75 protein-coding genes, 2 tRNA genes and 1 pseudogene (2 of these 78 cut by a window edge) are annotated in these 55,279 nt (G+C 31.6%); 9 read left to right on the forward strand and 69 right to left on the reverse strand.

All coding sequences use genetic code 11. The annotated features are described in order from the left end of the window. From J2S15_RS03520 to J2S15_RS03565, 10 genes are all read right to left on the reverse strand, one after another. On the reverse strand, positions 1 to 264 hold the 5' portion of the coding sequence (locus J2S15_RS03520; protein ID WP_307405533.1) for a recombinase family protein. 42 nt of this gene lie to the left of the window's left edge; 264 of the gene's 306 nt are visible here — the first part of the coding sequence; its start codon is at positions 262 to 264; the stop codon falls past the left edge of the window. Next, positions 261 to 1,658 carry a recombinase family protein gene (locus tag J2S15_RS03525; protein WP_307405535.1) on the reverse strand — a complete coding sequence of 466 codons (1,398 nt, stop codon included), beginning with the start codon at positions 1,656 to 1,658 and terminating at the stop codon, positions 261 to 263. The genes J2S15_RS03520 and J2S15_RS03525 overlap by 4 nt, the downstream gene beginning before the upstream one ends. Positions 1,659 to 1,696: 38 nt before the next feature. Next, positions 1,697 to 1,948, reverse strand: coding sequence for a hypothetical protein (locus tag J2S15_RS03530; RefSeq protein ID WP_307405536.1), 252 nt, complete (start codon positions 1,946 to 1,948; stop codon positions 1,697 to 1,699). Between the two features lie 120 nt (positions 1,949 to 2,068). Beyond that, positions 2,069 to 2,878 (reverse strand): rolling circle replication-associated protein, encoded by an 810-nt coding sequence (locus tag J2S15_RS03535; RefSeq protein ID WP_307405537.1) that lies wholly within the window; start codon positions 2,876 to 2,878, stop codon positions 2,069 to 2,071. A gap of 110 nt (positions 2,879 to 2,988) precedes the next feature. Then, entirely contained in the window at positions 2,989 to 4,155 is a 1,167-nt protein-coding gene (locus tag J2S15_RS03540) for a P-loop NTPase family protein (RefSeq protein ID WP_307405538.1), read from the reverse strand. Beyond that, positions 4,139 to 4,945, reverse strand: a complete 807-nt coding sequence (locus J2S15_RS03545; protein WP_307405539.1) for a coiled-coil domain-containing protein — start codon at positions 4,943 to 4,945, stop codon at positions 4,139 to 4,141. The genes J2S15_RS03540 and J2S15_RS03545 overlap by 17 nt, the downstream gene beginning before the upstream one ends. After that, positions 4,938 to 5,417 (reverse strand): hypothetical protein, encoded by a 480-nt coding sequence (locus J2S15_RS03550; RefSeq protein ID WP_307405540.1) that lies wholly within the window; start codon positions 5,415 to 5,417, stop codon positions 4,938 to 4,940. Before J2S15_RS03550 ends, J2S15_RS03545 begins: the two co-directional genes overlap by 8 nt. A gap of 126 nt (positions 5,418 to 5,543) precedes the next feature. Then, entirely contained in the window at positions 5,544 to 5,876 is a 333-nt protein-coding gene (locus tag J2S15_RS03555; RefSeq protein ID WP_307405541.1) for a hypothetical protein, read from the reverse strand. 25 nt (positions 5,877 to 5,901) lie between these two features. Further along, the gene (locus J2S15_RS03560; RefSeq protein ID WP_307406401.1) at positions 5,902 to 6,183 is read right to left on the reverse strand and encodes a DUF3850 domain-containing protein; all 282 of its coding nucleotides are present in this window, start codon (positions 6,181 to 6,183) and stop codon (positions 5,902 to 5,904) included. Then, complete coding sequence (locus J2S15_RS03565; RefSeq protein ID WP_307405543.1) at positions 6,176 to 6,574, reverse strand: hypothetical protein; 399 nt, start codon at positions 6,572 to 6,574, stop codon at positions 6,176 to 6,178. The genes J2S15_RS03560 and J2S15_RS03565 overlap by 8 nt, the downstream gene beginning before the upstream one ends. Positions 6,575 to 6,652: 78 nt before the next feature. Here J2S15_RS03565 and J2S15_RS03570 point away from each other — a divergent pair, with 78 nt between their 5' ends. Beyond that, on the forward strand, positions 6,653 to 6,901 hold the full coding sequence (locus J2S15_RS03570) for a hypothetical protein (protein WP_307405545.1): 249 nt from the start codon (positions 6,653 to 6,655) through the stop codon (positions 6,899 to 6,901). 25 nt (positions 6,902 to 6,926) lie between these two features. Here the strand turns inward: J2S15_RS03570 and J2S15_RS03575 are convergent, their stop codons facing one another. From J2S15_RS03575 to J2S15_RS03620, 10 genes are all read right to left on the reverse strand, one after another. Further along, positions 6,927 to 7,745, reverse strand: a complete 819-nt coding sequence (locus tag J2S15_RS03575; RefSeq protein ID WP_307405546.1) for a hypothetical protein — start codon at positions 7,743 to 7,745, stop codon at positions 6,927 to 6,929. A 17-nt stretch (positions 7,746 to 7,762) separates the two neighbouring features. Further along, entirely contained in the window at positions 7,763 to 8,731 is a 969-nt protein-coding gene (locus J2S15_RS03580; protein ID WP_307405548.1) for a CHAP domain-containing protein, read from the reverse strand. Continuing rightward, on the reverse strand, positions 8,731 to 10,605 hold the full coding sequence (locus J2S15_RS03585) for a helicase HerA domain-containing protein (RefSeq protein ID WP_307405550.1): 1,875 nt from the start codon (positions 10,603 to 10,605) through the stop codon (positions 8,731 to 8,733). Before J2S15_RS03585 ends, J2S15_RS03580 begins: the two co-directional genes overlap by 1 nt. A gap of 5 nt (positions 10,606 to 10,610) precedes the next feature. Continuing rightward, complete coding sequence (locus J2S15_RS03590; RefSeq protein ID WP_307405552.1) at positions 10,611 to 11,159, reverse strand: hypothetical protein; 549 nt, start codon at positions 11,157 to 11,159, stop codon at positions 10,611 to 10,613. Further along, positions 11,156 to 11,443 carry a DUF5592 family protein gene (locus J2S15_RS03595; RefSeq protein WP_307405554.1) on the reverse strand — a complete coding sequence of 96 codons (288 nt, stop codon included), beginning with the start codon at positions 11,441 to 11,443 and terminating at the stop codon, positions 11,156 to 11,158. The genes J2S15_RS03590 and J2S15_RS03595 overlap by 4 nt, the downstream gene beginning before the upstream one ends. Before the next feature lie 14 nt (positions 11,444 to 11,457). Next, entirely contained in the window at positions 11,458 to 13,428 is a 1,971-nt protein-coding gene (locus tag J2S15_RS03600) for a hypothetical protein (RefSeq protein WP_307405556.1), read from the reverse strand. Between the two features lie 98 nt (positions 13,429 to 13,526). Then, positions 13,527 to 13,877, reverse strand: coding sequence for a TrbC/VirB2 family protein (locus tag J2S15_RS03605; RefSeq protein ID WP_307405558.1), 351 nt, complete (start codon positions 13,875 to 13,877; stop codon positions 13,527 to 13,529). A 1-nt stretch (position 13,878) separates the two neighbouring features. Then, positions 13,879 to 14,190 carry a hypothetical protein gene (locus J2S15_RS03610; RefSeq protein ID WP_307405560.1) on the reverse strand — a complete coding sequence of 104 codons (312 nt, stop codon included), beginning with the start codon at positions 14,188 to 14,190 and terminating at the stop codon, positions 13,879 to 13,881. Positions 14,191 to 14,254: 64 nt separating this feature from the next. Continuing rightward, positions 14,255 to 17,920, reverse strand: a complete 3,666-nt coding sequence (locus J2S15_RS03615; RefSeq protein WP_307405562.1) for a VaFE repeat-containing surface-anchored protein — start codon at positions 17,918 to 17,920, stop codon at positions 14,255 to 14,257. Between the two features lie 118 nt (positions 17,921 to 18,038). Further along, positions 18,039 to 18,185 (reverse strand): hypothetical protein, encoded by a 147-nt coding sequence (locus tag J2S15_RS03620; protein WP_307405563.1) that lies wholly within the window; start codon positions 18,183 to 18,185, stop codon positions 18,039 to 18,041. A gap of 82 nt (positions 18,186 to 18,267) precedes the next feature. On the opposite strand from J2S15_RS03620, the gene J2S15_RS03625 reads away from it, so the two are divergent. Further along, positions 18,268 to 18,606, forward strand: a complete 339-nt coding sequence (locus tag J2S15_RS03625; protein ID WP_307405565.1) for a hypothetical protein — start codon at positions 18,268 to 18,270, stop codon at positions 18,604 to 18,606. A gap of 372 nt (positions 18,607 to 18,978) precedes the next feature. Here the strand turns inward: J2S15_RS03625 and J2S15_RS03630 are convergent, their stop codons facing one another. The 4 genes from J2S15_RS03630 to J2S15_RS03645 form a co-directional block, all read right to left on the reverse strand. After that, a complete protein-coding gene (locus tag J2S15_RS03630) occupies positions 18,979 to 19,308 on the reverse strand; it encodes a tudor domain-containing protein (RefSeq protein WP_307405566.1) in 330 nt (109 codons plus the stop codon). A gap of 32 nt (positions 19,309 to 19,340) precedes the next feature. Further along, complete coding sequence (locus tag J2S15_RS03635; RefSeq protein ID WP_307405567.1) at positions 19,341 to 19,640, reverse strand: hypothetical protein; 300 nt, start codon at positions 19,638 to 19,640, stop codon at positions 19,341 to 19,343. 463 nt (positions 19,641 to 20,103) lie between these two features. Further along, entirely contained in the window at positions 20,104 to 20,523 is a 420-nt protein-coding gene (locus J2S15_RS03640) for a hypothetical protein (protein WP_307405568.1), read from the reverse strand. Positions 20,524 to 20,639: 116 nt separating this feature from the next. Further along, positions 20,640 to 21,008: a hypothetical protein gene (locus J2S15_RS03645; RefSeq protein ID WP_307405569.1), complete on the reverse strand. Its 369-nt coding sequence runs from the start codon at positions 21,006 to 21,008 to the stop codon at positions 20,640 to 20,642. Between the two features lie 81 nt (positions 21,009 to 21,089). Between J2S15_RS03645 and J2S15_RS03650 the strand changes: the two genes are divergently transcribed. Then, positions 21,090 to 21,380 (forward strand): hypothetical protein, encoded by a 291-nt coding sequence (locus tag J2S15_RS03650; protein ID WP_307405571.1) that lies wholly within the window; start codon positions 21,090 to 21,092, stop codon positions 21,378 to 21,380. On the opposite strand, the gene J2S15_RS03655 is transcribed toward J2S15_RS03650, so the two are convergent. The 9 genes from J2S15_RS03655 to J2S15_RS03695 form a co-directional block, all read right to left on the reverse strand. Next, complete coding sequence (locus J2S15_RS03655; protein WP_307405573.1) at positions 21,363 to 21,860, reverse strand: hypothetical protein; 498 nt, start codon at positions 21,858 to 21,860, stop codon at positions 21,363 to 21,365. The genes J2S15_RS03650 and J2S15_RS03655 overlap by 18 nt on opposite strands. Positions 21,861 to 21,907: 47 nt before the next feature. Beyond that, positions 21,908 to 22,120 carry a hypothetical protein gene (locus J2S15_RS03660; RefSeq protein WP_307405574.1) on the reverse strand — a complete coding sequence of 71 codons (213 nt, stop codon included), beginning with the start codon at positions 22,118 to 22,120 and terminating at the stop codon, positions 21,908 to 21,910. A gap of 220 nt (positions 22,121 to 22,340) precedes the next feature. Continuing rightward, on the reverse strand, positions 22,341 to 22,934 hold the full coding sequence (locus J2S15_RS03665) for a hypothetical protein (protein ID WP_307405576.1): 594 nt from the start codon (positions 22,932 to 22,934) through the stop codon (positions 22,341 to 22,343). A 331-nt stretch (positions 22,935 to 23,265) separates the two neighbouring features. Next, the gene (locus J2S15_RS03670) at positions 23,266 to 23,613 is read right to left on the reverse strand and encodes a hypothetical protein (RefSeq protein ID WP_307405579.1); all 348 of its coding nucleotides are present in this window, start codon (positions 23,611 to 23,613) and stop codon (positions 23,266 to 23,268) included. A gap of 5 nt (positions 23,614 to 23,618) precedes the next feature. Then, positions 23,619 to 23,921 carry a hypothetical protein gene (locus J2S15_RS03675; protein ID WP_307405580.1) on the reverse strand — a complete coding sequence of 101 codons (303 nt, stop codon included), beginning with the start codon at positions 23,919 to 23,921 and terminating at the stop codon, positions 23,619 to 23,621. An 11-nt stretch (positions 23,922 to 23,932) separates the two neighbouring features. Next, entirely contained in the window at positions 23,933 to 24,391 is a 459-nt protein-coding gene (locus J2S15_RS03680) for a hypothetical protein (RefSeq protein ID WP_307405581.1), read from the reverse strand. Between the two features lie 64 nt (positions 24,392 to 24,455). Continuing rightward, positions 24,456 to 24,785 (reverse strand): hypothetical protein, encoded by a 330-nt coding sequence (locus tag J2S15_RS03685; RefSeq protein ID WP_307405582.1) that lies wholly within the window; start codon positions 24,783 to 24,785, stop codon positions 24,456 to 24,458. 124 nt (positions 24,786 to 24,909) lie between these two features. Then, positions 24,910 to 24,985 (reverse strand) — tRNA-Ala (locus J2S15_RS03690). A gap of 23 nt (positions 24,986 to 25,008) precedes the next feature. Continuing rightward, positions 25,009 to 25,085: transfer RNA gene (locus J2S15_RS03695), tRNA-Ile, on the reverse strand. Positions 25,086 to 25,308: 223 nt separating this feature from the next. On the opposite strand from J2S15_RS03695, the gene J2S15_RS03700 reads away from it, so the two are divergent. The 4 genes from J2S15_RS03700 (at position 25,309) to J2S15_RS03715 (ending at position 28,712) form a co-directional block, all read left to right on the forward strand. After that, positions 25,309 to 25,572: a hypothetical protein gene (locus J2S15_RS03700; RefSeq protein ID WP_307405583.1), complete on the forward strand. Its 264-nt coding sequence runs from the start codon at positions 25,309 to 25,311 to the stop codon at positions 25,570 to 25,572. 137 nt (positions 25,573 to 25,709) lie between these two features. Beyond that, on the forward strand, positions 25,710 to 26,273 hold the full coding sequence (gene ahpC, locus J2S15_RS03705; protein WP_307405584.1) for an alkyl hydroperoxide reductase subunit C: 564 nt from the start codon (positions 25,710 to 25,712) through the stop codon (positions 26,271 to 26,273). A gap of 1 nt (position 26,274) precedes the next feature. Next, entirely contained in the window at positions 26,275 to 27,897 is a 1,623-nt protein-coding gene (locus J2S15_RS03710) for an FAD-dependent oxidoreductase (protein WP_307405586.1), read from the forward strand. Positions 27,898 to 28,130: 233 nt separating this feature from the next. Continuing rightward, positions 28,131 to 28,712: a DJ-1/PfpI family protein gene (locus tag J2S15_RS03715; RefSeq protein ID WP_307405588.1), complete on the forward strand. Its 582-nt coding sequence runs from the start codon at positions 28,131 to 28,133 to the stop codon at positions 28,710 to 28,712. Positions 28,713 to 28,837: 125 nt separating this feature from the next. Here the strand turns inward: J2S15_RS03715 and J2S15_RS03720 are convergent, their stop codons facing one another. From J2S15_RS03720 to J2S15_RS03735, 4 genes are all read right to left on the reverse strand, one after another. After that, positions 28,838 to 29,173 carry a hypothetical protein gene (locus J2S15_RS03720; protein WP_307405590.1) on the reverse strand — a complete coding sequence of 112 codons (336 nt, stop codon included), beginning with the start codon at positions 29,171 to 29,173 and terminating at the stop codon, positions 28,838 to 28,840. A 90-nt stretch (positions 29,174 to 29,263) separates the two neighbouring features. Then, entirely contained in the window at positions 29,264 to 30,343 is a 1,080-nt protein-coding gene (locus J2S15_RS03725; protein ID WP_307405592.1) for an anti sigma factor C-terminal domain-containing protein, read from the reverse strand. Then, positions 30,340 to 30,837: an RNA polymerase sigma factor gene (locus tag J2S15_RS03730; protein ID WP_307405594.1), complete on the reverse strand. Its 498-nt coding sequence runs from the start codon at positions 30,835 to 30,837 to the stop codon at positions 30,340 to 30,342. Before J2S15_RS03730 ends, J2S15_RS03725 begins: the two co-directional genes overlap by 4 nt. Positions 30,838 to 30,901: 64 nt before the next feature. Then, complete coding sequence (locus J2S15_RS03735) at positions 30,902 to 31,348, reverse strand: putative periplasmic lipoprotein (protein WP_307405596.1); 447 nt, start codon at positions 31,346 to 31,348, stop codon at positions 30,902 to 30,904. Positions 31,349 to 31,588: 240 nt separating this feature from the next. On the opposite strand from J2S15_RS03735, the gene J2S15_RS03740 reads away from it, so the two are divergent. Together J2S15_RS03740 and J2S15_RS03745 are read left to right on the forward strand one after the other, a co-directional pair. Then, positions 31,589 to 33,100: a Y-family DNA polymerase gene (locus J2S15_RS03740; protein ID WP_307405598.1), complete on the forward strand. Its 1,512-nt coding sequence runs from the start codon at positions 31,589 to 31,591 to the stop codon at positions 33,098 to 33,100. Then, positions 33,097 to 33,552: a YolD-like family protein gene (locus tag J2S15_RS03745; protein ID WP_307405600.1), complete on the forward strand. Its 456-nt coding sequence runs from the start codon at positions 33,097 to 33,099 to the stop codon at positions 33,550 to 33,552. Before J2S15_RS03740 ends, J2S15_RS03745 begins: the two co-directional genes overlap by 4 nt. Positions 33,553 to 33,624: 72 nt before the next feature. Here J2S15_RS03745 and rpsI read toward each other — a convergent pair whose 3' ends face one another. The 32 genes and pseudogenes from rpsI to rplX form a co-directional block, all read right to left on the reverse strand. Beyond that, entirely contained in the window at positions 33,625 to 34,026 is a 402-nt protein-coding gene (rpsI, locus tag J2S15_RS03750) for a 30S ribosomal protein S9 (RefSeq protein WP_307405602.1), read from the reverse strand. A gap of 14 nt (positions 34,027 to 34,040) precedes the next feature. Next, complete coding sequence (gene rplM, locus J2S15_RS03755) at positions 34,041 to 34,478, reverse strand: 50S ribosomal protein L13 (protein WP_307405604.1); 438 nt, start codon at positions 34,476 to 34,478, stop codon at positions 34,041 to 34,043. Positions 34,479 to 34,631: 153 nt separating this feature from the next. Further along, a complete protein-coding gene (locus tag J2S15_RS03760; protein ID WP_307405606.1) occupies positions 34,632 to 36,053 on the reverse strand; it encodes an MATE family efflux transporter in 1,422 nt (473 codons plus the stop codon). A 153-nt stretch (positions 36,054 to 36,206) separates the two neighbouring features. Continuing rightward, the gene (locus tag J2S15_RS03765; protein WP_307405607.1) at positions 36,207 to 37,007 is read right to left on the reverse strand and encodes a histidinol-phosphatase; all 801 of its coding nucleotides are present in this window, start codon (positions 37,005 to 37,007) and stop codon (positions 36,207 to 36,209) included. A 10-nt stretch (positions 37,008 to 37,017) separates the two neighbouring features. After that, positions 37,018 to 37,749, reverse strand: coding sequence for a tRNA pseudouridine(38-40) synthase TruA (gene truA, locus J2S15_RS03770; RefSeq protein WP_307405608.1), 732 nt, complete (start codon positions 37,747 to 37,749; stop codon positions 37,018 to 37,020). Beyond that, positions 37,746 to 38,543 (reverse strand): energy-coupling factor transporter transmembrane component T family protein, encoded by a 798-nt coding sequence (locus J2S15_RS03775; protein ID WP_307405609.1) that lies wholly within the window; start codon positions 38,541 to 38,543, stop codon positions 37,746 to 37,748. The genes truA and J2S15_RS03775 overlap by 4 nt, the downstream gene beginning before the upstream one ends. Beyond that, positions 38,536 to 39,393, reverse strand: coding sequence for an energy-coupling factor transporter ATPase (locus tag J2S15_RS03780; protein ID WP_307405610.1), 858 nt, complete (start codon positions 39,391 to 39,393; stop codon positions 38,536 to 38,538). The genes J2S15_RS03775 and J2S15_RS03780 overlap by 8 nt, the downstream gene beginning before the upstream one ends. Next, positions 39,369 to 40,190, reverse strand: coding sequence for an energy-coupling factor transporter ATPase (locus tag J2S15_RS03785; protein ID WP_307405611.1), 822 nt, complete (start codon positions 40,188 to 40,190; stop codon positions 39,369 to 39,371). The genes J2S15_RS03780 and J2S15_RS03785 overlap by 25 nt, the downstream gene beginning before the upstream one ends. Before the next feature lie 325 nt (positions 40,191 to 40,515). Beyond that, complete coding sequence (locus tag J2S15_RS03790) at positions 40,516 to 41,964, reverse strand: IS200/IS605 family accessory protein TnpB-related protein (protein WP_307405614.1); 1,449 nt, start codon at positions 41,962 to 41,964, stop codon at positions 40,516 to 40,518. Between the two features lie 225 nt (positions 41,965 to 42,189). Next, the gene (locus tag J2S15_RS03795; RefSeq protein WP_307405615.1) at positions 42,190 to 42,573 is read right to left on the reverse strand and encodes a hypothetical protein; all 384 of its coding nucleotides are present in this window, start codon (positions 42,571 to 42,573) and stop codon (positions 42,190 to 42,192) included. Between the two features lie 77 nt (positions 42,574 to 42,650). After that, positions 42,651 to 43,172 carry a ribonuclease E inhibitor RraB gene (locus tag J2S15_RS03800; RefSeq protein WP_307405617.1) on the reverse strand — a complete coding sequence of 174 codons (522 nt, stop codon included), beginning with the start codon at positions 43,170 to 43,172 and terminating at the stop codon, positions 42,651 to 42,653. Positions 43,173 to 43,263: 91 nt separating this feature from the next. Then, positions 43,264 to 43,848 (reverse strand): O-methyltransferase, encoded by a 585-nt coding sequence (locus tag J2S15_RS03805; protein WP_307405619.1) that lies wholly within the window; start codon positions 43,846 to 43,848, stop codon positions 43,264 to 43,266. Positions 43,849 to 43,858: 10 nt separating this feature from the next. After that, positions 43,859 to 45,019, reverse strand: coding sequence for a CapA family protein (locus J2S15_RS03810; RefSeq protein ID WP_307405621.1), 1,161 nt, complete (start codon positions 45,017 to 45,019; stop codon positions 43,859 to 43,861). Positions 45,020 to 45,029: 10 nt separating this feature from the next. Continuing rightward, a complete protein-coding gene (locus J2S15_RS03815) occupies positions 45,030 to 46,037 on the reverse strand; it encodes a M15 family metallopeptidase (protein WP_307405623.1) in 1,008 nt (335 codons plus the stop codon). Between the two features lie 192 nt (positions 46,038 to 46,229). Next, positions 46,230 to 46,502, reverse strand: coding sequence for a hypothetical protein (locus J2S15_RS03820; protein ID WP_307405625.1), 273 nt, complete (start codon positions 46,500 to 46,502; stop codon positions 46,230 to 46,232). Between the two features lie 109 nt (positions 46,503 to 46,611). Further along, complete coding sequence (gene rplQ, locus J2S15_RS03825) at positions 46,612 to 46,977, reverse strand: 50S ribosomal protein L17 (protein WP_307405627.1); 366 nt, start codon at positions 46,975 to 46,977, stop codon at positions 46,612 to 46,614. A gap of 23 nt (positions 46,978 to 47,000) precedes the next feature. After that, positions 47,001 to 47,960, reverse strand: a complete 960-nt coding sequence (locus tag J2S15_RS03830; RefSeq protein WP_307405628.1) for a DNA-directed RNA polymerase subunit alpha — start codon at positions 47,958 to 47,960, stop codon at positions 47,001 to 47,003. Between the two features lie 32 nt (positions 47,961 to 47,992). Further along, on the reverse strand, positions 47,993 to 48,388 hold the full coding sequence (gene rpsK, locus J2S15_RS03835; RefSeq protein WP_307405630.1) for a 30S ribosomal protein S11: 396 nt from the start codon (positions 48,386 to 48,388) through the stop codon (positions 47,993 to 47,995). An 18-nt stretch (positions 48,389 to 48,406) separates the two neighbouring features. Next, positions 48,407 to 48,772, reverse strand: coding sequence for a 30S ribosomal protein S13 (rpsM, locus tag J2S15_RS03840; RefSeq protein ID WP_307405631.1), 366 nt, complete (start codon positions 48,770 to 48,772; stop codon positions 48,407 to 48,409). A gap of 14 nt (positions 48,773 to 48,786) precedes the next feature. Continuing rightward, positions 48,787 to 48,900, reverse strand: a complete 114-nt coding sequence (gene rpmJ / locus J2S15_RS03845) for a 50S ribosomal protein L36 (RefSeq protein WP_006505646.1) — start codon at positions 48,898 to 48,900, stop codon at positions 48,787 to 48,789. 20 nt (positions 48,901 to 48,920) lie between these two features. Next, entirely contained in the window at positions 48,921 to 49,139 is a 219-nt protein-coding gene (gene infA, locus J2S15_RS03850; RefSeq protein WP_277490652.1) for a translation initiation factor IF-1, read from the reverse strand. A gap of 2 nt (positions 49,140 to 49,141) precedes the next feature. Beyond that, complete coding sequence (map, locus tag J2S15_RS03855) at positions 49,142 to 49,906, reverse strand: type I methionyl aminopeptidase (RefSeq protein ID WP_307405643.1); 765 nt, start codon at positions 49,904 to 49,906, stop codon at positions 49,142 to 49,144. After that, positions 49,906 to 50,547: an adenylate kinase gene (locus J2S15_RS03860; protein WP_307405645.1), complete on the reverse strand. Its 642-nt coding sequence runs from the start codon at positions 50,545 to 50,547 to the stop codon at positions 49,906 to 49,908. The genes map and J2S15_RS03860 overlap by 1 nt, the downstream gene beginning before the upstream one ends. A gap of 1 nt (position 50,548) precedes the next feature. After that, entirely contained in the window at positions 50,549 to 51,862 is a 1,314-nt protein-coding gene (gene secY, locus J2S15_RS03865) for a preprotein translocase subunit SecY (RefSeq protein ID WP_307405646.1), read from the reverse strand. Positions 51,863 to 51,864: 2 nt separating this feature from the next. Continuing rightward, positions 51,865 to 52,305 (reverse strand): 50S ribosomal protein L15, encoded by a 441-nt coding sequence (gene rplO / locus J2S15_RS03870; RefSeq protein ID WP_307405648.1) that lies wholly within the window; start codon positions 52,303 to 52,305, stop codon positions 51,865 to 51,867. A gap of 12 nt (positions 52,306 to 52,317) precedes the next feature. Then, positions 52,318 to 52,824: pseudogene (rpsE, locus tag J2S15_RS03875) on the reverse strand (30S ribosomal protein S5); the annotation flags it as partial. A gap of 192 nt (positions 52,825 to 53,016) precedes the next feature. Then, positions 53,017 to 53,373 carry a 50S ribosomal protein L18 gene (gene rplR / locus J2S15_RS03880; RefSeq protein ID WP_307405650.1) on the reverse strand — a complete coding sequence of 119 codons (357 nt, stop codon included), beginning with the start codon at positions 53,371 to 53,373 and terminating at the stop codon, positions 53,017 to 53,019. Between the two features lie 16 nt (positions 53,374 to 53,389). Further along, complete coding sequence (rplF, locus tag J2S15_RS03885; protein ID WP_307405652.1) at positions 53,390 to 53,938, reverse strand: 50S ribosomal protein L6; 549 nt, start codon at positions 53,936 to 53,938, stop codon at positions 53,390 to 53,392. A 20-nt stretch (positions 53,939 to 53,958) separates the two neighbouring features. Next, on the reverse strand, positions 53,959 to 54,354 hold the full coding sequence (gene rpsH, locus J2S15_RS03890) for a 30S ribosomal protein S8 (protein ID WP_307405655.1): 396 nt from the start codon (positions 54,352 to 54,354) through the stop codon (positions 53,959 to 53,961). Between the two features lie 14 nt (positions 54,355 to 54,368). Next, positions 54,369 to 54,554, reverse strand: coding sequence for a type Z 30S ribosomal protein S14 (locus J2S15_RS03895; RefSeq protein ID WP_307405657.1), 186 nt, complete (start codon positions 54,552 to 54,554; stop codon positions 54,369 to 54,371). Then, positions 54,554 to 55,108 carry a 50S ribosomal protein L5 gene (rplE, locus tag J2S15_RS03900; protein WP_307405659.1) on the reverse strand — a complete coding sequence of 185 codons (555 nt, stop codon included), beginning with the start codon at positions 55,106 to 55,108 and terminating at the stop codon, positions 54,554 to 54,556. The genes J2S15_RS03895 and rplE overlap by 1 nt, the downstream gene beginning before the upstream one ends. Before the next feature lie 12 nt (positions 55,109 to 55,120). Beyond that, positions 55,121 to 55,279 carry the 3' portion of a 50S ribosomal protein L24 gene (gene rplX, locus J2S15_RS03905; RefSeq protein ID WP_307405660.1) on the reverse strand. The gene runs 150 nt beyond the window's last position, so only the last 159 of its 309 coding nucleotides appear in the window; the start codon falls outside the window, past its right edge; it ends in the stop codon at positions 55,121 to 55,123.

Here is a 55,279-nt window from a genome sequence, read left to right on the forward strand (position 1 = left end):
CAATATATCTTCTCTGCGAGTTAATCTATCTTTATGTAATACTATTAATTTATTTATATTACCTTTTTCTATTTCAGCTAACAATGTATTCAACGCTTTACCGTCTAAACCTTTACCACTTACACCATTATCAATAAAATGAATTACTTTTCCATCATTGTGCAAGTTATCAATCATATATGAATTAATCAAATTTGATTGATAATTTAAGTTATCAATATCTTCATTTATACTACTTCTTAAATAAACTGCTACATTTTTCATTTTCCCTTTTCCTCCTTCAATTCTATTTTCAATGGGATTTTCAAATCTAAATCTACCGTTATATCTTTAACTTTATTATTAATTAATTTTTTCTTCTTGTCAAAACTAAACTGATTAAACTTAATTTCATATTCAGTTATGAATGTACTGTATTCTGCTTTCTTCTTTTTATAATCATCTTCATACCTCATCATCATAGATATATATGTATCACCACTTATTTTACCTGACACATAAAAATTATACATATTTTCTTTTAATTCTTCTATAGAATTAAGTTCATTCTGATATTCTTTAATTATAATATCCTTTTCTGTATTCTTTCTATATTTAGCAATTTTATCCAATGTATAATCAATCAATATACTTTCATTAATACGCTTTTTACATTTTGGACAATAATAATATAAATACGTAACACATTCACCTGAATTTATTTTATTAGTTGATTTTTGTTCGCATAAATCACCACAATTACAATAAATCTTGTTTTTAAATAGATAATCATTAATCGCTACTTTACTTCTACGTGATATGATTTTGTTAACTTTATTAAAAAATTCTAAATCAATTATTGCATCTATATTAATTTCATATTCATCACTTTTAAGTGTCATAATACCACAATAGATTTTATTATGTAATATATTCCTAATTTGATATTCTGTATATGTTTTTTTAATTGTTTTCATATATTCTAACTCATTAACCATCAATGCAATTTCCAAAAATGAATAGTTATCATATGCCAAATTAAAAATATATTCAATAACTTCACTTTCTTCCTCATGTATTTTAAGACCTTTTTTCACAAAATCTTTTTTTCTTCCATTGATCATAATAACTTCTTTTTCACTATAACGAACGTAGCCAAATGGTGGTTTCCCACCTTTTATATAATTACCTAATCTCGCACCTGCTGACAAAGCCTCATTTGTTCGCTCACTATTTGTATCTTGCTCCCACTCTGCAATAGATATAATAACATTACATACCATTCTTCCTGTTGCAGTATTGGTATCAAAATTTTCACTCATAGAAACAAACGACACATCATACTTTTTAAATAACACTAGCATTTCATGTAATGACGTTAACCGTCTAACTAATCTATCCAATTTATAAACAATAACACATTTTATCTTACCTGCCTTAATATCTTTAATTAATTCTCTCATCTTGGGTCTTTTCAAATTCTTCGCACTAGCTCCAAACTCTTGATATAAGACAGTTTCACCTTTCATCTCATATAATTCTATATAATTATTTATGCGTCTCTCTTGCTCTTCTAAGTTATAACCGTCCTGTGCCTGTCGCTTTGTACTTTCTCTACAATACTTTGCAATTTTTCTTTCATCAGCGTTTAATTTTTGAACTCCATCATTTACTAACATAATATATTCCCCCTGTTCCAATTCAAAAAAAAGAAGAATTATTTTATAAATTCTTCTAGTTCACTAATCATAGTTTTTACTTCTTTTTCTACTAAATCATTTACTTTTATTATAGTTTCCAATGATATAGTATTTTGCCCTCCTAAGAACTTATACCATGAACCTAAATCTACTCCATGAGATTTAATAATTCTAGACATTTTAAACCACATAGGCGCTGATTTAAATTTTTGTCTATACTTATCTCTTTCTTCAATCTCTGATATCGATAGTCTACTTTTTACATTCACTTTCTTCTCCTTTCTCTATAAATTTAATTATAATGGTTTATTTTTCTTTGAATAGAACAACTTTATATGGTATTCCATACTTCATTAGTTATTTAATTGAATGATCATATACAATTTAAATCAATCAATTTTCATAAACTTTTGATACAAGCAATCACCTACATACTTACTATTAAACTCAAATTGAAACAATGGATTACCCAGACTTTCATATTTTAAGAACCGGTCAAATTCATTATCATTCAAAAATAATTCTTCTGGTTTCTTTAACTTTTGGCTAGGGAAATAGAAACGTTCGCCTTTGCCGATATAATCATCTTTCAATGTCTTTTCAATATACTTCGTTACGTAATTAACAATATCATGAGCCGTTTTGATTTCATTAATATAAATATATCCATGCCCCCACAACTCCTCAAGCTCCTCTTTATCAATTCTAGGAAGATTAAAGCATACAATATGCAAGTGTAATCTTTTTGTAGCATTTTCACCACGTTCAATTACTGCAAGATATTCATACTTATCACCATACTTGCGTTTAAACTTCTTATTGAAGTATTGGAAATCATCAATAACCTTTTTACGTTCTGGTGGCTCTCCTTTAAATGTTAAAGTTAAAAACTTATCACGTTCAGGATATTGTCCTGCATTCGCTTGTATAATCCGTGTTATCTTACGTTTAGCAGCTAAGATGTTCGATACCCTACGCTTATATGTTTCAGTATCTACAGTAACCTTTTCAACTTCTGTAACAATTTCACTATCACCATTTTTTAAAATGGTATCTTCCAATTCGCATAAATCTTTCTCATCTTGAATATCCTCAAATGGCAATTTCTTATAAAGTACTTCACGATAGGCGTAAACTTCTGTTATATCACCTGAACGTATCACCTTAAATGCATAGTCTTTATACCTTTGTATATTCATGTTTTCACCTCATTTGTCCATAAAGTTAGCTAATATAATCAAGTAAAGGGAATCGCACTCACAGAGTGCGATTGCGACTTGCTGATAATTTGAGATTATCGCAGTCGCACTCAGTCATTGCTTTCCTCTTTTGGATCATGTTGCTTTTCTTTTTGCCCACTGTCTATGACACTTGTATATAGTGGAAATGCTAGCATCTTTGGTTTCTCTTCATTTGTATACCACGCTTTCCCCTTTGTGAGCGGCTTTATAGAACTGTCATTGAATATCATATGATAACTTTCACTACTGGCTTTACCAATTACCATCTTAAACATGAAATTATCACGTGCTAAACCACCTATAAACTGTGCATCTGCCCTTTGCATAGTCACAACTAGGTTACACCCTAAAGCACCACCTATAAGCGTTATATCAAGTATTAGAGCTTGTAACTTCTCTCTTTGTTTCTTTTCAAACTGCTGCGTCAACAAAATGTATTCATCTAAAAATAGGAACTTAGGCATCATATCTTCTGTATGCTTATAGTTGTTCACTCCTCTTGCTAGCAGCTCTTCTTTTCGCCACATCATTTCACTATGAAAGTTACGTACTAAATTTAATATATTTTCATTATTATCAGGATTTGTAACATCATTATCAATATAATTTCTAAATTGATGCTTACATAATGCATAGTCAACTCCTTTACCATCACACATATCAATTTCAAAACCTGCACTCAATAAGCCATTTAAGAGATAATACATCATGGTTGTTTTACCGTTCTGTGTTGGTCCAATTAGGAGCATATGAGGAGCATCTGAAAACACCCAATAAACTAAGTCAAATATATCTGTTCCTACTGTTACACGGAATCTATCTGCGTCATAAGTCATTTCCGGTATAATCTGCATTGCAATTGAAAACATTCCATGAGCAGCATCCATATGTAGTTGTGTTGTAAGATATGTATGTAAGCCAACCATTTCACGAAATTGCTCATAATCATTTTCAACAGCCTTTTTGTAAAAACGATACTTTATGTCAACACGGTTTTTTTCAATTTTATAATACACTTTTAATGTTTCTCTTTTCTGATTGTCTTTTTCGGCAAAATATCCTGCAAACTCTCTAACTAAATTAACATTAGACAATGCAATCATATAACGATCATATCCATCATTCTTTTGTATCAAACTTTTAACTTTATAAATAATAATTGATGGCAGCTTACTTATGTAGAAAAAAGGTTTAGGTGAATAAAAATTTGGAACTTGTTTATACCTCTTTTTCATCTTGATACCCTCTTAAGTCTTTTAACACTTTTTCTGCATCTTTAATATCGTTTTCCAATACTTTCTTACTTTCTTTTATAGTTTCAATCTCATCTTTTAACTTATCCAATTGAGTTTGTTGTTTTTTCTGCTCTTCCTTACTTAAAGCATTAATTTTATCAATACTTTCCTGTTTAGTAGCAATGCTATCTTCTACCGTTTGCAGCTGCGCCTTATAATCATCAATTTCTTTTTGCTTATCTTCTAGCATTTTTAAATAGTCTTTACCTTTTTCATTCATATCAACACTTTTACATTCTCTATAATCAATATAAATTGATTGAGTAATTGTGTTTTCCTGATGTATATCAATACGAACATAATAAAAATCATCTGGAACACGAATACGAATCATCTTACTTTGCTCTTTTATAACTTCGCTATCATCTTTATTAGATTTATAGCCACTAATAACCTCATAAGGAAGTTCATATTCATCACTTGCATACGGTATATAAGTTAATTTCATTTCCTTTTTATCTGTCATAATTTCTTCTGTTAGCAGCACTTCTATCAAATGTTCATTTTCATCATAATAAACATTTTTTTCGAACTTTACTTTATACAGATTATATGTTAATTCACTTCCTAACCCTCTATGCATTTTTGCCCTACTATCAGGCAACCATATCTTACTAGTAGCAAATGTTATTATTATAACTACTGCTAAAAAAACTCCAACAATTAATTTTTTATTATATCCATCTTTTAAAACAATATAACGTTCATCACGTCTAAATTTCTCAAACATCTTTTAATTCTCCTTTCATGAGCTGTATTTTATAATTCTTCAATACTAATGTACTTCCTAACAACTCATCAAAAACATACAGATCACCATTATTTAAAAGTTCTAGAAATATTACTTCTTGAACATTACTAAACTCATTTTTAACAATTATTACATCACCTTTTCTCAATAATGATTGTATATTATCCGACACATTATCAACATCATACACAGAAAATGCTATCGTATCAGTATCCCCCAATCGCACTGCCCATATCTGATGCCTTAATATACTTCTCACTTTATAAAATTGATTATTAAAACGTATATAATCATTAATAGAAATTTCTTTCTTAACTTCTTTCGCTACTGGTTCATCTATAATTTCTAGACCCATTTCATTTATAAATTCTTTTGCTTTTTCTTTTTTAAACTGCTCTTTATCATAGGTACTCAATTCGTTAGTATCTAATAAACTCAATTGTTTACTCATTTTTCACCTCTTTTAGTTTTATTCAATGTATTACAACCTGCAGCAATTTTCCTGGTTGCTGGAAGATTTCTTGTATTACAAATCAGGAATTGTATTACACGTTTATCAATACATGTACTTGATCAATTAATCCTTTTCATTTTTTTGTAATACATTATCTAAATCTTTAGCACAGTATAATGCAGAATTTACACTATTCTCAATACGTTTCAAATTACTTAATATCTCCTTATATTTCACTATTTCTTTTTTTAATTCTTCTAACTCTTTTTTTGTACTACTAACTTCTTTATCCATTTCTTCTTTATGATAATAAAATCTATATATCATATTACTTAAACAATTATTAAAACTATTATTATAGTAACTACCAAAATTACTCTGAATGAACTCAACTTCTTCACTTGTAAACCTACAACTCTTTTGTACTGTTTTCCAACTACCTAATTGACCACTCATAAAATCACCTCATCTCTTTGCATCATTACCAATCTGTAAACAATGCTTGTGTTCTATCTAATATCTTTGTTGTTAATAAAACAACATCGTCTTTTAATAAATAGTAATCCTTTAGCATATCTACTACCTGAACTTTCAAAATTCTTTTGCTATATCCTTTTTTCTTATCCCATTCATGAAGATATAAAATATCGCCAATATTATAATCACGATCGTTATATCTTAATTCCCAACTTTTACGACCACTTAATTGTTGCTCAAAAAAATATGGTGCTATTTTTAAATTATGTTCTTTTACCTCATTCATCACAGTCCTTGAAATCTCTTTGATAATCTTTGTATTGTTCTTTCGTACAATAAACAATAAATTTAATTTGTTTCTCATTTATTAATATAATTTCGAACTCCATTACATAATGACTATCCATTTCAGCAACATTTACAAATATTTCTTTAATATCTAATGCTTCATCATTACGACTTGCAATACGTTTATATTCATCTTTTGTGAAGCCTTTAAATATTTCATCTAAAAAATAACTACTCACTGCAATACTGTAAAATGTAACCATATCGCATTTCTTTTCTTCTGTAGTTAAATTATTAAAAATACCAAATGTAACACTGCTAATTAACGGTCGTGTATACTCTAATATCGTTAATACCAATATTTTTCCATCTAATTTATATTTTTTCATTTTATTTACCTCTTTTTTTTCTTTCTTCCTTTTAAATTTTCGTGCTATCATACTATTAAGGAAGGAACGATTAACATTATGGCGACAGACTTAGAAATAGTGAATGAAATAAATAAGTTAAAAATGCAATTAACTCAAGAAGATATTAGCTTTCTTCTTAAAGATAGAAATCTTTACTCTCGCCTTTCTTATTATCTATATGAATATTATTGGTATTTGAATAATCCAACAAATGATTCTACAAATTGGAGACTTGCAATAAATAAAGACATTCATCATCTTACTGCACTGGATCAACTAAAATATTATCTTTCACTGAAGAAGTAATTATTTACTTCTTTTTTTATCATCACTAATCATTTTCATACGCAACAAGATACCTTTCCAATTCTTTGTATTCTTTTTCTTTCAGACATTCTTGAATAAAAACAGTATTACCATTTTTAAACTTTATTTCATAATCCATACAATAAGAATCTTCATACTTCTTAACAAACACAATCATTTCCAAAACATTATCAGATATATTAATTGCTATCATCTGAACTTTTGCTAAATGCAAATAAAAAGTTTTACCAACAAATTTATATTTTTTTATCTCATCATTGTGAATCTCATTTTTTTCATTTCTATCAATTGATACTGCTCTATAGCTTGTTAATGATGGTCCAAACAAAAAATCATATTTCTTTCTATCAGTTTTTTTCAACCATTTTTTATATAAATATTTATCTAAACTTTCTAATATTATAGAAATACAAATTAACATCAGCAGTAAATAAGTCATGCTTTCATCTAATGTACCCGTTCCTGTTATATCCTCAAAAATCCCAACTACAACAAATATAGATTCAAATGTTAAAAGTGGAACCGTTACTACTTTTAATACTGTTTCTTTAAATCCCTTTCCTTGTAAGATTGATAAACTTATAATTATAACCATAAAAAATGTAGACCATGGTATCAAAACTTCGATTAGATCATTCATTGCAATCCCCATTTCTATAATATGAAATAGACCACGAATACTAACCTTTAATACTAGACAACTTATTATAAATTTTATTGCTGCAATTCCAACAAATAAAATATCACCTAAAATATCATATTTTAATATCCTCTTCCCTATTTTTAACAAAATTGTCTTTATTTTTATTAATTTCTCTTTCATCGTTTTTACCTCTTTTTCTAAAAATATATATACCCTAATATCGTCATTTTTTCATACACGCCACTATTTAGAATACTTATATCAATTTCAGAGTCACTAAATAACTCTGCATAATAATTACGTGCATATTCCGACATATCGCAAATAGCTCCTTTTTTATTACATGGATTATCATAGTTTCCTTGAGTAATGCGGACCTTACCATCTTCTATACTTTCAATGACCGCAACATGTCCATAGTCACCACCACCTAACACAATAATGCTATTCGCTTTAGGTGTAGTACCAGTCTTATACAAATTATTTTTTTGTGCATATGAATACCATTCGTTTGCATTCCCCATATTTGCAGGTAATTCCTCACCTATTTTTTCCCTCACTCTTCCCCAAACATACCAAGTGCATTGTCCTCTTAAATTAATCTTCACATAAGGATTTGCAGACTGATAATGTTCTGTTTCTAAATCAATAGAAGTAACTACACAATGCGTGTTTAACGTATTTAGAACCTCAATATAATAGTTATAATCGTTTTCATTTTTATCAGTTACTTCTTTATAATGTTCTTCTTGATATTTTTTATTATTTTCTACATTAGCTACTAACTTATTTTCATTTAAATATTTCAAATAATCTTCACCATATCTATACGCTTGAATATAAGCAGAAACACTAAAGGTAATATTATTTATAGATGTATATTCATGAAGTTCATTAAAGGTTTTTGATATCTCTTTAACGTCTAATTCCTTGTCTAAAGAGTAAATGCCTAAAACTGCATTTATATATCGTTCATCTGTTAAATTGTTCTTAACAGTTTCTCTCTGTTCTTCTACAGCTGCATCTTTGAATGTCTCAGTTTCGCTATACTCACAACCACTACCAGTACCATACCCCTCACTACCGCTATTACCATCATCTAATCCTGCAATTAATAACAGAAACAAAAGAGGAGCACCAAGCAAAAGTATGATTACCTTTTTCATTAAGCACCACCACCAAAATAATCACGTTGGAACTTGTTTACAATACTCTTAAATGGAACTTTTTCTTTATTATTAAAAATACCCATAAACTCTCGTGTTCCATCTTCTGGATTTTTCTTTAATCCCTTAATGATTTCAATATCATCATCATTAAGTGCAGGAATAAGTTTTTGTAATGAATACAAACTCTTTCCGTCTACTTCACCTATAAATTTGTGTACAGATAATCCAAAAATTTGTGACAATAAATCTTCATTATTATCTAATCCCTTTTTCAAATCATCAGTGGCATGAATCATAAATGTTAATCCACTAAATGCCTTACGACCATACTTTTGTAAAGATACGCAATCTTCTAAGAAACTACGATCAGTTGCATAATCCATAAATTCATCAATCGCACAGTTACACGTGTAAAGTGGGTGATCTAATTCATAAATTTTTATATTTCTACGTTCCATTTCTTCCTCATTACGCTTTTTGTTTAAATAGAAACCATATGAAACATAATTTAGCAGCATTTTTACATAACTACTTAAAACTAATTCATCATCATTATTTTGTAAGAATGAAATATCAAAACACACTGATTTAGTAAGGTCAATATTTAAGTTCGTTCTTTGATTATACAAATAACCATAATTATCAGTCATATCCATTAAACCTAATTCAATGACATAAATATCATGTTCTGCTACTTTACGATAATGTCCTTCCTTAATACGTTTTTTTAATTCTGTTAATACGTCACCGTATACTATCCATTTTTTTACATCATCTAACTTTTTGCCTTTATACTTTTTATAGAAATAATTCAGTAATAATTTAAATTGTTTTATTACTGTCTTATCTAATTTTAAATCTAATGAATTATGCTTTATAAAACCATTTGTAAGTGACGAAATTTTACTTTGTATATCATTATCACGAATAATTCCATCTGTATTTTCTACATAATACATTTGACATGGATTAAGGGTATTCCCCTCATCAATTGTTATATACTCTATACCAATTCTTTTACAGTACTCTCTATATTCTCCATGACGGTCAAATAAGAACTGAACATGATTTCCTCTTAATTCAAGCCCCTCTGCAATTGATTTAAACAATGCCGATTTACCACCACCAGTAATACTCATGAACACCATACAATATGATGTATTCTCAAATGAAAATATATCAGGTGCAACAACTCCAAATGAGGTATAACCTATCAGCATTCCATTCTTATCAACTTTATTGATTTCACTACGCATCATCATATCTGCTACTGTAGAAGAGGAAACCATTTTTCTTACAGGATCACTAAACGAACCTAATGCCTTATAATCTTCATCTAGTGCGTTTGTTTGTGTATATCCCTGCATCTTTAACTCAACTAACTTGTTAACTAATCTATCCAGTTCATCTTGAACCTCTTCTTTTGACTTCCCAAACAAATAAATACGCACAGTCATTGTTTTTACACTATCTTTTGTATTATCTATTTGACGTTCAAAATCTAATAATTGACCTGTATTTTTACTTGCTCTACGAAAGCTAATCCGTTTATTAGTTGTATTCTTTGTATTGTCTTGTTTCTCTAATGAGTTCTCTATTCTCTTGTCATATTCCAATGTTGACATGCTGCTAATATCAGCAGTTACCAATGTATTGTTTCTTGATATAATTGAGTTCAAAAACCCAAATGAAGAATTTTCCATGTAATCAAATATCTCTAAACAAGTAAAGTATTTATTTGCATTTACATAATATAATTCATGCCAACTAATTGATGAATGAGAACATATTTTCTTCAAAAAATCATAATTGTTTTTATCAATTGAAAACACTCTTCTATCATTCCATTTACCTTTTAATTTATCTAACATTCTCATTACTCCATTCCATTATGCAATGTTGATAAAAATTCAATTAATTCATCACCCACATATTCTCTGACGTTCAGGAAACTATAAGCGCTTTTTTTAAATTTATCTTCATCACTTGCTTTAATAAATAAAATAAGTGAAACATATTTTGTTTCATTCCAAATATTCATAAGACGAATACGATTTAATAACACTTCTTGCCTACTAGGATCTGTTTCAGTTTTTGCAATTTCCATATAAAACTCAATATTACTTGTTAACGAATTTTTCTGTTCTTTTGGAAATAGAACTTTGCAATTATCTTGCAAACTATCCATCAATAAACGCATATTTTTATGGTTTCTAATATCAACATCACGATTAACCCCATTAGGTGTAGAATAAGTTATTTTAAATACCTTATAACGCTCTTTATCTTTAGAAATTACATATCCATCTTCATGTTTCCAAATTCCAATTTCATCAACTGACTTTTCTAATAAATAGTCTTTAATGCTTTCTTTATCTTTTCTGATTATCTGCTTAGGGTGTTTCAATTTCTCTAATATATTCATCTTTTCACCCTCTTTCGATATTCTATTTTTTTAAGTGTATAGCGCACTGTAATTAATACTCTGTGATAACCTAATTTTCCTTTATTCAAATTACTAGGTGACAACATGTACCAACATAACAATCCAATAAAAACAAAGAATGGTATTCTTAACTTTGCATGTATAAAAGGTGAAATAAACATATTACCTAACACTACAAATGCAAAAATCATTACTACAACTTCTAATCCCAAATTCTTATCTTCTGAACTATTACTTTTACTATCTCTAGGAATAATTGCCATTTTTTATTCTCCTCTTACTTTCCTTTCATTTCCTTTTTCATTTCTTCTATTTCATCAAGCATCATTTGTCTTTCTTCCTCACTCATAAGACTTTCACTTTCTTCAATCTTACTTTGCGATTCCTGTTCATGCTTATATGATTCATAATCTTTTATATTACTAAAACCATTTGCTTGAGCATCTTTTCCTCTACTCCATACATCACGATTAACATCATCACGAATAATTGCTCTACGTTCATAATCCGCTTTATATTTATCATCATCTCGTTGTTGCTTATCTGCTCTTTCTTGCTCACGTTGTTGTTCTTCTTGTTCTTTCCAGACTTCATTTTTATATGCATTTTTATAATCAATTCCATCTTTTGTTAAAACAATTCCATTTGCTCCATATGGCTTTTGTTCTTCATTTTCATCTATATTTTGATTTTGTGTAGATTCTTCATCAGGATTAACACCTGAACTACTATCTTGACCTGTTCCAGTCCCTGAAACTTGACCACTTTCATTACTTGGTACTGTAGAACCTGAACCACCTTCACTATTTGCAAATTGCATATTACGATCGTTCGCCATATCTTCATATCGATTTTCCCAACGGTTCATATCATCACTAAAGTTTTTATAAGAATCAACTGCACCTTTTCCTGCATCAATAGCACCCTCTACACCGTCTTTTGCCATTCCTACTGCATCAGCTCCTTTGTTAAACATTACTTTACCCATACGTGCAAATCGTTGTCCTGCAAAGAGTGATTTCATCATCATCATTCCACCAGTGTTGACATGTAACTTCTCTAATATCTTTTCATCACCAATCAATACCAACATTCCAATGGCAAAAATTAATATACAATTCCCTAACCAATTTCCTAATATATCATTTTGTAATATTGCAGAAGATAACAAACCATAAAGGCTCATCATAAAATACAATATCCAAATAGATAACGTGTTCCCTACACCCTCTAATAAAACGTCATATACTGCTTTTACATTTGCCAACATACTTCCAAGTGCAAGTCTACCCCACATATATATTTGAAAGTACTGACCACATAAGAAACCTAGCTTAAACAATCCTATTAGAAATATTACAACTGTTAATAATTCACTTACATTTAATGCCAAATAGTCTGTTCGATATCCAAAATACCTTACATCACCTACTCCAAACCATCCATCTTGCAAACTCTCAGTTTCAAATGTTCCATCTGCATTAACACTAACAATCACATCATTAAATACTGCTCTTGGTATTCTTATTTCAGTATCAAGATATTCTAAATCTAATCCATCAACTTCACTCAATGTAACAAGCTTATTTTGTGCCAAAGATTCAACCATATCGTATGTATTCGCTCGAAATAGTGTTTCTGATATTGTTTCATTTTCTTTCGCTCCAATGATTCCATTTGTTTCTTCAACCAATGCTACTCGAATATCAAATAAAACACCCATAGAATATGCAAATATACTTATACACATCAACATAATTACTGCATTTACTACTGGTTGTAATGGATTCCCACCTGAAAACATACGTACAAAAACTATAAATACAAACCCTAAAAATAATAGAATTAATATAATAGTTTCAAGATTTACATTTACTTTTGCGATTGGCTCAAGCGATAAAAAATCATACTTTGCTAAAGTAGTAAAAGACACTTCTAACAAATCTAATAATGTTGCCAATATTGAATGTATTAGCTTTCCTATTCCTCGCAAAGCTACATTAATAAATCCATCTTTTTCTAATTGTGCATATACTTCTTTACTTACATTATTCGCATCATATAATCCTGCATTAACAACAAATGCATTACCATTAATAACGAAGATCACAAATAAAAATGAACCTATTACTGTTAATGACTTACTTATTGATTTTCTTATTGAAACAGTTTTTTTCAATCTATTCTTTTTCTTTTGTTTCTTCATGATATTCATAAAAATACTGTTCAATCCTTTCTTAATTTCCAAAAATAAAAAGGCACTCAATAAAAACCATTTGAAACATATCTAGTTTCTGATTTCTATTAAGCGCCTTTTTTTATTTATTCTATTTTACTAACTACTTTTTAACTTTGAATCCATGTCCAAATTTGTGCTGCACCAAATATAATAATATATCCTGCAATTACTCCTACTGCTATCTTTGCAGCATTCTTTGATTTACTAAAGAAAATCATATACCCAATAACTATAATTGCCAATATACCCAAAATATTTACTGCATTCTGCATTTCAGTTACTGCATCATTTACCTTTGGTTGAAGTATTTCACCAACCATGGCATTTGTTGATGTAGTATGTGCTAACATCATTGTACTTGTTAATCCCATTGACATTGCTAATTTCCTACGTATTCTTTTAAATACAGAGAAACCTCTACGTGTCCATTTCATAATTTTATAAAATGTTTTTTTCAATTTATTCACCTACTTTCTTTGACTTAAAATATTCAAGAATTATATTGCTATCTTTTTCGTCAATCCTTTGTATTAATGAATATCCATATAACCAACTGTCCTTTATCTCTTTAAATGTTATAACTTCATTTGCACTAATAACTAATACAACATAAAATCGTTCACTTGAAGAAACTAACAATTCATTTAATTCAACAGTTATTCCAAATTCTTTGTCCAACTTATCAACAAATTCTTTTGTCTTTTCTTTAATGTAATCAACATTCTTTTCATTTATATTAGATTGGAATGTTAAGTTTATATATATTTTCATTTTTACCTCATATTCTTTTCTTGTATAATTAAATTACAAAGGAGGTATACATATATGAAATTAATTATTCATCATTTTTCTTCCTTGGTTTAATTTTCTTAGTCACAATACCAATCACCAACAATCCTGCTATACCAAGTAAAATCAATCCTTGAACATTTGTAATATCACCAGTTTCAACAATCTCTGGTTTTATTAATTTAACTGTTTGGTCTTTGTTATTGATATCTTCCTCACTAGCAATCAAATCACCATTAGCATAAGCTTTTTCAAATACCACTAAATCTAAATCATCAATACCAGCAGCATCAAATTCAAACCTTAAAATCACAGTTCCATTTGTTTCAGCAGGAGTGAATACTGCTTTTGCAATAACTTCTTTACCGTCTACTACAAATGGCTTTCCAGTGCTCTTATTCATCACAACACCGTTCATTTCTACTTCAATATTAGGAATAAAGTTTTCATATGATACTTTATCTTGCAACGTCACTTTGCCATCTGCTGTAATTTCTTTCTTACCGTCAAATGATGCCATTGTATGAATTTTAGGCTCTGCTACAGTAACTGTTTGACCCTCGTCATTAATATCTTTATGTTCTGCAACAGTAATACCGTCTTTAGTCCAATCTTCATAAGCTACTAATCTAGAACCCTCTAAACCTGTACCATCAAATGTGAATGTTAATAAGACTTTTCCGTCATGCTCTGTAGGTGTAAATAATACTTCTGCTAATACTGGTTCATCATTAATTATCAACGGTTTTTCCTTATATATAATGTCGCCGTTTTCATCAACTTTACCTGTATCAATAGCCAACATTATTTGACCACTCATTTTTTGCTCAACACCGATTTCAGCATTGTAATAAGCAACTTCATCTTGTAGTGTAATTGTCTTATTTGCATAGACTTCTTTGCTACCGTTTAAGTCAGTTAATGTTGTACCCATTTTCTCTTTTGGAACATTAGTAAAATCTACTTGAACAACACTTCCTAGATTTTCCAAATTTTCATCAAATGTAATTGCAATCACTTCATCACTAATATAGTAATTACCATTTGCACTTGTTTCCTCGAAGTATCTTGTTACACCAAATGGAATACTCTTAAATTGTAATGTTCCAAGTTTACTGTCAAATTCAAATGTTTCTAATTCAATCGTACAATCTGCATCTGCATACATTGTCATGACGTTTCCATCTTCTAGCACAGTGTCATTTGTGTATTCATTTTTCTTAGTAAATTCTACATCTGTACGAATTAACTTATTTTCAAATGTTTCACCATCTTCATATACTAATTGCTCGTCATTCTCATATGTGAAGTTATACAATTTATCATCTGATTTTACATAACCTGTAGGAGTAACTTTTTCTACTCTTTTTACAGTCGTTCCGTTTTCTGCAATCATAATCCCTTCAACTTCAACTGGCGTATTTTCACTAAGCCAATACAAACCATCTTCACTGTTAGGGTTAACAATTACATCACCATCTTTATATAACGGTTTACCATCAACTGGATTAGTACCATCACCAACGTATGAATATTCAAAGCCGGCAATTTTTAGTTCTTTTGTCGTTTCATCTAAACGCTCAAATGTTTTTGTATCAACTATCTTTCCTGTTGGCACCTCATTATTAACGTTTATGATTGTTACAAAGTGACCTTCTTCAATTTCCATGTTTTCATTTGTACTTGTAATTGTGAATGGTACAGGGTCTTTAATTCTAATTGCGCCATTAGGTGCAACTAATTCACTATAATAGTAATCACCATATCCCAATTTTGTGAATGTAGTTGTCATTCCAGTTTCATCAGTTGTGAACGTATCAATATATTCTTTACCATTCCAAAGTTTTACAACTTCCATATTTTCATCAAGAATTTGGAAAGTTGCATTATCTCTTGTCCAAACTGTACCGTCATGTTCTTTTACAAATCTTAAGTAACTTGTAAATGATGGATTGTTTAACAAGATAGGGTAAGGGTTTTCGTTTCCATCTTTTGTAGACACTACAAATCTTTCAACTGGCGTATGGTCTTTAGGTGTACTTGTTTCTTCTACATAGTAGTCACCCCAAGCCATTAGATCAGTTTCAAGATATCCAATTGCATTTGTTTTTTCTACAAAAGCTACTGGAGTTTCTTCCCAACTTGTATCATCTACACTTTTTTTCAATTTGAATGTAAATTCGACATCCTTTAACGGTTTAGGAATACCAACTTCACCATTTGTTGAGAATTTCATCAATGCTACTTTACCTTTGATTACATCCTCATATGATGTAGTGGCATGTACTACAACAGATGTATTTTGATCTTTATACGTTAACTCAAACTCATATTTCTTAGGATCTATTTTATAACCTGGACCCGCTGAAAGTTCTTGCCAATAGTAGCCACCTAATTTTAATTTTTCTACTGTAATTTCTAAATCACTGCCGACTGATTCTTTATAAACAAGAGTACCATCTTTTTTATACAGTCCATATACAGACTGCGACATATCAGCATCACCTTGATTGCTCATACCAGTTTCGCTATCACGTTTTTTAAGTGTAGTTGTTCCTGTTACTTCTTTATCTGCAATCTTTACTACTACTGTTTCTTTTTGGTTTGCAATTGTAAAGTGATGCTCTGTAGGATTCAATGTATAACCGTGTGGAGCTTTTCTTTCTACAAAGAAATAATCACCCTCATCTAGTAATCCAGTTGTTACTTTACCTGTAGCATCTGTAACGTACATTCCTAAAGATTCTCTATCAGAATTAAATAGTTCTACTTCTGTACCTGCGATTGCAATTAGCTTGTCTGTTTCATCAACTTTGTTAAACTCTGCATATCCTTGAATTTTGATTTTCGTTCCAAAATTTACTGTTACAGGATCAACATATCCCCCAACAAACATATCTTGACTATCACCTTGTTTACTACGATAAACTGCGTTAACATTACTTGTTTTATCCCATTTTCTAATATTCTGCTCATTTGTTATATCATTAGATGTCGCAGTATCACTTGCAGAAATAATTAAATCATTTCCACTTTTAGAATATGTAACACCATTTTTTGTAAAGGGGAATGTGCCTTTATAATCTTTAAATACACCATTTGAATCAGTAACTGTAATCGTTTCTCCTTGATACAGTTCAAATCTTTGTTTATGAAAACTAGGTCTTATATCATGTTTTGCTACATCACTACTTACTTGAGCCTTAAATGATGCATAATTACCAGTATCTATACCTAAATTCTTCACATTGCCATCACCCATTGCAAGTTCATAAATCATTGCATAAGTATTTGCATAATCTTGTCTTAATTGTGGATTAGCTTGTGCTTGTGCAGGAGTTACATTTGTACCCCACTTTTTATAGAAACCATGATAAGCTATTCTACCAATTCCACTATCAACTTCACCATAGAAGTTAGGATCAATATAGTACACTTTTCCATTGTGTAAAAATAAACCCGGATTCGCACAGAATGATACTTGATAAGTTACTCCATTTGTGGAAGTGAATATCATATCTGTTTGAGGTGCTGGCATATTATCATATGTGATTGTATAGCCAGTAGGAACAGTTAAATAACTAATCACTACTTCATCAGCTTTTACTTTAGTATCACCATTACTAACTAATGATGTAAAAACCATCAACAAAGAAAATATAGGAAATAGTATTTTATGCTTGTTTTTCCATAATTCTTTTAATTTATTCATTCTTTTTCCTTTCTGCCTTTTCTTTAAGACATTTCGACAAAATAAAAAGCACCTAACAAAATACACATTGTATTTCATTAAGCGCCTTTATATCTTTATAACCAATTCTATTACTCAATTAATAGAAATTCACAGTCCAACCTGCTCCTACACAATTTAACGACCACGCTTCATACCCATCATGAATATTCCACCCATCATCACCTACTATCAATAATTGACTTTCAGCATAATTAATAGCATCTTGTTGTGTTGCAAAGGTCATACCAGAATTACCTATATTCGTTGGTGTACATACTGGTTTCTCTGGTTCTGGTTGTGGTGTTGGTGTAGGTGTTGTTACACCATTGTTTGTAGTATTGTTATTAGTCGTACCACCACCGTTATTTGTACTTGTACCATTATTTACATTGGTATTCGTATTTCCTGTAGAAGTACTTCCAGATGAATCAGAACCTGATGTATTGTTACCTGCACTATTATCAGTACTTGTAGCTGCATCATCAGTGGTAGTTTCTTTTTCATCAGTAGAAGAGGTTTCTTTTGTTTCGTCAATTTCTTCCTCTTTCTCTTTAGAAACTTCTTTTTCTTTTTTCTTATCTGTTTCTGACGGATCACTAGATTTTTTTGTTTCAGTTTCGTTTTTCGTAGTTGTTACTACTTTTTCACTATCCCCATTATTTTGAGTTAATGCATAGATGCTTGTACCACCTACTAAAACAAACTCAAACCTAAGATAATACCTATTTTAACTTTTTTTGAAGATTGACGTAACTTTGCAATTACTCCAACTGCCATTTCAGGATTAGAACCTGATTTATTTATTTTTTTCATTGTTGCTTTCCCCTCTCGTTTTACAATTTTAGTATATCACAAATTATGATATACTTGGAACTAGGATATAAAATGACTACCAATCATATATCTTAGAAATGATACCGGCGCTAACTGAATATCATTTCGGAAACGAGCCATTTTAAATGGTTCTTTTTTTTATATCCTAATTCTCTCTACAAACAATTTTAATTTCTATCATTCATTAATTTTTAGATCATATACTATTTTTGATTTAATGGTACACATTTCTTAGCTGTAAACGTTTCAACTAAATCCGCTTGAACATTTGCACCAAATGCACCAGTACCTCTTGCTTTAATTGAATATACAAAATCTACTAAATCCATCATGTCCCCACGTTTAACTGTAGGCGCAGGTTTTTCTTTCAATTTTACTTCAATAATTTCATCTGTTTCATCACTTAAGAACTTTGCGAAATACTCTTCATCATCTGTACCGTACTTTTTGCGTACGTCACATCCTCTAAACATTAATCCACTTCCATAAAATAAACTTGCTTTTTCTTTACTAAAAATTTTCTCTTTTGCCATTTTAATGACCTCCTTCTATTTTTGAAAACTTTTTATACTCTACTAGGAATCACCAATATTTCAATAAATAATGGTTTTTCCAGTTCCACATGAACTAAGAATACTTTCATATCATTCTCAAAATCCTGCGGTTCTTCTTTTTCAGGAACAAACACCGTAACTCGATTATCACCATAAATCTCATTTATTTCTTTCATCTTGTTAGTGACATAATCATTTGTTTGTTGCTCTGTTCCCTCATTCACCAATTCATTATTGATGAATACACCATATAATAATTCATTTTCATCAATTACTACATCATGTAACACTTCACTTTCTTTCATTTTCATTTTTGTACTCCTTATCTTAGGTAAAGCCTGTGTTTTTCATTTTATTACACCCCCCTCTACTACTTTTCAGTAGCACTTTGAGATAGTCTAATAACCTTAAGGGAGGGAAGTTACTAAACTATCCAAAAGTACTACCGAAAATAGATTTGCTTTACACTCTATTTATCATTCTCTTCCATCTTCTTTTTAGCTGCTATCACTCCTTTACCAAACCCACTATATATAGTTTTCGATAATATAGTGATCAACCAATTAACTAATATGATTCTATATACCTTGTTCAGCATTATTGATAACATATTAGATAAATCTCTATAACTAATAATTCGTAGAAAATCTTGTTTATAATAATACATATGCCAAACAAATAAAATTGCTATAATTACTATTGTTATTGCAAATACTATTGATAGTATTTTTAGAATCTTATTAATATGTTTAAAATATAATCTTATTATTTTCATTAGGTGCATTTCCTTTTATTATCATATGGCAAATAAACAACATTTTCTTTTTCTCTATCCAGCTGCAACAACTCTTTTTGTTCCAATACATAAGCAATTTTTTTATAATCTAAATTTATCCTATAATATGAAACAATTCCTGTTACCTTACAACTATAATAAATTTTAATATAGTCATAACCGCAACTATATCCGTTTTTTGCTATTTCCTTTTCCATTTCGACAAGTTCAACAGATATAATTTTCACTTCATCATTAAGAATCTTATTCCTTAAATCAAGCCATTCCCTTTTCTTATATCTACCTTCACCAAACATTTGACCAAATGCAAATGCTACTAAGATAACAAATACACAACCAATAATTTCAAAGAAATATTGTATTACAAATCCTAACATTGCTCTTATAATATCACTCATGTTTTATTGCTCCTATTCTGTTTACTCTTTTCATTATCAACTCCATCAGCATAGCCGTACAAATATACTAATATAATAAATATAATTAGCAAGATAATCATTTCTAAATACATACCTTACACCTCATCTGTATAGAAACTTATATAACTACACATATCTTTAAATTTTTCATTTTTTAATTCATCAGATATCAAAGACAATTCACACCAATATGATTTATCCTCATATTTATGAATACTCATTGTTCCTGATTTAAACTTAAATATCGGAACTTCTCTTTTTATAAAGAATGATTCTCTTTCTTCTCTTGTCATCAACCAAAACATAGAACCAAATATATTTAAATTGAAATCTTTTTGACAAACATTAAATACTACATAATCATGCTCTGTTTTTAATGTGATTTCATAATCAATTGTAAAATCTTTATTTACATTAAACTTAATTTCACCTTTTTCATAAGCTATATCTTTTATTTTATCCATTTTCTATCTCACTTTCTTTATTTATAATGTCATATTTTATATGGTATAATTCCTTTATATTGAAGAAAGGAACTCATTTATATGCTAAACATTAATTATTGTGATATTCCCTCTAATTTAGAAAAATTAGAACTGCTCATCTCTCAGTTAGACCCATCTGTTTATGAAAAACTTTTATATAATACTGATGATAATGGAATGTCATTTGCTAGTCGCAATGGACTCTTTAAAACTGGTTTATATATTCGTAATAGAATCAGCTTAATTGCAAAATTTATTAAATATACCAATATTGATTACTTATCACATGAATCATTTAACATTACTCAAACTATTGAAGAATTAGATACTTATTTATTGAATACTAAATAAGTTCTTTTTTTTCGATTTATTTACTTCATTGTAAATACCTAAATTTCCATTATATTTTATTTCATTACCTTTATTATCATGATCAATACCAACAAAATAAAACAAATATGCAACTACACCATTTTCCATAAACTCTTTTTCTTCTATTATTAAATCAATTTCCAAAAATTCAAATTGAAATTCACAAAACTCTTTATTCTTAAAATCCCGTATAATGTCCATCTCTAACCACTTCTCATCTTCTTCCACTTTTGAAAAGAATATAACGTTTGTCATTAAATCTTCAAGACTATATTTCTCAATATCTGCCACTTCAAACAAAACTTTATTTGCTTTCAAAATTGATACTGTTTTTCTCATTTTAGGATAGTATTTATCTTCAAATAATGGTTCAACTTTGATATTTAGTTTAACTGGAGAATGTACCATTGTACCTTCTTTAGAATTTTTCCACTCACTATCAAATTTTATTGTAATCATTTTTCTTACCTCATTGCCTTTTAATATACTAATTTTTTGTTACTTTTCTATACATTTATAAACCTTGTTTTTACCTGTTGCATAAACAATCCAACTTCATAAGCTATAACATCGATAATCTCAAATTTTGAAATTCCATGATTTCGTTCATTATCTTCCCAAGCAACATATAATGTCATTCGATTATGACCAGAAACTAGCTCTATCATTTTCACTTTATCAAACTCAATTATATTTTTATTTTTTAAATAAATTCTCATTATTTGTTACTTCCTTTACTTTCATTTAATAAGTCATATACTCTTTTACAAGCAATCACGATAATTATAATTGCTATTATATTTATGAATAGCAATACATAAAACATTACAATATTTGAGGAATTAACTTCTATCACTGCAACAATGAAGTTAACAATAAAAACTCCAAGGAAGAATGATAATATGCTCGCAATTATTATCAAACTATTAAATAATGCCTTTAATTTATTTCCCACAACTTCATTTCCTCTGTGATTATTTCATCAATTATATTCTCAATTGTTTCTTTCATCTCTTCATTAAAAACCAAACTATGGTACCCATGTGAATATTCAAATTCAACATCAGATTTATATGAAATTCTAAACTTAGTAGGATAAATTTTTCTTTCAATTAAATGTTCATCAATGTTGAAATAAACAATAATACAATTTCTTTTAAATTCTATAGAATCAAATTCACCTACCCAGAAATAACTTTCTACTTCATATACAGTATTTAGCAATTTAACATCATCATAATCATCAATTTTAGATTCTTCTAAATATTCATTATACCTTTCACTAATATAATCTTTTAAATTTACTATAGCAGCTAATACAAGAGCCACAAAGAATGCAGCTAATACATTGATCATTGTTGCAGCAAAGTATCTTGCTATAATCGATTGAAGATCATCACTATTATATGTAAAGAAATATTTATATATAATTTTAGTAACCGCAATATGATTTATAAATATAATCAATAATGCTATTGCTAATGCCATAATCACTGGTTTTATTGCATAAACTGCACTTTTTACTTTTTCCATTATATCCTCCCATTATTTTATTAATTTACATAATCACTTATCTTTGCTAATATATAGATGTGAGGTAACTCACTCTATTGCACTCCTTTTTTATTAAAGGAGTTTTTTATTGCTTATTTATTTCTTTGAATACTTTCAACAATGTATATATAATCAATAAATTTATTAAACCATCAACTATATCGTTCATAAGTTTCAACTCCCTTAACTTAACCGGTTGAAGAATGCCTTAGTTGAGTACCTCACATATTACCTAATAATTATTTGTTTAAAGGGCTAAATATAGAGGGCAGTCTATATTTTATTTGGGATATTAGGCAATCCCAAGTTATTATTTTTCCTTATCATTGCCAATACTTTGATAAGCAAACATTATATTATTATGATTTTTTCGCATTAGCTTAAACAAATCCTTATAATATTCCTCATATAAACATTTACTTATTGCTTTATCTAAATTCTTTTCAACTACAAATTCAATATCATTAACAACTACATATCCATATTGAATTAAATCTATTAAACAAAGATTAAGATAATGCTCTTTAATATACATTTGGTGAATAACTGAATTTTGCATAAACTCCTCATTCGATAAATATAATATTTCAATTTCTTCTCTTAGAGTTTTATAGAATTTCTCTCTTTCAATCTCTAAAATTCCAATTACATATCTCATTTTTACTACCTAAGTAATTCAAATGTTTTCTCTATATCTATAAAAATAATTTTTGAATCAGTTAATATTGATTGTGATGGATCAATACAAAATTGATATCCAGTTTCTCCACTTTTTAATTTAATAGGTTCTTTAGTTATCACTATTGTATTTCTTTCTTTAGGCGTATCTAATTCAACTACAGTATTTATAACTCCTAGATACCATATAGCCACAATACACATGATAGGAATACAGCTAAATATATAAAGGAATATTCTGAGTAAACCTTTTAAGAAAATAATTTGCTCTTTTATTACTCTTTTCATAAAATCCATACCTAATTAATTTCCCATTCAAATAGGTTGATGTTGTCATAAGCAACAATTAACTCAACGTGATTTTTAGCATCATAATATGCAACATGTGTAAAATGTAATTTTTCTATTACAAATGTTTTATCATAACCCATTACTTCATGAATTGCTGATTCACTATTAATGATTGCTACTTTCTCACCAATTTTAAAACCATGACTTTCAGTTATATAACAATAATCAATTATCCACTCAATTAAATATTCATTTAGTCTTACACACTGATCTGTTCCATCTAGGCAACTACCAAAAAGTGAATTACCTAACATAGATGGTTGAAAGTATTTATCATCACTCCATATCGCATAACTGCGTGATTTCTCACTATACTCATTTTCATAACTTTCTTGTTTAAAAACAATAACTGCACTTGTCCAGTCCTGATAATTCTCTTTTAAATCTTTTAGTGTTAATTTTTTCATGTTTTTCCTCCCATATATTTTAATGAAATTATTAAGGGGAAACATCCCCCTTAACAACTTATATTTACAATCCTTTTATAGTTCTCATTATTGGTAATGCTTTTTTTATTTTATCAACAATCCATTGCTTTGATTTATTGCCATCATATTTGTTAATAAACTTTTCCATACCCTTAACTGTTTTTGGTTTATAACCTACTGCACTCAGTATGATTTGTGCCCCATCAACTTTAATTGCTTTTAATGTTTTTGGATTAACTTTATAATCACTATCAACTTGTGCTAATGGTAAATAACCATCAATCATATTTTCACCAATATTCCAAATCTCATACCCTTGTGGAACGTGTTCCACTATTTCAAATTCGTGTTTTCCACTTACAATTTTTTCCATATTTTTTGTCCTCCCATATATAGAAAATAGGCTATACCTATTAACTAGATATAGCCTACTCTTACTAACAAAAAGAACTATATCTAGTGTTAGTTAACACTTAATATAGTTCGACTTGTATATATGGTGGAGCTTAGCGGGATCGAACCGCTGACCTCCTGCGTGCAAGGCAGGCGCTCTCCCAGCTGAGCTAAAACCCCATGTATATAGAATTCGATTTGAATGGTGGGCCTGAATGGATTTGAACCAGCGACCTCACCCTTATCAGGGGTGCGCTCTAACCAACTGAGCTACAGGCCCATATTCTTATCGAATGCCTATTTATAATATCATGTTAGCAACATCATGTCAACAAAAATCAGGCAAAAAAGAACGATTTTTTCATATTATTTTTTATGTATTTTTTAGGGTTATTTTGGTGTTAAAATTTTGTGTTATTTTCCCTCGTGCATATCACTTTCTTCTTTTTTAGGTAGTGCTATAATATCATTGTAAGCTAATTAGCTCAAGGAGGAACAGGGTTATGAAAAAGTATTTAGTATATCGTACAGGCGATGATAAACAAGGAAAGATGATTAATGTAAAACTTAAGAATGTTAAGGTTGGTTCTCACGATGGAAAATGGACTTTAAAAAATGATGGTAAAACATTAATGATCTATGAAGACTTTAATGAAGGAGAATTTTTCTTTAATAAAATTTTAGACTTTAGAACAAATGACCATGTTTATTTAGACCTGAACGAAGTAAAACGTTACTGGGAAGAAAATAAAAATAAACCTAGATAAAAGAAACAGATGAGAAATCTGTTTTTTTTTGTGGTCATTAGATTTGAATGGTAATTTAATCAATGTTAATATTAAGAAAGTTAGATTAAACTAACATGTTTTATCTAGTTTATTCGTATTAATTATAGGAGGAAATTATGTCATTAATCGGAAAAGAAATTAGCGAATTTAAAGTACAATCATTTGTAAACGGTGAATTTAAAGAAGTAACAAAGGAAGATGTTTTAGGTAAATGGAGTGTATTCTTCTTTTATCCTGCAGATTTTACGTTTGTATGTCCAACGGAATTAGAAGATTTAGCAGATAAATATGAAGAATTCAAAAACATCAATTGTGAAATCTATTCAGTATCTTGTGATACACACTTTGTCCACAAAGCATGGCACGATACATCAAAAACAATTCAAAAGATCAACTACCCTATGTTAGCAGATCCAACTGCAGCATTGGCTAGAGACTTTGATGTATATATTGAAGCTGATGGATTAGCGGAACGTGGAAGTTTTATTGTTAACCCAGAAGGTAACATTGTAGCTTATGAAGTAATTGCTGGTAATGTAGGTAGAAATGCAGACGAATTATTAAGACGTGTGCAAGCATCACAATTTGTTTATGAAAACGGTGATGAAGTATGTCCTGCAAAATGGAAACCAGGAGAAAAAACATTAAAACCTTCCCTTGATTTAGTAGGATTGATTTAATATGAATAAAGACATCTATGATGTCATAATTGTCGGTGGAGGTCCTGCAGGGCTCTCTGCCGCTATTTATATGGCACGTGCTCAATTCAGTGTATTGGTCATTGAAAAAGAGACTATCGGTGGTCAGATTACAATTACATCAGAAGTTGTGAACTATCCAGGTGTTATTAAAACAAGTGGAAAGGAACTTACAGAACAGATGCGCATTCAAGCTCATAATTTTGGTGCTGATTTCTTAATTGCAAATGTTGATGAAGTAGAATTAAAAGAACAACTGAAAACAATTAAAACGAACAAGGGAACGTATAATAGTGTGGGTGTAATTCTTGCAACTGGTGCCAGTCCACGAATGATTGGTTTCGATGGCGAAGCAGAGTTCAGAGGTAGAGGAGTTGCTTATTGTGCAACTTGTGATGGTGAATTCTTTACTGGTCTTGAAGTCTTTGTTATTGGTGGTGGATTCGCCGCTGCAGAAGAAGCAATGTTCTTAACCAAGTATGCCAGAAAAGTAACCATGATTATTCGAGAAGAAGATTTTACTTGTGCAAAATCAATTGCAGAAGAAGTAAAAGAGCATCCAAATATTGAGATTCATTATGAAACTGAAATTATAAAAGCGATTGGTGAACAACAACTGACGGAAGCTATTTTCAGAAATAATGCAACTGGTGTTGAATGGAGATATAAAGCAGAAAGTAATGAAACCTTTGGTATCTTTGTCTTTGCTGGATATGAGCCAGCAACTGCCTTATATAAAGATCAGGTTGAAGTTGATGATTATGGATATCTAATTACTGATCGTAATCAAAAGACAAGTATTGATGGTGTATATGGGGCTGGAGATGTATGTATCAAGAACTTACGTCAGGTTGCAACTGCAGTTTCTGATGGAGCAATCGCTTCAACATCACTTGAGAAGTATTTACCTGCTGCTATTGAAACTTTAAATATTCAAACAAAGGATGTAGAGAAAAGAGAACAGGTACAACCTCAACATTCAGATGATGAAAGTGAAAGCAGTGATGGATTCATTACAAGTGCAATGAAGGCACAACTATTGCCCATTATTGAGAAATTCAATAAACATGCAGTATTAAAATGTATGGTTACTAATGATGATTTATCAAAAGAAATTGTAGAGTTTGCGAAAGAATTTACTTCGATTAGTGATAAGTTAAGTTATGAAGTAATAGAATTACAAGATGATAGGTATCCAGGTATTTATCTGTTTGATGAAGCTGGAAATGATTTAAGAATCCAATACCATGCAGTTCCTGGTGGTCATGAGTTTAATTCATTTGTGATTGCATTGTATAATGCAGTAGGACCTAAACAACCTGTTGAAGATGATACATTGTCTACGATCAAAAAGATTGAACAACCTACAAATATTAAGGTAATGGTATCTTTGTCTTGCACGATGTGCCCTGATGTAGTAATGGCTACACAGAGAATTGCAGTTGAAAATGAACATATTACAGCTGAAATGTTTGATTTGTCTCATTTTCCACAATTAAAGGATAAATATAATATCATGAGTGTTCCATGTATGATTGTAAACGATACTGATTTATATTTTGGAAAGAAAGATATTCAGGAAGTAACATCCATTTTAAATGCTTAGACTTGGTATTTCCAAGTCTTTTTTACTTCTCATTATATAAATTATGTTTTATAATAGGGATGAGGTGATATCAATGAGCAAGTAATCTATTGATACAATTTAATATTAAACAATAGATACTTCTTTTTTCATGCCACTTTTATAATTTAAAATTTTAGACTTTTATAGTACATATTGTTTGGTGTTTTATTGTACGTAAAAGTTTTTTATTTTTTTAAAAGGAGGACCTACGTATGAAAAAAGTAGCCGTTGTTATTTATGAAGGATTTTGTATGTTTGAATTTAGTATTGCTTTAGAAATGTTGGCTCTGCAAAAAGTTCCAACCCATTTCTTTGGTGCAGAAAAGAAGCCCTATCGTAGTGAAGAAGGATTATTATCCATTCCAGATTATACATTAGACGAGCTGAATGTTGATGAGTACGATGCACTTGTATTAACTGGTGCAATGGATGAAGAGTTCCCTATCATAAGAAATCAAAGAATGATGGAAATTGTCAGACAATTTGATGAGAAAAAGAAAATAATTGCTGCAATCTCTATTGCTCCAATCATTCTTATTCGTGCAGGTATTATGCAACATCGGCAGTATATGGCTGGAATCAATAAACTTGATTTAATTGAAGAAGGTTTTACGATGGATGAAATGCAAGGAATGATTCAGTGGAGTGACTGTGTTGATAAATTTGATGATATGAAATTCTTAAAGGATGATCATATTTTAACTTCTGTAGCTTATGGATTCAGAGAATGGGCTATGGAATTAGGAATCATGTTAGATATCCCAATCTACCCTAAAACATATGGTTTAGATTAACAATAAAATCACTAAGCATTAGCCCTTCTAAGAAGGTTTTAATGTTTAGTGATTGAATTTGCCTGATTATTCATCTTTAGTTTCTTATATTGCCTTATTTACGCTTAAAATAGAGGTTATAAACATTATTCGCGAATTCTTTTAAAGTAAACAAACGATGCAAATAAAACTAAAATAATTCTTGATGTCCAGACAAATATATAATCTAAACTACTTGGTGATATTAATGAAAAATTAACAGCTAAAATAACGGAACAAACAGCAATTGCAATATATTGCTGTTTTTCATGTTCATTAAACAACCACACCAGACATACAAATAATAACATTTGTGAAAATACATAAGCCAGATCAACAAGCATCTTGTCAATGCCAGCATAACGAAGTGCAGTTCCTGCAACGATACTTAATATCAATGAGCATGCAAGTAAAAGAACCCAGTTATTCTTTTTGTTTACCATACTGATCACCGCCCTATTAGATAGCTCTTTCCTATCTTCAGTATAGCATTTATCATAAATACTTTCAAATTGTTTATATATTATAAAGAACTATTTTGATAGTTTTACATCCTCATATACTGCATAACGAATAACTCCAGATTCTATCATATCTAACATATCCTGTTTGTTTACAGTAATACGTGCACCACTAACTGATGCAGATCCATTTTCCAAACAATTCAAAATTGAGTTGTATCTATCATACAATCCCTCATTCTCAGTATCTAACATATCTACAAACTCTTTATTATCGACAAGTAAACGAACCAAAGATATATAATGTTGCCATAAATCTTCTCCATCACTAATCATTCCTATATCAAGGTATGGATACTTCTCAGATATAAATTTATCATCATATTGCGTAATTGGTGAAAAACCAGCCATTACTACAGCACTTGTTGTTAGTGTATGTTCATCGCCCAAATTACTGTTGAAAGACATTAATGAAGTTGCAAGATATTGGTAACTTGTATTTTTATATTTATTCTCAAACTCCGCAAACGCTCTAAAATCCATACCTTCAATAAATGTTACACTAACACTCATCCTTGAAGAGTCAGGAAGCTCATTTACTAATGCAATAAACTCCTCTTTTCCATAATTTTCCCATTGATGATCTTCTGGTGCACCTTCAGGATTATCATCATACAAAAAATGTTCTAACCCTTCTACTTCACTAATCACATTTGTTTGTTTTGAATCCTTGATTTGAAAATTTGTCTGTTGTTGCTTACCATCAAAACGATTATAGGTACTCCCTATTACTTCATAATTACCAAATCCACTGTACTTGATACTATTTGATTTATCATAAGAATAGCCTGGTGATGAGAGATCATAATAAGCTGACATAAGTACATCAAATTCAGGAGTTTCATTCTTTGTATAATCACCAATAATTGTACCATTGATTGTTTCATTAAATGGATTATAATGAACTGCCTTATAAATTTTAGACGCACCAAAATATCCTCCAACAACTAATAAGGCAATAACTACCAAGCTAATAAGTACGCGTATATAGACACTCTTAATAATTCCTTTTCGAATATCTTTTGATATCTCAACATTGGTTTCTTCATTAAAATCCAAAAGCTCATCAATTGTCTGTTTTTCATCTTTCACAAGAATCCCTCCTTTTGTGCCAGTATTGTTAAATTTGTTTTTATCCGATGGCGTATAACTCTTATATTCGCTGCACTTATATTTAACTGCTTAGCAATTTCATCATCACTTAAAGCCGTTGTAAGTGTCAGCAACATAACATCTCTTTCCCTTTGAGGCAAATCATATATCTTAGCATACAACCATCTTCGTTTTTCATTCTTTATATACTCTTTAGTTGCATCATATGGATCTTCTAACCAGTCCAGTGAATACTGTCCTTCATCCAATAATTTCTTATTCTTTCGATAATGGTCAATAAACAAATGCTTTAGCACTAAAAATAGCCATGGTTCTATTTTGTATTTCTTTTTATTAAAACTTGATAACGCTTTAATAAAGGTTTCCTGTACTAAATCTTCAGCATCTGCCTTGCTTTTAGTTAGAGAAAAAGCGTAAAGAAAAAGCTTATTGTGATAATCCCTATAAATAGTTTCTATCCAATCTTTTCTCATTATTCTCTCCTCTTACTAATATAACGAACCAGTAAATAAATTATTACAATTTATTTTATTATTTCTAGTAAAAACTTTCTGGATCCCTATAAGTAACAACATACCATTCACCATCAGCTGAATCTCTTTGTAAAAACCAATACCAACTATAATATGTAGTATTATCCTCTAAAGGTTCATTTACATCATTGCCAGTAATGAAATTTGAAACAATAACAATACGATACTCATCAGGGATGGAATCATCATAAATACCTTCTACAAACTCTTCACCATACGCTTCATTAATAAACTCTATATTTCCATCAGCGTAATACAAATCTAAAATCTTACAGTCACCAAAATCATAAAAAGATTCTTTCACTTTGCCAATCGCAGATTTAATTTCACTTTTTGTAAATATCTCAGAATCATTTATTTCGATTACAGCCTCTGCTGTATTCGTTTTGGTTCCCCCACAAGCACTTAATAACATACACAATATGATTACTGGTATAATTTTCTTTTTCATAATGGACTCCCTATAATTTATCTTTATTATTTCATATTCAATTTATTAAGTCTTTAAGAATTTCTTAAATCGTTGGATTACTTTCAAGTTTAGTTTTACAACTATTTTGTTGCATATGCAAAATCTAACTATACCTTTATGATTTTATAAGTTTTCACTAATTACATCTATCGAATTTTATAGTAAAATATGACTTAGGTAAGAATACTAATTAGTGATTAAGAAAAGGAGGAAAGCGTCATGGCAGAAAAGAAGAAAGCATATATCGCAATAGATTTAAAATCATTTTATGCATCTGTTGAATGTGTAGAACGTTCACTCAACCCATTGACAACAAATCTAGTTGTTGCTGATGACAGTCGTACTGAGAAAACCATCTGTCTTGCTGTATCTCCCTCTTTAAAAAGTTTTGGTATACCAGGGCGACCAAGGTTATTTGAAGTTACTCAAAAAGTAAAAGAAATTAATAATAAACGTAGAATAAAAGCACCAAATAGAAGATTCATTGATAAAACTTATGATTATGATATTCTAAAAAAATCTTTAGATTATGAAGTTGACTTTATAGTTGCCAAACCACAGATGGCTCATTACATTGATATCAGCACTAAGATTTATGAAGTCTATTTAAAATACATTGCACCTGAAGATATACATGTATACTCTATTGATGAGGTCTTTATTGATGCAACTCCTTATCTGGATACTTATAAGAAAACGGCACATGAGTTAGCACTAGCAATCATTCAAGATGTTTATCAGACTACTGGTATTACCGCAACTGCAGGTATTGGTACAAATCTCTATCTTTCAAAAGTAGCAATGGATATTGTAGCAAAACATATTAAACCTGATATTGATGGGGTGAGAATTGCTGAATTAGATGAAATGAGCTATCGCAAATTACTATGGAATCATCAGCCATTAATTGATTTCTGGCGAGTTGGCAGAGGTTACTCAAAGAAGCTAGAAGAAAACGGTTTGTATACAATGGGTGATATTGCCAGGTGTTCACTACATGATGAAGATTTACTATATAAGTTATTTGGTATTAATGCAGAATTATTAATTGATCATGCCTGGGGATGGGAACCCTGCAGTATTACTGATATTAAAGCATATAAACCAGATAATCATACCCTTGGTACTGGGCAAGTACTACATTCACCTTATTCATATGATAAAGCAAAATTGATTGTCAGAGAAATGGCAGATGCTCTCGCACTAGACTTATTTGAAAAGAAACTAGTTACTAATAAACTAGTACTATCAGTTGGTTATGATGCAGATAATTTACTGAAACCAGAAATAAGAGATAAATATAGAGGACCTATCACAACTGATCATTATGGTAAGAAAGTTCCTAAGCGAGCACATGGAACTATTAATTTAAAGAAACTAAGTTCATCTTCCATCCTAATCACAAATGCTATGATAGAACTTTATGATTCAATTATTGATAAAAATCTATTCATTCGAAGAATTTATATTTCTGTTCTTACTGTAGAAGAAGGCACTAGTTTACATAAACCTGACAGTTCAGAGCAATTAGATTTATTTACTGATTATGATAAGATCAATCAGCAGCAACAAGAAGAAGATAAGATATTGAAAAAAGAAAAACAAGAGCAGGAAGCACTTTTAAAAATTAAAAAGAAATTTGGTAAAAATGCAGTCTTAAAGGCAACCAGTTTACTTGAAGGTGCAACCGCAAAAGAAAGAAACGACCAGATTGGAGGACATAAGAAATGAAACATAGCTTAACTATATCTGATAAATATGATGATATTATTAACCTTCCTCATCACCAATCGAAAGCTCACCCTCAAATGAGCATTTATAATCGAGCTGCTCAGTTTTCTCCATTTGCAGCTTTAACTGGTTATGAAGATGCAATTATGGAAAAAGCGCGTCTAACAAAGAAACGACCTGAACTTGATGAAAATGAAATTGCATATATAAATGAACAACTTGTCATTATCCAGAATCAATTAGACAGCAAACCAATCATTACCATCTCATACTTTGAGTATGATAATAAAAAAGGTGGAGGATCAATTATTACCAAACAAGGAATTATTAAAAAAATTAATACCGATGAATATCATATTCTTCTGCAAGATAATACATTCATTCCAATTGATTATATACTACGTATAGATTTCACAGAGGATGATTTCGAAATTCCCACTATTAATCAATAGAATATATCTAGAACTGAATATGAAAAAAAGCTCCATAATAATGGAACTTTTTTCTTTGATAATATTTTGTAATTATCTCTTTGAGAATTGTGGTGCACGTCTCGCAGCTTTAAGACCGTATTTCTTACGTTCTTTCATTCTTGGATCACGTGTTAAGAACCCTTCTGCTTTTAATGCAGCACGGTAATCAGGACTAACTACCAATAAAGCTCTTGCAATACCATGACGCATTGCTCCTGCTTGACCAGTGTATCCTCCACCGTTTACATTGATTTGAATATCAAATTGTGATACTGTGTCTGTCGTTTCTAATGGTGAACGAACAACCATTCTTAAAGTTTCTAATGGTAAATATTCGTCTAATGTTTTTCCATTAACAACGATATTACCTTTACCCGGAGTCATAAAGACACGAGCAACCGAACTTTTTCTACGACCAGTTCCGTTATATGTTACTGTTTTCTTTGTTGCCATATTCTTTCTCCTCCTTATCCTTTAAGTACTAATTCCACAGGTTTTTGTGCAGCGTGTGGATGTTCGCTTCCTTTGTAAACAAACAAGTGTCTACGTTGTACATCTCCAAGTCTTGTATGAGGTAACATACCATAAATAGCTTTTTCAACCCATTCGATAGTATAGTCTTGCTTCATGACTTTAGCTGTACGAGTTCTTAATCCTCCAGGATACATTGAATGTGAATAATATTTTTTATCATCCATCTTGTTTCCTGTCATTTCGATTTTATCAGCGTTGATAACGATAACAAAATCTCCACAATCAACGTTTGGTGTAAACGTAGGTTTGTGTTTCCCACGTAATACTGCTGCTACTTCAGTAGCTAAACGTCCCATTGTTTTTCCTGCTCCGTCAACTACATACCAAGTACGTGTTACTTCTGCAGGTTTAATAAATGTTGTTTGGCGCATTTTTATTAATTTCCTTTCATTGTAGTTTCCGGGGCTACAATGGCATGGTGCCATGTTCTATTTTATGACAAAACGACCCAATTTACAACCTTTTTTTGGAAAATCATCAATTTGTTACAATTATGCTTCACAACTACCTAATTTTACATATTTTTACGCAGTTTTTAGTACTAATTGCTCACTTGCTCCTAGCATTTTATAGGTTTGAATAATTACAACTACAGAAACTACAAAAGTTATAATATCGGCTACTGGCATGGAGTATAGGACTCCATCTAATCCATACATACTAGGCAAGATAATTGCAAGACCTACTCCTAGTACAACTTCTCTAAGTAAGGATAGTAAAGTTGAGGCCCATGGTCTTCCTAAAGACTGTAAGAAAATAAAGGATGCTTTATTAATGCATGCAAAGATAATCATACATAAATAGATTCTAAATGCTTTTACTCCAAACTCTGTATAGTACACACTTTCATTACTTGCTCCAAATACATTTAATAATTGAGTAGGGAATAATTCTACAATCAAGAATCCAACAACTCCTACAATTGCTTCCGCAATTAATAACTTTGTAAATAATTCTTTTGCTCGATCAAAGCGTTGCGCTCCTATGTTGTATCCTACAATTGGAATGCACCCTGCTGCCATTCCTACTACAATTGATATAATAATTTGAAATACCTTCATTACAATACCAACAACGGCCATTGGAATCTGTGCGTATTCTATCTGACCAAATATTGTATCTAATGCTCCGTACTTTTGAACCATGCTATTCACTGCAGCCATTGCAGCTACTAATGAAATTTGTGATAAGAAACTGCATAGTCCAAGTACAATAAATTTAGATATTAATTTCAAATTCAATTTAAAACTTTCTTTTACCAGTTTCACATTTTTCATTCCAAATAAGTATTTGCACGATAATGCAAAAGTTGCGACTTGTCCAATGACAGTTGCGACTGCTGCACCCATCATTCCCCAATGAAACACAAAGATGAAGATAGGATCTAAAAAAATATTAATTACTGCTCCTATAAGTGTCGCAATCATTGCATAGCGAGGATTCCCATCACTACGGATAATTGGATTTAATGATTGTCCGATCATGTAGAAAGGGATTCCTAACGTGATATAAAAGAAGTATTCTCTTGATAACGCAAGTGTCTGTTCATTGATTGTCCCACCAAATAGTGCCAGAATATCATCAAAGAATATAAAGTAGATAAGTACCAACACTATACTTGCAAGCACGGTTAATACAACTGCATTACCAATACTCTTATGAGCTGCTTCCTTATCTCCTTTCCCTAAGTTAATACTTACGAATGCACAACATCCATCACCAATCATTACTGCAATTGCCAGTGCGACAATTGTCAGTGGAAATACAACTGTGTTTGCTGCATTCCCATAAGATCCTAAATAACTGGCATTCGCAATAAATATCTGGTCAATGATATTATAAAGTGATCCTACTAATAATGAAATAATACAAGGGATTGCAAACTTCCCCATTAATTTTCCTATAGTTTCTTTCACAAGAAAACTATTTGCATTGTTTTGTTCCATTTTTACCTCCTAAAAAAACAAATAAAAAAAGCGCAGGTCCAATTCTCTGGACTTACGCTTTCGCTACTCGATAGTTGAAGTTATACCACTTAAATTTCAATTTTTCAAAAGTTTTTTTAAATCTTAAACTATAATATTTATTTTTGTCTGATTCTATTCTTCTGTGAAATACTTAATCGTATCTACTCGCTCCATACCAAGTGCTTCAATATGAGCAATTGCTTTATCCCAATAGTATCCATTTTCTAGTTGACGATGATCATGTGCATCACAACCAATAATTACCTTGTTACCAACTTCAGCAGCAATTCGCCAAAAGTCAGGATGTGGATATTGAGTTATATGCATTCTCTCTGATACCTCTAATCCTGCAAGATTATATTCAAGAGGGATATCCATTTCCTTACAGGCCTTACAAATGCGATAAGAAACCTCTGTTGCTACCTCATCAAACTTGCTTCTTCCCCGCATAAATAAATCAGGGTGGCAAAGATAAGAGTACAACCCCGTCTGTAATCCAGCAATTGTATCTTCTGCATATTGTAGTAGTATATGATCTTTTGTACATTCTCTTCCATAATATGGACCATATTCATCACTACCATAGAAATGATTGCCAAATATAATATAATCTAACTTCTTTTCTTTAATAAATTTTTTTAGCCAATCCATATAGTCTGGGAAGTATTCTACTTCCAATCCAATTTTAATATCTATCTGATCTTTATATTTTTCTTTTAACTTGGATACACTTTCATAATAATCATCAAACTCTTCCAATCGCATACGAATATGACTTCCCTTATAATTCGATGGACTATAATCCCATGGTGAATGATCACTGAATCCCAGTACTTCAAAACCACCACGAATTGCACTCAAAACAAATTGTTCATCTTTACCACTGGCATGATTACATCTCATTGTATGAGTATGATAATTACGTTTTCTCATTTGCATCCTCCTAATATACTACTTCAACCAAATACAGACCACAAGCATTTGCTTTGTATTTACAGATATGTTTGTTTTTCGCATCCAACATCTGTTTTACTTCCTCAACTTCAATTTTACCTTTTCCAACCATAATTACTGTTTGCACCATCATTCTAACCATATAGCGAAGAAATCCATCACCTGCAATTATGAAGTGAGTTACATCGTTTTCCTGTAGAATCTCAAATCTTGTAATTGTGCGAATCTTATCTTTTCGCTGATCAATTTTCGATGATGTGAAACTAGTAAAATCATGTGTTCCTAAAAAGAAATTAGCAGCCTCTACCATTTTATCATAATTTAGGCAGTGATAGTCAACTTCCATATAGTTACGAACAAATGGATTTGTTGTATCACTTGTCAGATAATAATCATAACGTTTCTGTTTTGCATCAAAGCGAGCATGAAATTCATCACTTACAATTTCTACTTTTTTTACTCGAATACTCTTGTCCAATTGTGCATTCAAAGCAACCTTCATTCGCTCTTCATTCATTCCTAATTCAGAATCAAAATGAAATACCTGAGCAATTGCATGAACCTTACTGTCTGTTCTTCCACTTCCTACAATTTCAACATCATAATCATGCATTACCTTAAGTACTGCTTCAATTGCTTCTTCAATACTATTTCCTTTTCGCTGTGTCTGCCATCCATGATACATACTTCCATCATAGGCAACAGTTACTTTATATCTCATATAAGAATAAACCCAATAAGACCAGCCAGTGTAACTGTACATAGGATCATTGCCATAACATCTACTGTTGTCATCTTTAACTGTTTATAACGAGTACGTGGAGAGTCTGGTGAATATCCACGAGCTTCCATTGCATAAGCCAGATCTTCAGCACGTTGAAATGCAGAAATAAATAGAGGAATAATCAAAGAAAGAATACTACGAATCTTTTCCATAAACTTTCCTTCTTCAAAATCTACACCACGACTTGCCTGTGCCTTCATAATACGTTGGGTTTCCTCAATCAATGTAGGAATAAAACGTAAAGCAATTGAAATCATCATCGCAATAATATGAGCCGGTACTCCAATCTTTTTAAATGGAGTCAGTAAATCTTCAATTCCTAGTGTTAGATCTAGCGGTTTAGTTGTTGCCGTTAATAATGTCGTAATACTTATCATCAAGGCTAAACGTACCACAATATATAATGTCTGAAAAATTGCATCATCATATATTTCAAACCAGCCAAATGAAACTAATTTATTTCCTGTCTTAATTACAAGTACATTTATAACCAATAAAAAGACAAGCATAAACATCATTGGCTTCATTGCCTTAAAGATATATGAGATATGAATCTTTGATAATGCTAATGTTAAAAGAATAAGAACTCCTAAAGCCACATATCCCCAAACTCCAGCAGGAATAAATACAGCAATTAACAATAGCAGGACACACATAATTTTTGCTCTTGGATCCATCTTATGAACAATGGAATCCATTGGAAGGTATCTACCTAGTACGATATCACTCATGGCTGATAACCTCCTTTATTTGTAATGCCAATTTAGATAAATCATAGTTATCTTCATCTACTATAATTCCAACATCTCTTAATGCACGTTTAAATTGAATTACTTTTGGTGGAGTAACTTTTAACTCTTTCAGTAATGCTTCATCCTTAAAAAATGATATTACATCACACGTTTTTACCAATTTACCTTTACTTAAAATAACAACATCCTCACAATAACGAAGAACATGTTCCATATCATGGGTTACCATAATAATTGTTTTATTGTAATCTTTCTGTAATTTTAAAAACAGATTCATCATTTCTTTCGCACCTTGAGGATCTAATCCAGCGGTTGGTTCATCCAACACTAATACCTCAGGATCAAATGCCAGAATACCAGCAATCGCAATACGACGCTTTTGCCCTCCGGATAAATCAAAAGGGCTTCGTTCCAGATAACTTTCGTCCAGACCAACCAGCTTCAACATCTCTCTGGCTTTTATTTTTGCCTGTTCTTCATCCATTCCAAAGTTTTTAGGACCAAAAGCAATATCCTTCTCAATCGTTTCTTCAAACAATTGATACTCAGGAAATTGAAATACAAGTCCAACTCGTTTTCTAAGTTTCTTTAATTCTTTTGCTTTTTTACTAGCACTCAATACATAGTCACCAACTATTACTTCACCACTAGTAGGAACAAGCAGTGCATTTAAGTGTTGTACAAGTGTACTTTTTCCACTACCAGTTTCACCAATAATCGCAGTAAAACCACCTTCTTTAATTTCAAGATTAATATCCTGAAGTGCAACATAAGGGAATGGTGATTTTTCGTTATAGGTATGACTTAACTTTTTGAATTCAATTGACATAACTCACTCACTACCCCTTCTATATCTAGTTGTTTCTCTATTTTTATTCCAACATTTTCTAATTCACTTTGCATTTTATAAATAAAAGGAATATCCAATTGTAGTTCAATTAGTTCCTCTGATCGATTTAAAATTTCTTTTGGACTGCCACTCATCTTTACTTCACCAGCATCCAATACAACTACATGATCACTTTTCAGTACTTCTTCCATATCATGAGTAATTGAAATAATTGTCAGATTACTCTTCTCATGTAATTCATCTACAAGGGCATTAATTTCTTCTTTACCTTGAGGATCCAACATACTTGTTGCTTCATCCAATATAATAATGTCCAAATCCATTGCCAGCACTCCAGCAATCGCAACACGCTGCTTCTGACCGCCAGATAACTTTGTTGGTTCCTTATCTAAGAATTCTGACATATTTACCTTTTGTGCATAACGTTCAATAATCTCTTGCATATCGTTTGTAGGAACTTGTTGGTTCTCTAATCCAAACGCAATATCATCCGCTACGGTAGAACCTATAAACTGATTATCAGGATTTTGGAAGACTACTCCAACCATACTTCTAATCTTTGTCAGATTCTCTTCTGTAAGTTCAAAGCCACCGATTTCAATCGAACCCGATGCTTTTTCTAACAATCCTATTAACAATTTCGCAATTGTACTTTTCCCACTCCCGTTATGACCAATGATTGTTGTATAACTTCCTTTTTTAATTTCGAAGTTTACATTCTTAATTACAGGTACATTTTCCTCATAAGAGAAGTTTAATTCACTAACTTTTATCATGTTTTTACCCTCATACCAAAGTGTTTTTATTATACTACTTTTTGTGTCAAGACACAATGTATAGCCCCTACTAAATGTATCAAGAAAAGATTTCTACGAAATCATATTAAATACAAAGACTTAATACCAGGCACCTTTCTTGAAGCCCTGTAAGATATATCTTCTCTTTATCCTTCCTCATACTGCAAGGTGGTGCGATGAAGAAATAGATATATCTTTTTTGTATGCATTTTGATGAAATTCCATCTATAACACCGACCAATCATCTTCCACTAGTGATTGCATTAATATTATAGTTCCATCTATTACTTAGTTAATTACTATTCTAATCTGTAAAACTCATTCCTCTTCTCGCAATAACGTAACTTGCTGCTAGATGAGTACTGAGTCCTTTTGATTGCTGATACTTCTCTTTCCCTATCTTACTTGTATAAGCTGGATTTACTCTTTCTACTGCAACTGCATCTTTGTATGCTCTTGATTCAATTGTTTCTACTATTTTCATATAGGCAAAATTACTTAATACTTCATTTACTCGTTTTTTGTTATATTTCATTTGTTGCTTTTTATAAGTAAAATTTAAATTCTCAATAATTAGTGTCTTTTGATGTTGTTTGCAAATATTAATCACTTCTTTACTCACTTCTCTTAGTATCCATAATCTTTGATTACTTGTTTTTCGTTTTAATTTGTAATTGATTTTTCTAGTATTAATGATATTTCCATGCTCATTAGTTACTGTAAGTGCAATATGATCTACATTGATATCAATTCCTACTACTCCATTTACTTTTGTAGTGGTTGTTTCTTTTTCTGGTAGTTCTAATACTGCTTTGATAATAAAGTAATCACTATGCAATTCTAACACATAACAAATCGCTTTTCCTAGTGTGTTATGTTTTAACTTCACTTTCTCTTCTAACAATTCTTTTTGATAATGAAACTCTATTGGTAAGTAGATGGTTTCTTTGATTCCTCGATACATCATGGTATTACTATCTAGTTCATATTTGAACAAGTTATTTCCATACTTTCCTTGTCTTCTTCCCTGAATAGTCATTTGCTTATTCCTTTGATGAAGATAGTCTTCTCTCCACTTTTGATGATTATTAATATACTCTTCTTTTGTATATTGGGCTTTGAATAGTCTACTACTTCCAAAACAGATTTGCTTAGGATGTTTCTTGTAGTTAGCTATTTCTTGTTTCTTACGATTCATCTTCCATAACAACATCTTCAATCGATGGTTCAAGCGTTTCATCATTACTTTGATATATAACTCTTCAAATAAATACAGGTTCATTTCTATTCCATCGACTATGACAGTATTCTGTTTGATATATGAAAACCCACATCCTTTAAAGATATGCAATTTATCGCTATTTCCTTGTGATATAGATATTAGACTATTGTGCACTTTCTTAAATTGCAAATATTGCTTTTCGACTTTCTTATGCTTCTTTTGAATATTCTTATGTTCTCTAGTTACTCGCTTTTCATGATACTTTTGAGTTTGAATACTTGTCTTTATTTTTGCTTTGACATCACTTATCACACTAAGTGGCATATAGTCACTAGTTCCATATCTTGCCTTTAGTTTCTTTTGAAATCCTTTTCCCATTTTCACATTATAAAAAGTATCATCATAGCATCTGCGATAGGTATAACGATACATTTGATTATATACTTTTAAATCATGATGGATACAGTTTACTTGAGATTCACTTAAATGTTTGAGATAGAATCGTTGACTTTGAGAGATTGTTTTTGACATAAGTAGTACTCCTTTTGTTGGTTTATAATATTATGTCAACGATTCAGTTTTGTTTGTTTCTTATTAATCAAATAATACCATTATACCCCTAGTGATTCAATACTATTTTTACTAATATTTTCTCCAATTTCGCAGTGATTATTTTGTATATTTCACGCTTTCTCCTCTGACGAAACAAATTTCTTAATATATAAAAAAACTGCAGAAGACTGCAGCTATATACTATTAAAATAAATTACCTAATAACTTTCTTGTTATCTTTGAGTGTTTTATTAAATAAAACAAACTAAGAATAAGTGGAATAATCAAACCAAATGTTGTTAACATATTTATTGTCTCACTAAAATTGTTATCCATATATTCTCCAAACATAAATACTGTTGTATAGAACAAAAGAAAGGAGATTATAAAAATTAGAAATGCTATACTCTTTCTAGTAATTCGATTATTTATCTTAAAATCGCTATATAAAAATAGTATTGTTCCTAAAACAGTAATACCAATTGGTATTATTGACATCGTTTCAATCGTATCCATCTCGAATATTAAAAAGAAACTTAACACTCCACTAATAATGATATAAAAACTGATTTTCTTTAATCGCTCCATCCAGTTCTCCTTTTACTACAACCATTATACTATAAATAATCCAAAAGAAAAGAGAGTCGAAACTCTCTTCATCTTATTTACTTTTTACAAACCCAACCGTTATATACTCCATTATGAGCTTTCGCAAGATCAGCAAGATAGAATACTTTCGCTGAAATATCATCTTGATCCATCTTAGAAATATGAAGCACTAACAATTCATTTTCAGCTTCACCATTTGTAACTACATAACCTTCACCAATTACAATGTTTTTAAATTCTTCTAAATCAATTTCTTTTTCAAATTGAACACTGTGTTGAATTGGTTTTTCTTCATTTGCATCTACTTCACCGATTGCTTTGAATTGTTCTTCACTATTATTTGTAAGTGCAATAATATCTTGTTCATTCAAATGTGGGAATGTTTTCGCACTGAAAGGTTCTGGTTTTTTATCATAATTAATTGGTTCAAAACCTTGTTCTTCCACTGTACGTAAAATTCTTTCTTTGCTATCGTCAAGTTCTTTAATTTCTTTCTTTTCTTCATCTTTTTTCATTTTATAAGCAACTACTGCTGCTGCAGCCCCAACGACTGCTAATATACCTAATGCCTTTTTCATAGAATATCCTCCAATGATCATTATAGAAATATTATAGCACAAATTTTTTAGTGTTACTATCCATAAACATTATCTAACATAATGTATATTATTACTCTGTTTTTCTACTCGCTGCAATACCATCGCCAATATCATAGAAAGTTGTATCATACTCTTTATTCTCTTCTAGATAAGTAATGTAACGTTGTATTTTTCTTACTAATTGTTTTGTATTGCGATTCTTAATCTGATCATAGTGATCTACCAATCCATGGAACTTTAGATTGTCACTAATAATATAACCATTCTTATCTAAATTCTTATTATAACGTTCAAAGAATTTAATATACTGCGCTTTCGCTGCATCTATAAATATTAAATCAAATAGCCCATCTGCTTCAAACTCAAGTGCATCTACATGAACGACTTGAATTCGTTTGTCCATTTCTGCTTTATGAATATTCTTTAGTGCTTCTTTATAACGAACATCATCTCGTTCTACTGTAACAACCTCAATATCCTTATCCAGCATTGCCATACGAATAGCGGAATAACCAATTGCAGCACCTATTTCAAGGATTCGTTTCACATTATGTTCTTTAATAAAGTTACTTAAAAAATCAATACCCTCACTTTGCATAATTGGTACATTATTTTCTTGCGCATACTGTTCCATCTCTTTGATCAAACTAACCATCATTACCTCTTTACTTTAAAAATTCCTCATCAATTACTTCTTTTGTTTTCTGTGTTAATGAATCAATAGAAACAACTTGTCCTTCATAACCATTTAACACATGTTTTTCAGCAAGTTTATCTGTATAATCTTCCAGTTTATAAACGCTGTAGTTATCACGTTCTTCTAAAATATTTGCTTGATTACCTTCAAAGTGGATTACAAGTGGTGTCCACTTTACATTCTCAACACTAATATCTCCACTTTCACTATCCTTCACAAAATCAAAACTAATCATTCCAGATAATATATTATCTACACTCAACATTCCCCCAATAAAGTTTCCTAGTGAATAAACAACAAGTGTTTCATTTCCATTTGAACCTTTGATCCATTCTACTGGATTAATGGAATGTGGGTGAGTACCAATAACAACATCTACTTCTAAGTCTGCAAATAACTGTGCGTATTGGGTCTGGAACTCATTTGGTGCAAAGGTATTTTCATCACCCCAGTGAGCACTGACAATTACTACATCACTGATTTCTTTTGCCTTCGCAACATCTGCTCTTATTTTATCTTCATCAAAATAATTTACTTCATAGCTGTTTGCTGGTTCAATTCCATTTGTACCATAAGTATACGCAAGAAATGAGAATGTAATTCCTTTCTTTTCAAAAGTTGCAATCTCTTGAGAAGCTTCTTCACTGTCATAGATACCTGCATAGGTAATGTCATCATAAGCCCCAAATGTTTTTAGTGCATTCACGACTCCATCACTGCCTTTATCAAGTGAGTGATTAGTTGCCAGATTAAATAAGTTAAATCCTGTTTCATGCAAATCATTTACTACTTCTGTTGGTGAATTGAATACTGGATACCCTGATAGACCCAACTCTTGTCCACCAACAATTGTTTCCTGGTTAATAAATGATATATCACCTTTTTGAATATCATCTTTTACATTCTTATACATGGATTGAAAGTTATACTTTCCATCACCTTCACTGCCTTCCAAACGATCTGCTTCCTGGTATATTGTTTCATGAATCAGATTATCTCCTACACCAACAAAATGAACACTGGTATCTTTTTCTTCTTCTTTCTTATCTTCCTTTTTTGTATCATCACTTGAAGAACCACAACCTGTTAGTAGTCCAAAAACAATACCAAATATAAGTAATTTCTTCATATAATCTCCCTTACTTCATTGTTGCATAATATTCATCTAATGTCAGATCATTTTCATATAGATAAGTAGCCAATTCTTCACCTACATAACGTAAATGCCAAGACTCATATCCATATTGAGTAATATCTTCTTTATCTTGTGGGTAACGTAAAATAAATCCATATGTATGCATATTTTCTAAAATCCATTCATATCCATCATAGTTTTCAATTTCATTGAAATTATAACCATTAAATGTAATATCTACTGCCAATCCACTATTATGTTCACTATGTCCTGGTCGTGCATAGTACTGATCCGCATATTCCTGACCTGAAGCATTCAGATTATACGAATACAAGCCATCCTGATACGCATAAGAGCGATATGATGCAATTGCCACAATGTCTAAGTCTTCTTTCTTTGCAGCCTCTACGAACTCCTCATAAGCTTCAGCAGCAGGTTTGCGAAGTTGTTGCTGGTCTACATCAGCACAAGAGTAGTCTTCTCCTCTTGTACAAGTATAATTAATATCAACCAAATCACTAGGAACATATCCTTCAGGTAAGCCATTGTATTTATTAACTAACATCGTTATGTCTTCACCTTCAATAACACTAATTTCTTCATAAGGTTTCTCATCAAGATTTAAATTCACTTCCAGTACAACATCCTTAACTTTTTTATCACTATTATCTTTCTGGTAAGCAAGATAACGATCAATATTCTTCTCTCGCACATAATCAATATCTAAATAAGCCTGTACTTCTTTATCTGAAAGTTTTGCATCCAAAAGTGCATTTACACCTTCATCATCTTTATCAATATCTAAAGCACAATATGACTCAATATAATTATCATTATAATCTGAATCCAACATTACTTTCAGACTATCCTTTTTCTCACAATCATTATTTGCATAATCCAAACGATCATGCTCTTCTAATATCTTCTGTTGCTTCTCGCTATAGTCACTGCTGCTACCTGAATTACATCCAACAAGCATAACAGCCATCAATAATATTAATAATCGTTTCATTCAACTTCTCCTTTAACTTCTGTAAAACCCTATGCATTTAGGATACACCATTTTTCAAAAATTATCAGTAATAAATCAAATAATTAAGAAAAAATTAAGGTTTCTTCTACTACCATCTAATACTATATAAAAGAGTTGATACATCACCAACTCATTTTCATTATTTCTCCATATTTTATCTTCTTTACAGCTTTATACAAAATCATACCACTTATTAGAATTGATTCCTTTTTTAAACATTACTTGCTTATTACCAATATCTAAGTCATATAACTCCTGAAATTCAGGAAATTGTACCAATACATCTTCAACTGATACTATTGTATATTCATCAATATTATATCCCGCAGGATCATTGCTTAATAAATACCATTTAATATCTTGATCTGGAAGATAATAGACTTGACTAAGCTCTTTATTCCTTAATAAATTTGGATCTACTTTTACTTGTTTATTTATGTCCATCCCTTATTCCTTTCTAATAATATAAGTTACAATAATTATACCATAAGCTAAATTTACTATTAAATAAATCCAAAAGAAAAAGCCATGATTACTCATGACTTTTCAGAAATTATTTTACTAATTGAACAATTGCCATTGTAGCGTTATCACCACGACGGTTTTTTGTTTTTACAACTCTTGTGTATCCACCATTACGGTCTTTGTACATAGGTCCAATTTCCGAAAATAGTTTTTGAAGAGCTGTTTGTCCTGTTTCTTCATCAGCAACTACGTCTCTTACGTAACTAGCAGCTTGACGACGAGCATGTAAATCATCTCTTTTAGCAAGAGTGATTAGTTTTTCAACAACAGAACTAACTTCTTTTGCTTTCATTTCTGTAGTTTCAACACTTTCAGAAATAATAACAGAAGTCGCTAAGTTTCTAAGCATAGCCTTACGGTGGTCTGCCGTACGTCCTAACTTACGATTTCTCATACAGATGCATCCTCCTTCATATCTTATTCATATGATTTGAAGCTTAGCCCCAAATCATAAATTTTGTCTTTTACTTCTTTCAATGACTTCTTACCTAAGTTTCTTACACGCATCATTTCATCTTCTGTCTTTTGAGTTAACTCTTCAACAGTTTGAATTCCTGCACGTTTTAAACAGTTGTATGAACGAACTGATAAATCTAGGTCTTCAATCATCATCACAAGGCCTTTGTTCACGACTTCACCTTGAACATCCTTCATTACTGATTCCATGTCATTTACTACTTCATGAACATTTGTCAATAATTCTAAGTGATCAATCAAGATTTTTGAACCAAGAGCAACCGACTCTTGTGGAGTAATTGAACCATTTGTCCAGATTTCCAATTCAACTTTATCATATGAAGCATCTTGTCCAACACGAGTTGGTTCAACGTTATATGATACTTTTTCAATTGGTGTATAAATTGAGTCTGTATAAATGATTCCTAATGCTTGGTTAGGTCCTTGGTATAAACGCTTGTTTTGGTCAGCACTTACATAACCTCTACCATTTTTTGCCTGAAGTTCCATTTCTAATGTGTGCCCATCTTCAATTGTACAGATGTATAAGTCTTGGTTTAAGATTTCCACACCTTCTGGACAAACAATATCAGAAGCATGAATTTCTCCATGTCCCTTCTTGGCAATTCTTAATGTATGAATTTCGTCATCTTCAATTGTTAGAATCAAGTTTTTAAGATTTAGAATAATAGAAGTAACATCTTCTTTTACTCCAGGAATTGAAGTGAATTCATGAAATACACCGTCTACTTTAATCGAGAAGACAGCTCCTCCTGGTAAGGAAGATAATAATACACGTCTCAATGCATTTCCTATAGTTGTACCAAACCCTCTTTCAAGTGGTTCAATTACAAACTTTCCATAATTTTCAGAATCAATAAATTCCTTTACTTCAAACTGCGCACGTTCAAATTTTTGCATTTCTTATTACCTCCTCATTAATAGTTAGACAATTATCCGCGTGGTCGTTTTGGTGGACGACATCCATTATGAGGAATAGGTGTTACATCATTAATTGATGTAATTTCTAATCCAGCAACCTGTAACGCTCTAACTGCTGCTTCACGTCCAGGTCCTGGACCTTTAACGTTAACTGAAACAACTTTCATTCCATGTTCCATTGCTGCTTTACCAGCAGCTTCTCCAGCCATTTGTGCTGCATAAGGAGTAGATTTACGAGAACCTTTAAATCCTAAAGCTCCTGCACTTGACCAAGAGATTGCATTTCCACCTTCATCACTGATCGTTACGATCGTGTTATTAAATGTAGAGTGGATATGAGCACAACCTTTTGCAATATTCTTTTTTACACGGCGCTTACGAACTGCACCTTTTTTTGCTTTTGCCATTTTCATCTACCTCCTTGCTTATTTCTTCTTACCTGCTACAGTTTTTACCGGACCTTTACGTGTACGAGCATTTGTTTTCGTACGTTGTCCACGAACTGGCAGACCTCTTCTGTGACGGATTCCACGGTATGAAGCAATTTCCATCAAACGTTTGATGTTTAATTGTGTTTCACGACGTAAGTCACCTTCTACTTTGATTGAATCAATTTCCGTACGGATTTTGTTCAATTGTTCTTCACTTAAATCTTTTACACGGATGTTTTCATCAACATCAGCAGCTGCTAAAACCTTAGAAGCTGTGCTACGTCCAATACCATAAACGTAAGTTAATGAAACAACTACACGCTTGTCGCGTGGAATATCTACTCCTGCAATACGAGCCATATTTCTTACCTCTCTTATCCTTGTCTTTGTTTGTGTTTAGGATTTTCACAAATCACCATAACACGACCTTTTCGTTTAATTACACGACATTTGTCGCAAATTGGTTTTACTGATGGTCTTACTTTCATAAATTAAGTCCTCCTATCCGTTACTTATGACGGAATGTAATTCGCCCACGTGTTAAATCATATGGTGATATTTCCACGGTAACACGATCGCCTGGTAAAATGCGAATGTAGTGCATACGGATTTTACCAGAAACGTGAGCCATAATTTCGTGTCCATTTTCTAATTTCACCTTAAACATTGCATTAGGAAGTGTATCCTCTACAATGCCATCAATTTCAATAACGTCTTGTTTTGCCATTCTTATTCCTCCGGATTATGTATTTTAGTCAATATTTCGCAACCATCTTCATAAATAACTACACTGTGCTCAAAATGAGCTGTAAGCGAATGATCTGCACTGATAACAGTCCAGTCATCATCTAATACTTTTGTCTGTGGTCTTCCCATATGAACCATTGGTTCAATCGCAAGACACATCCCTTTCTTTAGCAGTACACCATGTCCTGGTTTTCCAAAATTAGGAACCGTTGGATCTTCATGTACACTGGTACCAATCCCGTGACCCGTATAGTCTTGAGGAACTGAGTAACCACATTTATGAACATATGTTTCAATCGCATGCGAGATATCGGTTAATCGATTCCCCGCCTTGGCCATTTTCAGACCTTCGTATAGCGATTGCTCTGTAGCATCTAGTAGTGCTTGTGTTTCATCACTGATCTTTCCTACTGGGTATGTCCAGGCAGAATCACCGTGATAACCTTTGTAACAGGCACCGATATCAACAGACACAATATCTCCTTCTTTTAATACCGTTTTTTTATTAGGAATACCATGTACTAACACGTCATTCACTGATATGCAGCAAGCATTAGGGAAACCATATAAACCTTTGAATGATGGAGTTGCATCATGTTGCAAAATCACATCTTCACAGATTCTATCAAGTTCTAATGTATTCAAACCAGGTTTGATTGCTTTTTTAGCTGCCTGATGAGCCAAAGCGACAATTTCTCCTGCTTTTTTCATTAGTTCTATCTCTCTAGGTGATTTACATGTAATCATTAGTTGCCTCCTAGAGCAGATAGAATTTCATTCCAAACTTCATCAGCACTTTGATCTGCATTAATTGCAGTCACTTTCTCTGCGTAATATTCAAGAATCGGCTTCGCATTCTTTGAATATTCTTCAAGACGAACACTTAAACTTTCGATTGTATCATCTTTACGTTGATAAAGATCACTTCCACAAATATCACAGACACCTTCCACTTTAGGTGGATGATACTCTGTATGATAAATTGCATCACAACCCGTACATAAACGACGGCCTGTAATACGTTGTGCAAGCTTTTCAAATGGAATTTCCAAAGTTAACACTTTATCAATTTCAAGATCACTACCGTTTACTAAGCTATCAAAAGCTTGTGCTTGTGCTAATGTTCTTGGATATCCATCAAGTAGATATCCATTTTTAATATCTTGCTTTTCAATAAAACTTTTTACCATTGGATTAGTAACTTCATCTGGAACAAGTTTTCCCTGATCCATATATTTCTTAGCTTCCACTCCAAGTGGTGTTTGCTTACCTACTTCACTACGGAAGATATCTCCAGTAGAAATATGTAGTACGCCAAACTTCTCAACAATTTTTTTAGACATCGTACCTTTACCAGCACCAGGTCCTCCCATTATTAAGATGTTCATACTATTTCTTTACCCCCATGAAGCCGCGGTAAGATTTAGCAGTCATTTGTCCTTTTAATTGAGCAACAGTTTCCATAGCTACCCCAACAACAATGATAAGACCAGTACCACCCATACGCATAGTAGAAGGTAATGATGGAATCAACATTGGTGCAACATTTGGAAGTAATGCAATAAATAACAATGACAATGCTCCCAATACAGTAATACGAGACAATACTCGATTAATGTATTCTTTCGTTTCTTTTCCTGGACGAATACCAGGGATATAAGTTCCTGATTTACCTAAGTTATCAGAAATCTTTTCTGGATCTACCTGTAATTTTGTATAGAAGAATGTAAACAATACAATTAACACCCCATAAATACATAGTGAAGTAGCAGATTGCATACTTAACAGATCACTCATGGTTGCAGTCCAACCACTTGCTTTCATAACACCGTTTTGGATTAACAACTGAACAATTGTAACCGGAGCAACCATCACTGCTGAAGAGAAGATTACTGGAATTACACTTGCTGAGTTAATCTTAAGTGGCAAGTATGTCATATCCTTGTTCTTACTTTGTACGGTACTTGATGTATATTGAATTGGTATCTTTCTTACTGCTGTTTGTGTAAACACAACCAGTACAATAATTAACAGATAAATAAATACGTATCCACTAAATGTCAGTATACCACTGAAGTATGCACTACCCGTAGCTCCTGCAGTAAGCGAATTAAACGTTTGAATAAACTGACTTGGCAAGTCAGCTACAATACCAGCGAAAATGATGATTGATACACCATTACCAATACCATGCATTGATATACGGTCCGCTATCCAAAGTAGGAACATTGTTCCTGCTGTAAAGATTGTCGCAACGTACAAAAATCCAGATAAAGACTGGTTAATTAGAATACTGTTCCCTGCTGAATCAGTTAGAACTAAAGTTGTTGTATAAGCTTGAACAAAACTTAATACTACAGCCAGATATCTTGTATATTTGTCTAATTTCTTTCTTCCCGTTTGACCACTTTTAGCAAGTTCCGTCAAAGGTGGGATTACGTCCATTGACAACAGTTGAATAATAATTGAAGCAGTAATATATGGACCAACTCCAAGTGCGAAGATTGACATCTTGTCCATCGCTCCACCACCTAGAAGGTTCATCATATCAACAATTGAGTTTGAAGATATATTAGCACTTACATTAACATTCGGAACTGGTATTTGTGCTCCAAAACGGAACACAAATAACATTGCCAACGTAAAGAAAATTTTCTTGCGGATGTCCTTATTCTTGAACATTCCGGCAAACGTAGAAAACATGGTTAGATAACCTCTGCTTTCCCGCCTGCTTTTTCGATTACAGCAGCTGCTGATTTAGAAAATTTATTAGCTTTTACAGTTAATTTCTTTTCTAACTCTCCTTGTCCAAGAATTTTAATCCCACTTAATTCTTTTCCAACTAGCCCTGTTTCAATCAATAATTCTGGTGTTACTTCAACACCGTTGTCAAACTTGTTCAAAGACTCAACATTAACAATCGCATATTCTTTTCTAGTGAAGTTAGTGAATCCACGTTTTGGAAGTCTTCTTGCAAGAGGTGTTTGACCCCCTTCAAATCCTAAACGTACTCCTCCACCTGAACGAGCGTTTTGTCCTTTGTGTCCTTTTCCAGCTGTTTTACCAGTACCAGAACCGTGTCCGCGCCCTAAGCGTTTACGGCTTTTTCTAGCACCTTCGTTATATTTCATTTCATGTAATTTCATCTTGCAATCCTCCTAACCACGAATCTCTTCTGGTTTTTTTCCACGAAGTCGTGCAACTTCTTCTACAGTCTTAAGTTCTTGTAATGCTTCAAATGTAGCACGAACCATGTTGATAGGAGTACGAGATCCCAGACATTTAGTTAAAACGTCTTTGATACCAGCAACCTCTAATACATCACGAATTGCTCCACCTGCGATAACCCCAGTACCTTCTGAAGCTGGACGTAAGAATACACTACCTGCTCCATAGTTACCTGTGATTGCATGAGGAATCGTGTTTCCAACTGTTGGGATTGTGATAAGGTTTTTCTTAGCTGCTTCAACTGCCTTCTTAATCGCATCAGGCACTTCATTCGCTTTTCCTGTACCAAATCCAACACGTCCTTTACCATCACCGATAACAACTAATGCAGCGAAACGGAAACGACGTCCCCCTTTAACTACCTTAGTAACACGGTTGATTGTAACAACACGTTCTTCGAATTCTTTTTCATTACGATCTCTTCTTGGTCTTCTGTTTCCACCAGGTTTACGATCGTTTCTTCTGTTATTGTTTCCTGCTTGTCTAGGAGCAGGTTTTGCATCAGTTGCTTTAGCAGCTGGTGCATCTGCTTTTGGAGCAGTTTCAGTCTTAACTTCTGGAGTTGTCACTGTTTCAACAACATCCACTGTTTTTGTTTCTTCTTGTTTATTTTCCATGGTGACCTCCCCTTAAAATTTAAGTCCTGCTTCACGAGCAGCTTCCGCTAATGCTTTTACACGTCCATGGTAGATATATCCACCACGATCGAATACAACATTTTCAATTTTTGCTTTTTTAGCTAAGTTAGCAATTTCTTGTCCAACTTTTGTAGCAGCTTCTACATTTCCACCTTTTTCAATTTTCATTGAAAGTGAACTAGCAGAAACCAAAGTCTTTCCATTAACATCATCAATGATTTGTGCATGGATGTGTGCGTTTGAACGGAATACATTTAAACGTGGACACTCAGGAGTTCCATTGATTTTCGTACGTACACGAGCATGACGACGTTTACGTTCAACGTTCTTTGCAGTTTTCTTAATCATATTTTAACTCCTCCCATTAACCTTTCTTAGCAGCTGTCTTACCTTCTTTACGACGGATGTATTCACCTTTATAGCGAATACCTTTTCCTTTGTAAGGTTCAGGTTTTCTTACAGCTCTAATGTTGGCAGCACATTCACCAACTCTTTGTTTATCAATCCCAGAAATCTTAACTTCTGTGTTTGAAGGAACTTCACAAGTTACTCCATCTTCGATTTCAATATTTACTGGGTGTGAATAACCAACGATTAGTTCAAGAACTTTTCCTTTAAGATTAGCTTTAAATCCAATCCCAACTAATTCAAGTTCTTTCAAGAATCCTTCTGATACACCAACGATCATGTTGTTTAACAATGCACGTGTTGTACCATGTAATTGTTTTGTGTGTTTTTGCTCATTTTGACGAGCAACAGTAATAATTTCTCCATCTTTTTTAATATCCATTAATGGAGAGAACTGACGAGTTAAAGTTCCCTTAGGTCCTTTAACAGTCACCTCATTCGTACTAGAGATTGTTACTTCAACTCCAGCAGGAACGGTAATCGCTTTATTTCCGATACGTGACATTACTTATATTTCCTTTCGTACTACCAAACGTAAGCGACAACTTCGCCACCAACGTTTTTAGCTTTTGCTTCTTTATCAGTAAGTAATCCATGGCTTGTAGAGATAATTGCAATACCTAAACCATTTAATACTCTAGGCATATCTTCAGCTTTCGTGTAAACACGAAGTCCTGGAGATGAAATTCTCTTAATTCCGTTAATTACTTTCTCATTGTTAGGTCCATATTTTAAAGTAACTGAAATAGTTTTCTTTAATTCACTGCTTACTGCGTAATCAGTAATGAAACCTTCTTCTTTTAAAATCTTTGCGATTTCTACTTTTTCTTTACTTGCAGGGATATCTACAGTTGTGTGACGTGCTTGAATCGCATTTCTCACTCTTGTTAGCATATCTGCAATTGGGTCAGTCATGATCATAATAACTATCCTCCTTACCAGCTAGCCTTTTTAACTCCAGGAATTTGCCCTTTATAAGCTAATTCTCTAAAGCAGACACGGCATAGTTTATATTTTCTTAGAACTGAATGAGGACGTCCACAACGTTCACATCTAGTATACTCACGAACTTTGTATTTTTGCGGGCGTTTCGACTTTAAAATCATCGCTTTTTTTGCCATTAGTTATGTCCTCCTTGCTTTTGAAAAGGCATTCCTAGTTCTTCAAGAAGTGCTCTTCCCTCTTCATTTGTATTTGCAGTAGTAACGATAATAATATCCATACCACGCAATTTGTTTACTTTATCATAGTTGATTTCAGGGAAGATAATTTGTTCTTTAATCCCTAAAGTATAGTTACCTCTACCATCAAACGCTGATGAAGAAACTCCACGGAAGTCACGTACACGTGGTAATGAAAGATTTACTAATTTGTATAGGAAATCATACATTTTTGATCCACGAAGTGTAACTTTACACCCGATTGGCATTCCTTCTCTTAACTTATAGTTGGCGATTGATTTTTTCGCTTTTGTAACTACTGGTTTTTGTCCTGTGATCTGTGTTAATTCAGCAACTGCTTCTTCAATAACTTTTGGATTAGCAACTGCATCACCAAGACCGATGTTAATAACAATTTTATCAACCTTTGGTACTTGCATTACAGATTTGTATTCAAACTTTTTCATCAAAGTTGGACTAACTTCCTTGATGTATTTCTCATTTAGGCGGTTCATCATAATACCTCCCTACTTCACAGCAGCGCCACTAGTTGTGTAGACGCGTACTTTTTTTCCTTTTTCTTCCTTATAAGAAATTCTGCTTGGTTTTTTTGCTTTTTTATCATATGCCATTACATTTGATACATGAATTGGAGCTTCCCCCTCAGCAATACCACCATCAGGGTT

It is taken from the genome of Breznakia pachnodae, assembly GCF_030814225.1.
GTDB classification, from domain to species: Bacteria; Bacillota_I; Bacilli_A; order Erysipelotrichales; family Erysipelotrichaceae; genus Breznakia; species Breznakia pachnodae.

Coding starts and splice junctions, on each gene's coding strand:
- J2S15_RS03525 (WP_307405535.1), bottom strand. CDS start 1,658: ATGTTAGTAAATGATGGAGTTCAAAAATTAAACGCTGATGAAAGAAAA.
- J2S15_RS03535 (WP_307405537.1), bottom strand. CDS start 2,878: ATGAATATACAAAGGTATAAAGACTATGCATTTAAGGTGATACGTTCA.
- J2S15_RS03540 (WP_307405538.1), bottom strand. CDS start 4,155: ATGAAAAAGAGGTATAAACAAGTTCCAAATTTTTATTCACCTAAACCT.
- J2S15_RS03545 (WP_307405539.1), bottom strand. CDS start 4,945: ATGTTTGAGAAATTTAGACGTGATGAACGTTATATTGTTTTAAAAGAT.
- J2S15_RS03550 (WP_307405540.1), bottom strand. CDS start 5,417: ATGAGTAAACAATTGAGTTTATTAGATACTAACGAATTGAGTACCTAT.
- J2S15_RS03555 (WP_307405541.1), bottom strand. CDS start 5,876: ATGAGTGGTCAATTAGGTAGTTGGAAAACAGTACAAAAGAGTTGTAGG.
- J2S15_RS03560 (WP_307406401.1), bottom strand. CDS start 6,183: ATGAATGAGGTAAAAGAACATAATTTAAAAATAGCACCATATTTTTTT.
- J2S15_RS03565 (WP_307405543.1), bottom strand. CDS start 6,574: ATGAAAAAATATAAATTAGATGGAAAAATATTGGTATTAACGATATTA.
- J2S15_RS03570 (WP_307405545.1), top strand. CDS start 6,653: ATGGCGACAGACTTAGAAATAGTGAATGAAATAAATAAGTTAAAAATG.
- J2S15_RS03575 (WP_307405546.1), bottom strand. CDS start 7,745: ATGAAAGAGAAATTAATAAAAATAAAGACAATTTTGTTAAAAATAGGG.
- J2S15_RS03580 (WP_307405548.1), bottom strand. CDS start 8,731: ATGAAAAAGGTAATCATACTTTTGCTTGGTGCTCCTCTTTTGTTTCTG.
- J2S15_RS03585 (WP_307405550.1), bottom strand. CDS start 10,605: ATGTTAGATAAATTAAAAGGTAAATGGAATGATAGAAGAGTGTTTTCA.
- J2S15_RS03590 (WP_307405552.1), bottom strand. CDS start 11,159: ATGAATATATTAGAGAAATTGAAACACCCTAAGCAGATAATCAGAAAA.
- J2S15_RS03595 (WP_307405554.1), bottom strand. CDS start 11,443: ATGGCAATTATTCCTAGAGATAGTAAAAGTAATAGTTCAGAAGATAAG.
- J2S15_RS03610 (WP_307405560.1), bottom strand. CDS start 14,190: ATGAAAATATATATAAACTTAACATTCCAATCTAATATAAATGAAAAG.
- J2S15_RS03615 (WP_307405562.1), bottom strand. CDS start 17,920: ATGAATAAATTAAAAGAATTATGGAAAAACAAGCATAAAATACTATTT.
- J2S15_RS03620 (WP_307405563.1), bottom strand. CDS start 18,185: ATGACCTTTGCAACACAACAAGATGCTATTAATTATGCTGAAAGTCAA.
- J2S15_RS03630 (WP_307405566.1), bottom strand. CDS start 19,308: ATGGCAAAAGAGAAAATTTTTAGTAAAGAAAAAGCAAGTTTATTTTAT.
- J2S15_RS03635 (WP_307405567.1), bottom strand. CDS start 19,640: ATGAAAATGAAAGAAAGTGAAGTGTTACATGATGTAGTAATTGATGAA.
- J2S15_RS03640 (WP_307405568.1), bottom strand. CDS start 20,523: ATGAGTGATATTATAAGAGCAATGTTAGGATTTGTAATACAATATTTC.
- J2S15_RS03645 (WP_307405569.1), bottom strand. CDS start 21,008: ATGGATAAAATAAAAGATATAGCTTATGAAAAAGGTGAAATTAAGTTT.
- J2S15_RS03650 (WP_307405571.1), top strand. CDS start 21,090: ATGCTAAACATTAATTATTGTGATATTCCCTCTAATTTAGAAAAATTA.
- J2S15_RS03655 (WP_307405573.1), bottom strand. CDS start 21,860: ATGATTACAATAAAATTTGATAGTGAGTGGAAAAATTCTAAAGAAGGT.
- J2S15_RS03660 (WP_307405574.1), bottom strand. CDS start 22,120: ATGAGAATTTATTTAAAAAATAAAAATATAATTGAGTTTGATAAAGTG.
- J2S15_RS03665 (WP_307405576.1), bottom strand. CDS start 22,934: ATGGAAAAAGTAAAAAGTGCAGTTTATGCAATAAAACCAGTGATTATG.
- J2S15_RS03670 (WP_307405579.1), bottom strand. CDS start 23,613: ATGAGATATGTAATTGGAATTTTAGAGATTGAAAGAGAGAAATTCTAT.
- J2S15_RS03675 (WP_307405580.1), bottom strand. CDS start 23,921: ATGAAAAGAGTAATAAAAGAGCAAATTATTTTCTTAAAAGGTTTACTC.
- J2S15_RS03680 (WP_307405581.1), bottom strand. CDS start 24,391: ATGAAAAAATTAACACTAAAAGATTTAAAAGAGAATTATCAGGACTGG.
- J2S15_RS03685 (WP_307405582.1), bottom strand. CDS start 24,785: ATGGAAAAAATTGTAAGTGGAAAACACGAATTTGAAATAGTGGAACAC.
- J2S15_RS03700 (WP_307405583.1), top strand. CDS start 25,309: ATGAAAAAGTATTTAGTATATCGTACAGGCGATGATAAACAAGGAAAG.
- ahpC (WP_307405584.1), top strand. CDS start 25,710: ATGTCATTAATCGGAAAAGAAATTAGCGAATTTAAAGTACAATCATTT.
- J2S15_RS03710 (WP_307405586.1), top strand. CDS start 26,275: ATGAATAAAGACATCTATGATGTCATAATTGTCGGTGGAGGTCCTGCA.
- J2S15_RS03715 (WP_307405588.1), top strand. CDS start 28,131: ATGAAAAAAGTAGCCGTTGTTATTTATGAAGGATTTTGTATGTTTGAA.
- J2S15_RS03720 (WP_307405590.1), bottom strand. CDS start 29,173: ATGGTAAACAAAAAGAATAACTGGGTTCTTTTACTTGCATGCTCATTG.
- J2S15_RS03730 (WP_307405594.1), bottom strand. CDS start 30,837: ATGAGAAAAGATTGGATAGAAACTATTTATAGGGATTATCACAATAAG.
- J2S15_RS03735 (WP_307405596.1), bottom strand. CDS start 31,348: ATGAAAAAGAAAATTATACCAGTAATCATATTGTGTATGTTATTAAGT.
- J2S15_RS03740 (WP_307405598.1), top strand. CDS start 31,589: ATGGCAGAAAAGAAGAAAGCATATATCGCAATAGATTTAAAATCATTT.
- J2S15_RS03745 (WP_307405600.1), top strand. CDS start 33,097: ATGAAACATAGCTTAACTATATCTGATAAATATGATGATATTATTAAC.
- rpsI (WP_307405602.1), bottom strand. CDS start 34,026: ATGGCAACAAAGAAAACAGTAACATATAACGGAACTGGTCGTAGAAAA.
- rplM (WP_307405604.1), bottom strand. CDS start 34,478: ATGCGCCAAACAACATTTATTAAACCTGCAGAAGTAACACGTACTTGG.
- J2S15_RS03760 (WP_307405606.1), bottom strand. CDS start 36,053: ATGGAACAAAACAATGCAAATAGTTTTCTTGTGAAAGAAACTATAGGA.
- J2S15_RS03765 (WP_307405607.1), bottom strand. CDS start 37,007: ATGAGAAAACGTAATTATCATACTCATACAATGAGATGTAATCATGCC.
- truA (WP_307405608.1), bottom strand. CDS start 37,749: ATGAGATATAAAGTAACTGTTGCCTATGATGGAAGTATGTATCATGGA.
- J2S15_RS03775 (WP_307405609.1), bottom strand. CDS start 38,543: ATGAGTGATATCGTACTAGGTAGATACCTTCCAATGGATTCCATTGTT.
- J2S15_RS03780 (WP_307405610.1), bottom strand. CDS start 39,393: ATGTCAATTGAATTCAAAAAGTTAAGTCATACCTATAACGAAAAATCA.
- J2S15_RS03785 (WP_307405611.1), bottom strand. CDS start 40,190: ATGATAAAAGTTAGTGAATTAAACTTCTCTTATGAGGAAAATGTACCT.
- J2S15_RS03790 (WP_307405614.1), bottom strand. CDS start 41,964: ATGTCAAAAACAATCTCTCAAAGTCAACGATTCTATCTCAAACATTTA.
- J2S15_RS03795 (WP_307405615.1), bottom strand. CDS start 42,573: ATGGAGCGATTAAAGAAAATCAGTTTTTATATCATTATTAGTGGAGTG.
- J2S15_RS03800 (WP_307405617.1), bottom strand. CDS start 43,172: ATGAAAAAGGCATTAGGTATATTAGCAGTCGTTGGGGCTGCAGCAGCA.
- J2S15_RS03805 (WP_307405619.1), bottom strand. CDS start 43,848: ATGGTTAGTTTGATCAAAGAGATGGAACAGTATGCGCAAGAAAATAAT.
- J2S15_RS03810 (WP_307405621.1), bottom strand. CDS start 45,019: ATGAAGAAATTACTTATATTTGGTATTGTTTTTGGACTACTAACAGGT.
- J2S15_RS03815 (WP_307405623.1), bottom strand. CDS start 46,037: ATGAAACGATTATTAATATTATTGATGGCTGTTATGCTTGTTGGATGT.
- J2S15_RS03820 (WP_307405625.1), bottom strand. CDS start 46,502: ATGGACATAAATAAACAAGTAAAAGTAGATCCAAATTTATTAAGGAAT.
- rplQ (WP_307405627.1), bottom strand. CDS start 46,977: ATGAGAAATCGTAAGTTAGGACGTACGGCAGACCACCGTAAGGCTATG.
- J2S15_RS03830 (WP_307405628.1), bottom strand. CDS start 47,960: ATGCAAAAATTTGAACGTGCGCAGTTTGAAGTAAAGGAATTTATTGAT.
- rpsK (WP_307405630.1), bottom strand. CDS start 48,388: ATGGCAAAAGCAAAAAAAGGTGCAGTTCGTAAGCGCCGTGTAAAAAAG.
- rpsM (WP_307405631.1), bottom strand. CDS start 48,772: ATGGCTCGTATTGCAGGAGTAGATATTCCACGCGACAAGCGTGTAGTT.
- rpmJ (WP_006505646.1), bottom strand. CDS start 48,900: ATGAAAGTAAGACCATCAGTAAAACCAATTTGCGACAAATGTCGTGTA.
- infA (WP_277490652.1), bottom strand. CDS start 49,139: ATGGCAAAACAAGACGTTATTGAAATTGATGGCATTGTAGAGGATACA.
- map (WP_307405643.1), bottom strand. CDS start 49,906: ATGATTACATGTAAATCACCTAGAGAGATAGAACTAATGAAAAAAGCA.
- J2S15_RS03860 (WP_307405645.1), bottom strand. CDS start 50,547: ATGAACATCTTAATAATGGGAGGACCTGGTGCTGGTAAAGGTACGATG.
- secY (WP_307405646.1), bottom strand. CDS start 51,862: ATGTTTTCTACGTTTGCCGGAATGTTCAAGAATAAGGACATCCGCAAG.
- rplO (WP_307405648.1), bottom strand. CDS start 52,305: ATGAAATTACATGAAATGAAATATAACGAAGGTGCTAGAAAAAGCCGT.
- rplR (WP_307405650.1), bottom strand. CDS start 53,373: ATGATTAAGAAAACTGCAAAGAACGTTGAACGTAAACGTCGTCATGCT.
- rplF (WP_307405652.1), bottom strand. CDS start 53,938: ATGTCACGTATCGGAAATAAAGCGATTACCGTTCCTGCTGGAGTTGAA.
- rpsH (WP_307405655.1), bottom strand. CDS start 54,354: ATGATCATGACTGACCCAATTGCAGATATGCTAACAAGAGTGAGAAAT.
- J2S15_RS03895 (WP_307405657.1), bottom strand. CDS start 54,554: ATGGCAAAAAAAGCGATGATTTTAAAGTCGAAACGCCCGCAAAAATAC.
- rplE (WP_307405659.1), bottom strand. CDS start 55,108: ATGAACCGCCTAAATGAGAAATACATCAAGGAAGTTAGTCCAACTTTG.